This is a genomic window from Pseudomonas nitroreducens, assembly GCF_014204515.1.
In the GTDB taxonomy this organism is placed as follows: domain Bacteria; phylum Pseudomonadota; class Gammaproteobacteria; order Pseudomonadales; family Pseudomonadaceae; genus Pseudomonas; species Pseudomonas nitritireducens_A.
Genome location: NZ_JACHLI010000023.1, coordinates 1 through 55166 on the forward strand (window position 1 = coordinate 1; position 55166 = coordinate 55166).

At 62.1% G+C, this 55166-nt stretch carries 60 protein-coding genes, 4 tRNA genes and 1 riboswitch (1 of these 65 running past the window's edge); of the genes, 56 read left to right on the forward strand and 8 right to left on the reverse strand.

The features are described 5' to 3' along the window. Positions 1-181 precede the first annotated feature (181 nt). From birA to bfr, 50 genes are all read left to right on the forward strand, one after another. On the forward strand, positions 182-1126 hold the full coding sequence (gene birA, locus HNP46_RS23830; RefSeq protein ID WP_184593945.1) for a bifunctional biotin--[acetyl-CoA-carboxylase] ligase/biotin operon repressor BirA: 945 nt from the start codon (positions 182-184) through the stop codon (positions 1124-1126). Then, positions 1116-1865: a pantothenate kinase gene (locus HNP46_RS23835; RefSeq protein ID WP_184593947.1), complete on the forward strand. Its 750-nt coding sequence runs from the start codon at positions 1116-1118 to the stop codon at positions 1863-1865. Before birA ends, HNP46_RS23835 begins: the two co-directional genes overlap by 11 nt. Before the next feature lie 9 nt (positions 1866-1874). Continuing rightward, positions 1875-2555 (forward strand): SPOR domain-containing protein, encoded by a 681-nt coding sequence (locus tag HNP46_RS23840; RefSeq protein WP_184593950.1) that lies wholly within the window; start codon positions 1875-1877, stop codon positions 2553-2555. A gap of 141 nt (positions 2556-2696) precedes the next feature. Next, positions 2697-2781: transfer RNA gene (locus tag HNP46_RS23845), tRNA-Tyr, on the forward strand. 25 nt (positions 2782-2806) lie between these two features. After that, a tRNA-Gly gene (locus tag HNP46_RS23850) sits at positions 2807-2880 on the forward strand. A gap of 19 nt (positions 2881-2899) precedes the next feature. After that, positions 2900-2975 (forward strand) — tRNA-Thr (locus tag HNP46_RS23855). Between the two features lie 83 nt (positions 2976-3058). Then, the gene (tuf, locus tag HNP46_RS23860; protein ID WP_054910987.1) at positions 3059-4252 is read left to right on the forward strand and encodes an elongation factor Tu; all 1194 of its coding nucleotides are present in this window, start codon (positions 3059-3061) and stop codon (positions 4250-4252) included. Positions 4253-4305: 53 nt separating this feature from the next. Then, a tRNA-Trp gene (locus HNP46_RS23865) sits at positions 4306-4381 on the forward strand. 44 nt (positions 4382-4425) lie between these two features. Beyond that, the gene (gene secE / locus HNP46_RS23870; protein ID WP_184593952.1) at positions 4426-4794 is read left to right on the forward strand and encodes a preprotein translocase subunit SecE; all 369 of its coding nucleotides are present in this window, start codon (positions 4426-4428) and stop codon (positions 4792-4794) included. 9 nt (positions 4795-4803) lie between these two features. Beyond that, positions 4804-5337, forward strand: a complete 534-nt coding sequence (gene nusG / locus HNP46_RS23875) for a transcription termination/antitermination protein NusG (protein ID WP_015475310.1) — start codon at positions 4804-4806, stop codon at positions 5335-5337. 119 nt (positions 5338-5456) lie between these two features. After that, entirely contained in the window at positions 5457-5888 is a 432-nt protein-coding gene (gene rplK, locus HNP46_RS23880) for a 50S ribosomal protein L11 (RefSeq protein ID WP_024767122.1), read from the forward strand. Beyond that, positions 5888-6583: a 50S ribosomal protein L1 gene (rplA, locus tag HNP46_RS23885; RefSeq protein WP_015475312.1), complete on the forward strand. Its 696-nt coding sequence runs from the start codon at positions 5888-5890 to the stop codon at positions 6581-6583. Before rplK ends, rplA begins: the two co-directional genes overlap by 1 nt. A gap of 217 nt (positions 6584-6800) precedes the next feature. Beyond that, positions 6801-7301 carry a 50S ribosomal protein L10 gene (gene rplJ, locus HNP46_RS23890; protein ID WP_017516429.1) on the forward strand — a complete coding sequence of 167 codons (501 nt, stop codon included), beginning with the start codon at positions 6801-6803 and terminating at the stop codon, positions 7299-7301. Positions 7302-7377: 76 nt separating this feature from the next. After that, positions 7378-7746, forward strand: coding sequence for a 50S ribosomal protein L7/L12 (gene rplL / locus HNP46_RS23895; RefSeq protein WP_017516430.1), 369 nt, complete (start codon positions 7378-7380; stop codon positions 7744-7746). 222 nt (positions 7747-7968) lie between these two features. Further along, positions 7969-12042 (forward strand): DNA-directed RNA polymerase subunit beta, encoded by a 4074-nt coding sequence (gene rpoB / locus HNP46_RS23900; RefSeq protein WP_184593954.1) that lies wholly within the window; start codon positions 7969-7971, stop codon positions 12040-12042. 66 nt (positions 12043-12108) lie between these two features. After that, positions 12109-16308 (forward strand): DNA-directed RNA polymerase subunit beta', encoded by a 4200-nt coding sequence (rpoC, locus tag HNP46_RS23905; protein WP_184593956.1) that lies wholly within the window; start codon positions 12109-12111, stop codon positions 16306-16308. Positions 16309-16462: 154 nt separating this feature from the next. Then, complete coding sequence (gene rpsL / locus HNP46_RS23910) at positions 16463-16834, forward strand: 30S ribosomal protein S12 (RefSeq protein ID WP_015475317.1); 372 nt, start codon at positions 16463-16465, stop codon at positions 16832-16834. 85 nt (positions 16835-16919) lie between these two features. Beyond that, a complete protein-coding gene (gene rpsG / locus HNP46_RS23915) occupies positions 16920-17390 on the forward strand; it encodes a 30S ribosomal protein S7 (protein WP_015475318.1) in 471 nt (156 codons plus the stop codon). Between the two features lie 30 nt (positions 17391-17420). Then, on the forward strand, positions 17421-19556 hold the full coding sequence (gene fusA / locus HNP46_RS23920; protein WP_184593958.1) for an elongation factor G: 2136 nt from the start codon (positions 17421-17423) through the stop codon (positions 19554-19556). 29 nt (positions 19557-19585) lie between these two features. Beyond that, on the forward strand, positions 19586-20779 hold the full coding sequence (tuf, locus tag HNP46_RS23925; RefSeq protein WP_184593959.1) for an elongation factor Tu: 1194 nt from the start codon (positions 19586-19588) through the stop codon (positions 20777-20779). Between the two features lie 155 nt (positions 20780-20934). After that, positions 20935-21246 carry a 30S ribosomal protein S10 gene (rpsJ, locus tag HNP46_RS23930; protein WP_003243886.1) on the forward strand — a complete coding sequence of 104 codons (312 nt, stop codon included), beginning with the start codon at positions 20935-20937 and terminating at the stop codon, positions 21244-21246. Between the two features lie 82 nt (positions 21247-21328). Next, positions 21329-21964, forward strand: a complete 636-nt coding sequence (gene rplC, locus HNP46_RS23935) for a 50S ribosomal protein L3 (protein ID WP_024767389.1) — start codon at positions 21329-21331, stop codon at positions 21962-21964. A 14-nt stretch (positions 21965-21978) separates the two neighbouring features. Next, complete coding sequence (gene rplD, locus HNP46_RS23940; protein WP_017521904.1) at positions 21979-22581, forward strand: 50S ribosomal protein L4; 603 nt, start codon at positions 21979-21981, stop codon at positions 22579-22581. Beyond that, positions 22578-22877 carry a 50S ribosomal protein L23 gene (rplW, locus tag HNP46_RS23945; RefSeq protein ID WP_015475322.1) on the forward strand — a complete coding sequence of 100 codons (300 nt, stop codon included), beginning with the start codon at positions 22578-22580 and terminating at the stop codon, positions 22875-22877. The genes rplD and rplW overlap by 4 nt, the downstream gene beginning before the upstream one ends. 11 nt (positions 22878-22888) lie before the next feature. Further along, positions 22889-23710 (forward strand): 50S ribosomal protein L2, encoded by an 822-nt coding sequence (gene rplB / locus HNP46_RS23950; RefSeq protein WP_184593961.1) that lies wholly within the window; start codon positions 22889-22891, stop codon positions 23708-23710. 16 nt (positions 23711-23726) lie between these two features. After that, a complete protein-coding gene (gene rpsS / locus HNP46_RS23955) occupies positions 23727-24002 on the forward strand; it encodes a 30S ribosomal protein S19 (RefSeq protein WP_017521902.1) in 276 nt (91 codons plus the stop codon). Between the two features lie 12 nt (positions 24003-24014). After that, positions 24015-24347 (forward strand): 50S ribosomal protein L22, encoded by a 333-nt coding sequence (gene rplV, locus HNP46_RS23960; protein ID WP_015475325.1) that lies wholly within the window; start codon positions 24015-24017, stop codon positions 24345-24347. A 13-nt stretch (positions 24348-24360) separates the two neighbouring features. Beyond that, complete coding sequence (gene rpsC / locus HNP46_RS23965) at positions 24361-25047, forward strand: 30S ribosomal protein S3 (RefSeq protein ID WP_024767387.1); 687 nt, start codon at positions 24361-24363, stop codon at positions 25045-25047. A gap of 11 nt (positions 25048-25058) precedes the next feature. Beyond that, on the forward strand, positions 25059-25472 hold the full coding sequence (rplP, locus tag HNP46_RS23970) for a 50S ribosomal protein L16 (protein ID WP_184593963.1): 414 nt from the start codon (positions 25059-25061) through the stop codon (positions 25470-25472). Further along, positions 25472-25663 carry a 50S ribosomal protein L29 gene (gene rpmC / locus HNP46_RS23975; protein ID WP_184593965.1) on the forward strand — a complete coding sequence of 64 codons (192 nt, stop codon included), beginning with the start codon at positions 25472-25474 and terminating at the stop codon, positions 25661-25663. Before rplP ends, rpmC begins: the two co-directional genes overlap by 1 nt. Before the next feature lie 2 nt (positions 25664-25665). Next, the gene (gene rpsQ, locus HNP46_RS23980) at positions 25666-25932 is read left to right on the forward strand and encodes a 30S ribosomal protein S17 (protein WP_024767386.1); all 267 of its coding nucleotides are present in this window, start codon (positions 25666-25668) and stop codon (positions 25930-25932) included. Positions 25933-25948: 16 nt separating this feature from the next. Then, positions 25949-26317, forward strand: a complete 369-nt coding sequence (gene rplN, locus HNP46_RS23985) for a 50S ribosomal protein L14 (RefSeq protein ID WP_017521901.1) — start codon at positions 25949-25951, stop codon at positions 26315-26317. Positions 26318-26329: 12 nt separating this feature from the next. Then, positions 26330-26644, forward strand: a complete 315-nt coding sequence (gene rplX, locus HNP46_RS23990; RefSeq protein ID WP_184593967.1) for a 50S ribosomal protein L24 — start codon at positions 26330-26332, stop codon at positions 26642-26644. A 19-nt stretch (positions 26645-26663) separates the two neighbouring features. Then, entirely contained in the window at positions 26664-27203 is a 540-nt protein-coding gene (gene rplE, locus HNP46_RS23995) for a 50S ribosomal protein L5 (protein WP_184593969.1), read from the forward strand. Between the two features lie 13 nt (positions 27204-27216). Next, complete coding sequence (gene rpsN, locus HNP46_RS24000) at positions 27217-27522, forward strand: 30S ribosomal protein S14 (protein ID WP_184593976.1); 306 nt, start codon at positions 27217-27219, stop codon at positions 27520-27522. A gap of 189 nt (positions 27523-27711) precedes the next feature. Beyond that, positions 27712-28104: a 30S ribosomal protein S8 gene (rpsH, locus tag HNP46_RS24005; RefSeq protein WP_015475331.1), complete on the forward strand. Its 393-nt coding sequence runs from the start codon at positions 27712-27714 to the stop codon at positions 28102-28104. Between the two features lie 11 nt (positions 28105-28115). Beyond that, positions 28116-28649, forward strand: coding sequence for a 50S ribosomal protein L6 (rplF, locus tag HNP46_RS24010; RefSeq protein ID WP_015475332.1), 534 nt, complete (start codon positions 28116-28118; stop codon positions 28647-28649). A 10-nt stretch (positions 28650-28659) separates the two neighbouring features. Continuing rightward, positions 28660-29010: a 50S ribosomal protein L18 gene (rplR, locus tag HNP46_RS24015; RefSeq protein WP_017521897.1), complete on the forward strand. Its 351-nt coding sequence runs from the start codon at positions 28660-28662 to the stop codon at positions 29008-29010. A gap of 3 nt (positions 29011-29013) precedes the next feature. Continuing rightward, positions 29014-29514 carry a 30S ribosomal protein S5 gene (rpsE, locus tag HNP46_RS24020; protein ID WP_009617173.1) on the forward strand — a complete coding sequence of 167 codons (501 nt, stop codon included), beginning with the start codon at positions 29014-29016 and terminating at the stop codon, positions 29512-29514. Between the two features lie 2 nt (positions 29515-29516). Beyond that, positions 29517-29693 carry a 50S ribosomal protein L30 gene (gene rpmD, locus HNP46_RS24025; RefSeq protein ID WP_009617174.1) on the forward strand — a complete coding sequence of 59 codons (177 nt, stop codon included), beginning with the start codon at positions 29517-29519 and terminating at the stop codon, positions 29691-29693. Positions 29694-29696: 3 nt separating this feature from the next. Beyond that, entirely contained in the window at positions 29697-30131 is a 435-nt protein-coding gene (rplO, locus tag HNP46_RS24030) for a 50S ribosomal protein L15 (protein WP_045215310.1), read from the forward strand. After that, the gene (secY, locus tag HNP46_RS24035) at positions 30132-31463 is read left to right on the forward strand and encodes a preprotein translocase subunit SecY (RefSeq protein WP_024767080.1); all 1332 of its coding nucleotides are present in this window, start codon (positions 30132-30134) and stop codon (positions 31461-31463) included. A 24-nt stretch (positions 31464-31487) separates the two neighbouring features. Continuing rightward, entirely contained in the window at positions 31488-31604 is a 117-nt protein-coding gene (gene rpmJ, locus HNP46_RS24040; RefSeq protein ID WP_014854209.1) for a 50S ribosomal protein L36, read from the forward strand. A gap of 130 nt (positions 31605-31734) precedes the next feature. Continuing rightward, a complete protein-coding gene (rpsM, locus tag HNP46_RS24045; RefSeq protein ID WP_024767079.1) occupies positions 31735-32091 on the forward strand; it encodes a 30S ribosomal protein S13 in 357 nt (118 codons plus the stop codon). Positions 32092-32109: 18 nt separating this feature from the next. Then, positions 32110-32499, forward strand: coding sequence for a 30S ribosomal protein S11 (gene rpsK / locus HNP46_RS24050; protein ID WP_003093689.1), 390 nt, complete (start codon positions 32110-32112; stop codon positions 32497-32499). Positions 32500-32515: 16 nt separating this feature from the next. After that, positions 32516-33136 (forward strand): 30S ribosomal protein S4, encoded by a 621-nt coding sequence (rpsD, locus tag HNP46_RS24055; RefSeq protein WP_184593986.1) that lies wholly within the window; start codon positions 32516-32518, stop codon positions 33134-33136. 22 nt (positions 33137-33158) lie between these two features. After that, positions 33159-34160, forward strand: coding sequence for a DNA-directed RNA polymerase subunit alpha (locus tag HNP46_RS24060; protein WP_009617182.1), 1002 nt, complete (start codon positions 33159-33161; stop codon positions 34158-34160). Positions 34161-34203: 43 nt separating this feature from the next. After that, positions 34204-34593, forward strand: coding sequence for a 50S ribosomal protein L17 (rplQ, locus tag HNP46_RS24065; RefSeq protein WP_015475338.1), 390 nt, complete (start codon positions 34204-34206; stop codon positions 34591-34593). 272 nt (positions 34594-34865) lie between these two features. Beyond that, complete coding sequence (gene katA / locus HNP46_RS24070; protein WP_184593988.1) at positions 34866-36314, forward strand: catalase KatA; 1449 nt, start codon at positions 34866-34868, stop codon at positions 36312-36314. Between the two features lie 135 nt (positions 36315-36449). Then, on the forward strand, positions 36450-36914 hold the full coding sequence (gene bfr, locus HNP46_RS24075) for a bacterioferritin (protein ID WP_138520039.1): 465 nt from the start codon (positions 36450-36452) through the stop codon (positions 36912-36914). A gap of 192 nt (positions 36915-37106) precedes the next feature. Here bfr and uvrA read toward each other — a convergent pair whose 3' ends face one another. Beyond that, positions 37107-39941, reverse strand: a complete 2835-nt coding sequence (gene uvrA, locus HNP46_RS24080) for an excinuclease ABC subunit UvrA (protein ID WP_184593990.1) — start codon at positions 39939-39941, stop codon at positions 37107-37109. Positions 39942-40153: 212 nt separating this feature from the next. Between uvrA and HNP46_RS24085 the strand changes: the two genes are divergently transcribed. From HNP46_RS24085 to HNP46_RS24095, 3 genes are all read left to right on the forward strand, one after another. Then, positions 40154-41542: an MFS transporter gene (locus tag HNP46_RS24085; protein WP_184593992.1), complete on the forward strand. Its 1389-nt coding sequence runs from the start codon at positions 40154-40156 to the stop codon at positions 41540-41542. An 18-nt stretch (positions 41543-41560) separates the two neighbouring features. Then, positions 41561-42058: a single-stranded DNA-binding protein gene (ssb, locus tag HNP46_RS24090; protein ID WP_017521888.1), complete on the forward strand. Its 498-nt coding sequence runs from the start codon at positions 41561-41563 to the stop codon at positions 42056-42058. A gap of 175 nt (positions 42059-42233) precedes the next feature. Further along, on the forward strand, positions 42234-42422 hold the full coding sequence (locus HNP46_RS24095) for a hypothetical protein (RefSeq protein ID WP_184593995.1): 189 nt from the start codon (positions 42234-42236) through the stop codon (positions 42420-42422). Positions 42423-42835: 413 nt separating this feature from the next. Here the strand turns inward: HNP46_RS24095 and HNP46_RS24100 are convergent, their stop codons facing one another. The 7 genes from HNP46_RS24100 to cobG form a co-directional block, all read right to left on the reverse strand. Further along, the gene (locus HNP46_RS24100) at positions 42836-45280 is read right to left on the reverse strand and encodes a TonB-dependent siderophore receptor (RefSeq protein WP_184593997.1); all 2445 of its coding nucleotides are present in this window, start codon (positions 45278-45280) and stop codon (positions 42836-42838) included. A gap of 211 nt (positions 45281-45491) precedes the next feature. Then, complete coding sequence (locus tag HNP46_RS24105) at positions 45492-46466, reverse strand: FecR family protein (protein ID WP_311771837.1); 975 nt, start codon at positions 46464-46466, stop codon at positions 45492-45494. After that, the gene (locus tag HNP46_RS24110) at positions 46463-46960 is read right to left on the reverse strand and encodes a sigma-70 family RNA polymerase sigma factor (protein WP_184593999.1); all 498 of its coding nucleotides are present in this window, start codon (positions 46958-46960) and stop codon (positions 46463-46465) included. Before HNP46_RS24110 ends, HNP46_RS24105 begins: the two co-directional genes overlap by 4 nt. A 526-nt stretch (positions 46961-47486) precedes the next feature. Beyond that, on the reverse strand, positions 47487-49136 hold the full coding sequence (gene cobJ / locus HNP46_RS24115) for a precorrin-3B C(17)-methyltransferase (RefSeq protein ID WP_184594001.1): 1650 nt from the start codon (positions 49134-49136) through the stop codon (positions 47487-47489). Further along, entirely contained in the window at positions 49136-49876 is a 741-nt protein-coding gene (locus tag HNP46_RS24120) for a precorrin-2 C(20)-methyltransferase (RefSeq protein ID WP_184594003.1), read from the reverse strand. The genes cobJ and HNP46_RS24120 overlap by 1 nt, the downstream gene beginning before the upstream one ends. Continuing rightward, entirely contained in the window at positions 49876-50502 is a 627-nt protein-coding gene (locus HNP46_RS24125; RefSeq protein WP_184594005.1) for a precorrin-8X methylmutase, read from the reverse strand. The genes HNP46_RS24120 and HNP46_RS24125 overlap by 1 nt, the downstream gene beginning before the upstream one ends. Then, the gene (gene cobG, locus HNP46_RS24130; RefSeq protein WP_184594008.1) at positions 50495-51841 is read right to left on the reverse strand and encodes a precorrin-3B synthase; all 1347 of its coding nucleotides are present in this window, start codon (positions 51839-51841) and stop codon (positions 50495-50497) included. The genes HNP46_RS24125 and cobG overlap by 8 nt, the downstream gene beginning before the upstream one ends. Before the next feature lie 89 nt (positions 51842-51930). Further along, positions 51931-52135, reverse strand: a riboswitch (cobalamin riboswitch). Positions 52136-52202: 67 nt separating this feature from the next. On the opposite strand from cobG, the gene cbiE reads away from it, so the two are divergent. The 3 genes from cbiE to HNP46_RS24145 all read left to right on the forward strand — a co-directional run. After that, a complete protein-coding gene (gene cbiE / locus HNP46_RS24135) occupies positions 52203-53405 on the forward strand; it encodes a precorrin-6y C5,15-methyltransferase (decarboxylating) subunit CbiE (protein ID WP_184594010.1) in 1203 nt (400 codons plus the stop codon). A gap of 66 nt (positions 53406-53471) precedes the next feature. Beyond that, entirely contained in the window at positions 53472-54569 is a 1098-nt protein-coding gene (locus HNP46_RS24140) for a cobalt-precorrin-5B (C(1))-methyltransferase (protein WP_184594012.1), read from the forward strand. Further along, a protein-coding gene (locus HNP46_RS24145; RefSeq protein WP_184594014.1) for a cobalt-precorrin-6A reductase crosses the window boundary here: on the forward strand, positions 54566-55166 show its 5' portion. The gene runs 128 nt beyond the window's last position; only the first 601 of its 729 coding nucleotides appear in the window; the start codon lies at positions 54566-54568; the stop codon falls past the right edge of the window. Before HNP46_RS24140 ends, HNP46_RS24145 begins: the two co-directional genes overlap by 4 nt.

Below are 55166 nucleotides of genomic sequence, written 5' to 3' on the forward strand. Positions count from 1 at the left end.
GATGGTAGTGTGGAGTTTCTCCATGTGAGAGTAGGTCATCGTCAAGCTCCTATCCCAAGACCCCTGGTCAGCATCGCTGGCCGGGGGTTTTGCTTTTGGGCGCGGGAAAACCGGCGAATTGCTGCATAGGCAATTCAGGCATGCCTCTATATGATGCGTGCCTGACTGTTGCGGGGGTGATATGCAGACCTTGCTGAAATTGTTGAGCGATGGCCGCTTTCATTCCGGAGAGGAGCTCGGTGCTCTGCTCGGGGTTAGTCGTAGTGCGGTCTGGAAGCGCCTCGAAGGCTTTGAGCGCGACTACGGCATGGTCGTGCAGCGCGTGCGCGGCAAGGGCTATCGCCTGGAAGAGCCGCTGAGCATCGTTTCTTCCCGGTTGGGGCTGGAACCCTGGCCGCTGGATGTCCTGTTTTCCATTGATTCCACCAATGCCGAGGTGCTTCGACGCCTTTCCGCCGGCGCTGCGGCGCCGTTCGCTGTTCTGGGTGAGCGGCAGACGGCCGGGCGTGGCAGGCGAGGGCGGCAGTGGGAAAGTCCATTTGGCGCCAACCTCTATTACACCCTGGGTATTACCGTGCGTGGTGGTGCGCAGGAGCTGGAGGGGCTGAGCCTGGTCGTCGGGCTGGCCGTCGCGCGGGCGATTAGGGCGCTGGGCATCGAGCAAGTCGGCCTCAAGTGGCCGAACGATGTTCTCGTCGAAGGCAGGAAGATCGCCGGTATTCTTCTGGAGCTCACTGGTGATCCGGCGGACATCTGCAGTGTCGCCATCGGTGTCGGTATCAACGTGAACATGCGCAAGGCCGACAGTATCGACCAGCCCTGGACTTCGTTGCGCGAGGTACTGGGGCGGCTGGTCGATAGAAATGAACTGCTGCAGGCGCTGGAGTCTGAATTGGCGTTCGTCCTGTCCCGTCATCGCGAGCATGGTTTTGCTGCCAGTCGCGAGGAGTGGGAGTCCCTTCATTTATGGCAGGGGCGGCAGGTCACGCTGTCCACTGTCTCCAATAATATCGTTGGGCGCGCCCTGGGTATCGACGAGCGGGGTGCGTTGCGCCTGCTGGTTGATGGCCAGGAGCAGTGCTACAGCGGAGGCGAGCTGAGTCTGAGGTTGTCGGATGATTCTTGAGTTGGATTGCGGAAACAGCCTGATCAAGTGGCGCGTGGTGAGAAAGCACGACCTGGTGACGGTTGCCGGTGGCGTGGCGGATTCCGACCAGGCACTGCTCGATCAGCTCCAGGCCAACAGGGTGGTGGATATCCGCTACTGTCGCCTGGTGAGTGTCCGCAGTGAGCAGGAAACCGAGGCGCTGCGCGCCGCCCTGGAGGGTGCTTTCGCGGTAACGGTGCAGATTGCCGCACCGGCCATGCAACTCGCAGGCGTCTCCAATGGCTATCGCGAGTATCAGCGCCTGGGCATGGATCGCTGGTTGGCCCTGGTGGCCGGGCATTGCCTGGCTGGCCGCGGTTGCCTGGTCATCGATCTCGGTACGGCAGTCACCTCCGATCTGGTCGATGCCGAGGGCCGGCATATGGGGGGATACATTGCTCCCGGCATGCCGCTGATGCGCAGCCAGTTGCGTACGCATACGCGTCGCATCCGGTATGACGACGATGCCGCCCACGAAGCGTTGCAGAACCTGCTGCCGGGACAGGAAACGTCCGAGGCGGTGGAGCGTGGTTGTGTGCTGATGCTGCGCGGATTTGTTCGCGAGCAGATCGAGCTCGCGACTCGTCTGCTCGGCGATGACTGTGCGGTGTATCTGACGGGAGGTGACGCTGAGCTGGTGAAGGATGAGCTCCAGCGGGCTGTCGTGCTTCCGGATCTGGTATTTCTCGGCCTGGCCCTTGCCTGTCCGATCGAGTGAGTCTGATCGATGCGTTGGTTCTTCCTCTTCCTGCTGGCACTGAACGTCTTCTATTACGTCTGGCATCAGCAGCAGGCGCCGCTCCGGCCCAAGGAGATCGCCCCGCTGAGCCTCTTTCATAGCGAGCAGAAGAATATTCGGCTGCTCAGCGAATCCTCCGAGGCGCCTGCGCGTCGGCAGGTCGAAGAAAAGCCGGCGGCTGCGCCCGCAGCTGCGTGTACCTATCTGGGTAGTTTCCCCGTGGAAGATCGTGCGCGCCAACTGGTGCAGCGGTTGCTGAGCCTGGATGTCCAGGCATCGGTGCAGACCGTCGATGCCTCCGCGGGTGTCGACTTCTGGGTTTATCTGCCACCCCTGGCCTCGCGCCAGGCATCGCTTTGGCAGCTGCGCGAGCTGCAGGCGCGCAAGATCGACAGCTATATCATCACCGAGGGGGATCTTACCGACGGCATTTCCCTCGGGATCTTCCAGCGCAAGGACTCCGCCGACAGCGTGGTAGAGCGCCTGAAGAGCGCAGGCTATGAGGCGCTGGTGCGCGAGCTGGCCCGTTCGCAGCATGATTACTGGGCGCAGGTGACCCCGGAAAGTGCGCGACTGGTGGATGATTCCCTGGTCCGACAGCTGGCTCCGGATTTCCCTGAACTGCAAAAACAAACAATGCCGTGCAAAAGCGTTGCAAGCCCTCAATAGTTTGCATAGAATGGCGCCCGCTTCACAGGGGTCACCTGAAAAGGGAAATCACTTGGAGCCGTTGTCGAAGAGCTAAGCTCAAGTTTTTTAAAGAAAAACAGTTGACAACGCGGTGGCAGGCTGTAGAATGCCGCCTCACTCGGAGGGGTTCCCGAGCGGCCAAAGGGATCAGACTGTAAATCTGACGTCTCAGACTTCGAAGGTTCGAATCCTTCCCCCTCCACCAGTTTCAAGCGTGAGCCGCAAGCTCCGCGGGTATAGTTCAGTGGTAGAACCTCAGCCTTCCAAGCTGATGATGCGGGTTCGATTCCCGCTACCCGCTCCAAGTTTGTGGCTTATGTCTTGCTCATGTAGCTCAGCTGGTAGAGCACACCCTTGGTAAGGGTGAGGTCAGCGGTTCAAATCCGCTCATGAGCTCCATCTCGCAAAGGCAGATATGAAAATATCTGCCTTTGTTTTAATGGTGACGTGACTTTCTCAATTCCTTACGGGAGGCGGTCAAGATGGCTAAAGAAAAGTTTGAGCGTAACAAGCCGCACGTAAACGTCGGCACCATCGGTCACGTTGACCACGGCAAAACCACTCTGACCGCTGCTCTGACCAAGGTCTGCTCCGAGACCTGGGGCGGCTCCGCTCGCGCTTTCGACCAGATCGACAACGCGCCGGAAGAGAAGGCTCGTGGTATCACCATCAACACCTCTCACGTTGAATACGACTCGCCGGTACGCCACTACGCTCACGTAGATTGCCCGGGCCACGCCGACTACGTGAAGAACATGATCACCGGTGCTGCCCAGATGGACGGCGCGATCCTGGTTTGCTCGGCTGCTGACGGCCCCATGCCGCAGACCCGCGAGCACATCCTGCTGTCCCGTCAGGTAGGCGTTCCCTACATCGTCGTGTTCCTGAACAAGGCCGACATGGTTGACGACGCTGAGCTGCTGGAGCTGGTCGAAATGGAAGTTCGCGATCTGCTGAACACCTACGACTTCCCGGGTGACGACACTCCGATCGTGATCGGTTCCGCTCTGATGGCCCTGAACGGCCAGGACGACAACGAGATGGGCGTTTCCGCCGTGCGCAAGCTGGTAGAAACCCTGGACTCGTACATCCCCGAGCCCGAGCGCGCCATCGACAAGCCGTTCCTGATGCCGATCGAAGACGTATTCTCGATCTCCGGTCGTGGCACCGTGGTAACTGGCCGTGTTGAGCGTGGCATCGTCAAGATCCAGGAAGAAGTGGAAATCGTCGGTATCAAGGCGACTACCAAAACTACCTGCACCGGCGTTGAAATGTTCCGCAAGCTGCTCGACGAAGGTCGTGCTGGTGAGAACGTCGGCGTTCTGCTGCGTGGCACCAAGCGGGAAGACGTAGAGCGCGGCCAGGTTCTGGCCAAGCCGGGCACCATCAAGCCGCACACCAAGTTCGAGTGCGAAGTGTACGTGCTGTCCAAGGAAGAAGGTGGTCGTCACACCCCGTTCTTCAAAGGCTACCGTCCGCAGTTCTACTTCCGTACCACCGACGTAACCGGCAACTGCGAACTGCCGGAAGGCGTTGAGATGGTAATGCCGGGCGACAACGTGAAAATGGTTGTCACCCTGATCGCTCCGATCGCCATGGAAGATGGCCTGCGCTTCGCGATTCGCGAAGGCGGCCGTACCGTTGGTGCTGGCGTGGTTGCCAAGATCATCGAATAATCGGTTGATCTTTCCCTATCAGGCCGGCATAATGGTCGGCCTGACTTTGTTCTAGGCCAGTAGCTCAATTGGCAGAGCGGCGGTCTCCAAAACCGCAGGTTGGGGGTTCGATTCCCTCCTGGCCTGCCAGATTTCTCAAGATCTGGCACTTCTTTAAACGGGATTCCTAGCAGATGAATGCGAAGGTAGAAGCCAAAGAGTCGCGTCTCGATCTCTTGAAGTGGCTTGTGGTTGCAGTGCTGGTGGTGGTGGCTGTGGTTGCCAACCAGTATTATTCCGCGCAACCGATCTTCTATCGCGTTCTCGGTATCCTCGTCATGGCGGCTGCTGCAGGTTTCATTGCGCTGCAGACCGTCAAGGGGCGTGCATTCTTTACTCTGGCTAAAGAAGCGCGCGCCGAGATTCGCAAGGTTGTATGGCCGTCTCGTCAAGAGACAACTCAGACCACGCTGATCGTAGTGGCAGTAGTGCTGGTAATGGCGCTGGTGCTTTGGGGGCTCGACTCCCTGCTGGGTTGGCTGGTTTCCATGATCGTAGGTTAAGGGTGTTCCGTGGCTAAGCGTTGGTACGTTGTGCATGCCTACTCGGGTTACGAGAAGCATGTCATGCGCTCGCTGATCGAGCGGGTCAAACTGGCCGGCATGGAAGACGGGTTTGGTGAGATTCTCGTCCCCACCGAAGAAGTGGTGGAGATGCGGAACGGCCAGAAACGCAAGAGCGAGCGCAAGTTCTTCCCAGGTTACGTCCTGGTGCAGATGGAAATGAACGAGGGTACCTGGCACCTGGTCAAGGACACTCCTCGCGTCATGGGCTTCATTGGTGGTACTGCCGACAAGCCGGCGCCGATCACTGATAAAGAGGCTGATGCCATCCTGCGTCGCGTTGCCGACAGTGGCGACAAGCCGAAGCCGAAGACCCTGTTCGAACCGGGCGAAACCGTCCGTGTCATCGATGGTCCGTTCGCTGACTTCAATGGCGTCGTCGAAGAAGTTAACTACGAAAAGAGCCGCATCCAGGTCGCCGTGCTCATTTTCGGTCGCTCTACTCCGGTAGAGCTGGAGTTCAGCCAGGTAGAGAAAGTCTAACCGGCACAATGAATCCCCCACCCCGCAGCCCTAGGCTGCGGGGTTTTGTCGTCATTGGGATAAACGCGATAGCAACCGGGAAGCCCGTCAGGGCGCTTGACCCGCATTTGGAGTAACAAATGGCTAAGAAAATCACGGCTTACATCAAGCTGCAAGTAAAGGCCGGCCAGGCCAACCCGTCGCCGCCCGTAGGCCCTGCTCTGGGTCAGCACGGCGTGAACATCATGGAATTCTGCAAGGCGTTCAACGCCAAGACCCAAGGCCAAGAGCCGGGTCTGCCGACTCCTGTGATCATCACCGTTTACAGCGACCGTAGCTTCACCTTCGAAACCAAGAGCACCCCGGCTGCCGTCCTGCTGAAAAAAGCAGCTGGCATCACCAGCGGTTCCGCTCGTCCGAACTCCCAGAAAGTGGGCACCGTTACCCGTGCTCAGCTGGAAGAGATCGCCAAGGCCAAGCAGGCTGACCTGACCGCTGCTGACCTGGACGCTGCCGTACGCACCATTGCTGGCTCCGCGCGCAGCATGGGCCTGAACGTGGAGGGTGTGTAATGGCTAAGCTGACCAAGCGTCAAAAGGCTATCGCCGAGAAGATCGAAGCAGGCAAGCAATACGGCTTCGAAGATGCCGCCAAGCTGCTGGCCGAGCTGTCGACCATCAAGTTCAAGGAGTCCGTGGACATCGCCATCAATCTGGGCGTTGATCCGCGTAAATCCGACCAGGTCGTACGTGGCGCCACCGTTCTGCCGAACGGTACCGGCAAATCCGTACGCGTTGCCGTCTTCACCCAGGGTCCTGGTGTTGAAGCTGCCCTGGCTGCTGGTGCAGACAAGGTTGGCATGGACGAGCTGGCTGCCGAAATGAAAGCCGGCGACCTGAACTACGACGTCGTCATCGCTTCCCCGGACGCCATGCGTGTTGTTGGCCAGCTGGGCCAGGTACTGGGCCCGCGCGGTCTGATGCCGAACCCGAAAGTCGGCACCGTGACCCCGGACGTCGCTACCGCCGTCAAGAACGCCAAGGCCGGTCAGGTACGTTTCCGTACCGACAAGAACGGCATCATCCACGCTTCCGTTGGCAAGATCGACTTCGAGCCGGTCAAGCTGAAGCAGAACGTGGAAGCGCTGCTGAGCGATCTGAAGCGCCTGAAACCGTCCTCCTCGAAGGGCGTGTACGTTCAGCGCGTTACCCTGAGCACGACCATGGGCCCGGGTTTGCAGATCGATCAGGCTTCGCTGGAAGGCTGATGAACTAAGTCGGACAGTGGGTTCGCCCGCTGTCCGCAGGTATTGGGGTCCCTGCCTGGCGGGGGCTATCCAAGACCGTAGGCGGCGCAAGCCTTAAACCCGGGAGGTGATCCTCTCAAGCCTACGCAGATGGTGCTCCCGATTCGTTTACCGAATCAGACACCAAAACGCCGTCCGGCTCCGGCTGGACGAATCGGTAACATCCAGGAGTAAACCCGTGGCAATTAAACTCGAAGACAAGAAGGCCATCGTCGCTGAAGTCAACGAGGCTGCCAAAGCCGGTCTGTCCGCTGTCGTGGTTGATGCACGCGGCGTGACTGTCGGCGCAATGACCGGACTCCGTAAAGAGGCCCGCGCAGCTGGTGTGTACGTGAAAGTCGTACGTAACACCCTGCTCAAGCGCGCCGTTGAAGGCACTCAGTTTGAAGTGCTCAACGACACGTTCAAGGGCCCGACCCTGATTGCTTTCTCCAACGAACATCCGGGCGCTGCCGCTCGTATCTTCAAGGAGTTTGCCAAGGGTCAGGACAAGTTCGAGATCAAGGCGGCCGCGTTCGAGGGTCAGTTCCTCGCAGCCAATCAGATCGACGTGCTGGCGACCCTGCCGACCTACAACGAAGCTGTTGCACAGCTGATGAGCGTGATCCAAGGCGCTACCAGCAAGCTGGCTCGTACTCTGGCGGCAATTCGCGATCAGAAAGAAGCTACCGCAGCCTAAGGCTCGGCATCTGCTTTCAACCTTTTTTGTTTAATTCGATGGCCTTAGGCCGTCACCCAATACAGGAATTAGAGTCATGGCTCTGACCAACGAAGACATCATCTCCGCCGTATCCGAAATGTCCGTCATGCAGATCGTTGAACTGATCAAGGCGATGGAAGAGAAGTTCGGCGTTACCGCTGCTGCCGCTACCGTTGCCGCTGCTGGCCCGGCTGCTGCCGCTGCTGAAGAGCAAACCGAGTTCACCATCGTCCTGGCCGAAGCTGGCGACAAGAAAGTGAACGTGATCAAGGTCGTTCGTGAACTGACCGGTCTGGGCCTGAAAGAAGCCAAGGCTGTCGTTGACGGCGCCCCGGGCGTGGTCAAGGAAGGCGCTTCGAAAGAAGAAGCCGAAGCTGCCAAGAAAGCCCTGGAAGAAGCAGGCGCCAAGGTCGAGCTCAAGTAAGTTCGTACCTTGCGTCGACAGCCCGAGCGTTAAGCGACAGGCTGATGGCTGGTGGCAATTGCCACCGGCCTTTTTCCGTTATGGGTGGGGTGCCGTAGGTAGCCCCTCCATAGCGTGAAAACCCGCCACGACTGGCGGCGCAAACCTAGGGTTTGCACGATTTTTGGGCTGCTCCCGCACGGGAGAGGCCAAACAAGCAGGTGACCAAGCTGGGGAACGCTGATGGCTTACTCATACACTGAGAAAAAACGTATCCGCAAGGACTTTAGCAAGTTGCCGGACGTCATGGATGTGCCGTATTTGCTGGCCATCCAGCTGGATTCCTATCGCGAATTCCTGCAGGCCGGCGCGAGCAAGGACCAGGTCCGAGACATCGGCCTGCATGCGGCCTTCAAGTCCGTCTTCCCGATTATCAGCTATTCCGGCAATGCTGCCCTGGAATACGTCGGCTACCGTCTGGGCGAGCCGGCCTTTGATGTCAAGGAATGCGTGCTGCGCGGTGTGACCTTCGCGGTCCCGCTGCGTGTGAAAGTGCGCCTGATCATTTTCGACAAGGAATCGTCGAACAAAGCGATCAAGGACATCAAGGAACAAGAAGTCTACATGGGGGAAATCCCCCTGATGACCGAGAACGGTACCTTCATCATCAACGGTACCGAGCGCGTCATCGTTTCCCAGCTGCACCGCTCCCCGGGTGTGTTCTTCGACCACGACCGTGGCAAGACCCACAGCTCCGGCAAGCTGCTGTACTCCGCTCGCATCATTCCTTACCGCGGCTCCTGGCTCGACTTCGAGTTCGATCCGAAGGACTGCGTGTTCGTTCGTATCGACCGTCGCCGCAAGCTGCCGGCTTCCGTCCTGCTGCGCGCGCTGAACTACAGCACCGAGGAAATCCTCAACGCGTTCTATGACACCAACGTCTACGAGATCAAGGGCGAAACCCTGAATCTTGAGCTGGTGCCGTCGCGTCTGCGTGGCGAGATCGCCAGCTTCGATATCAAGGATGCTGCCGGCAAGGTCATCGTTGAAGCGGGCCGCCGTATCACCGCGCGCCACATCAACCAGCTCGAGAAGGCCGGCATCAGCCAGCTGGAAGTGCCGTTCGACTACCTGATCGGCCGTACCGTGGCCAAGGCTGTCGTGCACCCGGCTACCGGCGAGATCATCGCCGAGTGCAACACCGAGCTGACCGTCGATGCCCTGGCCAAGATCGCCAAGGCCCAGGTTGCCCGCCTGGAGACTCTGTACACCAACGACATCGACTGCGGTCCGTTCATCTCCGACACGCTGAAGATCGACTCCACCAGCAACCAACTGGAAGCGCTGGTCGAGATCTATCGCATGATGCGTCCCGGTGAGCCGCCGACCAAGGAAGCCGCCGAGACCCTGTTCGGCAACCTGTTCTTCAGCGCCGAGCGTTACGACCTGTCGGCCGTTGGCCGCATGAAGTTCAACCGTCGTATCGGTCGCACCGAGATCGAAGGCGCTGGCGTCCTGAGCAAGGAAGACATCGTCGAGGTCCTCAAGACCCTGGTTGCCATCCGTAACGGTAAAGGCATCGTCGACGACATCGACCACCTGGGTAACCGTCGCGTGCGTTGCGTCGGCGAGATGGCCGAGAACCAGTTCCGCGTTGGCCTGGTGCGTGTCGAGCGCGCGGTCAAGGAACGTCTGTCGATGGCCGAAAGCGAAGGCCTGATGCCGCAGGACCTGATCAACGCCAAGCCGGTGGCTGCCGCGATCAAGGAATTCTTCGGTTCCAGCCAGCTGTCGCAGTTCATGGACCAGAACAACCCGCTCTCCGAGATCACCCACAAGCGCCGCGTCTCCGCACTCGGCCCGGGCGGTCTGACCCGTGAGCGTGCCGGCTTCGAGGTTCGTGACGTACACCCGACCCACTACGGCCGCGTGTGCCCGATCGAAACCCCTGAAGGTCCGAACATCGGTCTGATCAACTCCCTGGCCACCTACGCCCGCACCAACAAGTACGGCTTCCTGGAAAGCCCGTACCGCGTGGTGAAGGAAGGTCTGGTCAGCGACGATATCGTCTTCCTGTCCGCCATCGAAGAGGCCGATCACGTGATCGCCCAGGCCTCTGCGACCCTGAACGAAAAGGGTCAGCTGATCGACGAACTGGTTGCCGTACGTCACCTGAACGAATTCACCGTGAAGGCGCCGGAAGACGTCACCCTCATGGACGTGTCGCCGAAGCAGGTCGTTTCCGTCGCTGCCTCACTGATTCCGTTCCTTGAGCACGACGACGCCAACCGTGCACTCATGGGTTCGAACATGCAGCGTCAGGCTGTACCGACCCTGCGCGCCGACAAGCCGCTGGTGGGTACCGGCATGGAGCGCAACGTCGCCCGTGACTCCGGTGTCTGCGTGGTTGCCCGCCGTGGCGGTGTGATCGACTCGGTCGACGCCAGCCGTATCGTGGTTCGTGTGAACGACGACGAAGTCGAGACTGGCGAAGCCGGCGTCGACATCTACAACCTGACCAAATACACCCGTTCCAACCAGAACACCTGCATCAACCAGCGTCCGCTGGTGCAGAAGGGTGATCAGGTTTCGCGCAGCGACATCCTGGCCGACGGTCCGTCCACCGACATGGGTGAACTGGCTCTGGGTCAGAACATGCGCGTCGCGTTCATGCCCTGGAACGGCTTCAACTTCGAAGACTCCATCTGCCTGTCCGAGCGCGTGGTCCAGGAAGATCGTTTCACCACGATCCACATCCAGGAACTGACCTGCGTTGCCCGTGACACCAAGCTCGGCCCAGAAGAGATCACCGCGGACATCCCGAACGTGGGTGAGGCTGCGCTGAACAAGCTGGACGAGGCCGGTATCGTCTACGTCGGCGCCGAAGTACAGGCTGGCGACATCCTGGTCGGCAAGGTCACTCCGAAAGGCGAGACCCAGCTGACTCCGGAAGAGAAGCTGCTGCGCGCGATCTTCGGTGAGAAGGCGTCCGATGTGAAGGACACCTCCCTGCGTGTGCCGACCGGCACCAAGGGCACCGTCATCGACGTACAGGTCTTCACCCGCGATGGCGTGGAGCGCGACAGCCGTGCCCTGTCCATCGAGAAGATGCAGCTGGACGAGATCCGCAAGGACCTGAACGAAGAGTTCCGCATCGTCGAAGGCGCGACCTTCGAGCGCCTGCGTTCCGCTCTGGTCGGTGCCAAGGCCGACGGCGGTCCTGCCCTGAAGAAAGGCGCAGAGATCACCGACGAGTACCTGGACGGCCTCGAGCGCGGCCAGTGGTTCAAGCTGTGCATGGCGGAAGATGCTCTGAACGAGCAGCTGGAGAAGGCCCAGGCCTACATCAGCGACCGCCGTCAGATGCTCGACGACAAGTTCGAAGACAAGAAGCGCAAGCTGCAGCAGGGCGACGACCTGGCTCCGGGCGTACTGAAGATCGTCAAGGTCTACCTCGCCATCAAGCGCCGCATCCAGCCGGGCGACAAGATGGCAGGCCGCCACGGTAACAAGGGTGTGGTCTCGGTGATCATGCCGGTCGAAGACATGCCGCACGACGTGCATGGCACTCCGGTCGACATCGTCCTGAACCCGCTGGGCGTACCGTCGCGCATGAACGTCGGTCAGATCCTCGAAACCCACCTGGGCCTCGCGGCCAAGGGCCTGGGCGAGAAGATCAACCGCATGCTCGAAGAGCAGCGCAAGATCGCCGAGCTGCGTGTGTTCCTGAACGAGATCTACAACGAGATCGGCGGCCGCCAGGAAAGCCTGGACGAGCTGAACGATAACGAGATCCTCGCTCTGGCCAACAACCTCAAGGGCGGCGTGCCCATGGCTACCCCGGTGTTCGACGGTGCCAAGGAGCGCGAGATCAAGGCCATGCTGAAGCTGGCCGATCTGCCGGAAAGCGGTCAGATGCGTCTGTATGACGGCCGCACCGGCAACCAGTTCGAGCGTACGACCACTGTTGGTTACATGTACATGCTCAAGCTGAACCACCTGGTCGACGACAAGATGCACGCCCGTTCCACCGGCTCCTACAGCCTGGTTACCCAGCAGCCGCTGGGTGGTAAGGCGCAGTTCGGTGGCCAGCGTTTCGGGGAGATGGAGGTCTGGGCGCTGGAAGCCTACGGTGCCGCCTACACCCTGCAGGAAATGCTGACCGTGAAGTCGGACGACGTGAACGGCCGTACCAAGATGTACAAGAACATCGTGGACGGGGATCACCGCATGGAGGCCGGCATGCCCGAGTCCTTCAACGTGTTGATCAAAGAGATCCGCTCGCTCGGCATCGATATCGAACTGGAAACCGAATAACACGTGACGTCAGAACGGTGCGGCTGGTCAAGGCCGGTCGCACCGGGTCCGTGAGGAGGAAAGGCCTTGAAAGACTTGCTTAATCTGTTGAAAAACCAGGGTCAGATCGAAGAGTTCGATGCCATCCGTATTGGCCTGGCCTCGCCCGAGATGATCCGTTCCTGGTCCTTCGGCGAAGTCAAGAAGCCGGAGACCATCAACTACCGTACCTTCAAGCCGGAGCGCGATGGCCTGTTCTGCGCCAAGATCTTCGGCCCGGTGAAGGACTACGAGTGCCTGTGCGGTAAGTACAAGCGCCTGAAGCACCGCGGTGTGATCTGCGAGAAGTGCGGCGTGGAAGTCGCGCTGGCCAAGGTGCGCCGCGAGCGCATGGGCCACATCGAACTGGCCTCGCCGGTCGCCCACATCTGGTTCCTGAAGTCCCTGCCGTCCCGTATCGGCCTGCTGCTGGACATGACCCTGCGTGACATCGAGCGCGTGCTCTATTTCGAGAGCTACGTGGTGATCGATCCGGGCATGACCACCCTGGAGAAGGGCCAGCTGCTGAACGACGAGCAGTACTTCGAAGCCCTCGAAGAGTTCGGTGACGACTTCGACGCCCGCATGGGTGCGGAAGCCGTTCGCGAGCTGCTCAACGCTATCGACCTGGAGCACGAGATCGGCCGCCTGCGCGAAGAGATTCCGCAGACCAACTCGGAAACCAAGATCAAGAAGCTGTCCAAGCGTCTGAAGCTGATGGAAGCCTTCCAGGGCTCCGGCAACCATCCCGAGTGGATGGTGCTGACCGTCCTGCCGGTGCTGCCGCCGGACCTGCGTCCGCTGGTTCCGCTGGATGGCGGCCGCTTCGCGACTTCGGATCTGAACGATCTGTATCGCCGCGTGATCAACCGTAACAACCGTCTGAAGCGCCTGCTCGACCTGGCCGCTCCGGACATCATCGTGCGCAACGAAAAGCGCATGCTGCAGGAAGCCGTCGACGCCCTGCTGGACAACGGCCGTCGCGGCCGTGCCATCACCGGCTCGAACAAGCGCCCGCTGAAGTCCCTGGCCGACATGATCAAGGGCAAGCAGGGTCGCTTCCGTCAGAACCTGCTCGGCAAGCGCGTGGACTACTCCGGCCGTTCGGTAATTACCGTAGGTCCGACCCTGCGTCTGCACCAGTGCGGTCTGCCGAAGAAAATGGCCCTGGAGCTGTTCAAGCCGTTCATCTTCGGCAAGCTGGAAGGTCGTGGCATGGCCACCACCATCAAGGCTGCCAAGAAGATGGTCGAGCGCGAGCTGCCGGAAGTGTGGGACGTTCTCGCCGAAGTCATCCGCGAACACCCCGTACTGCTGAACCGTGCGCCGACCCTGCACCGTCTGGGCATCCAGGCGTTCGAACCGGCACTGATCGAAGGTAAAGCGATCCAGCTGCACCCGCTGGTCTGCGCCGCGTACAACGCTGACTTCGACGGTGACCAGATGGCCGTGCACGTCCCGCTGACCCTCGAGGCCCAGCTGGAAGCGCGCGCGCTGATGATGTCGACCAACAACATCCTGTCGCCGGCCAACGGCGAGCCGATCATCGTTCCGTCGCAGGACGTGGTAATGGGTCTGTACTACATGACCCGTGAAGCGATCAACGCGAAGGGCGAGGGCATGGCTTTCGCAGACCTGCAGGAAGTTGACCGCGCGTACCGCAGCGGCCAGGTGTCCCTGCACGCCCGCGTAAAAGTACGCATCAACGAGAAGATCAAGAACGAAGACGGCTCCCTGACCGCGAACACCCGTATCGTCGACTCCACCGTCGGCCGTGCGCTGCTGTTCCAGGTTGTCCCGGCCGGCCTGCCCTTCGACGTGGTCAACCAGTCGATGAAGAAGAAGGCGATCTCCAAGCTGATCAACCACTGCTACCGCGTGGTGGGTCTGAAGGACACCGTCATCTTCGCTGACCAGCTGATGTACACCGGCTTCGCCTACTCGACCATCTCCGGTGTGTCGATCGGCGTGAACGACTTCGTCATCCCGGACGAAAAGGCTCGCATCATCGATGCCGCCACCGAGGAAGTGAAGGAGATCGAGAGCCAGTACGCCTCCGGCCTGGTAACCCAGGGCGAGAAGTACAACAAGGTGATCGACCTCTGGTCCAAGGCCAACGACGAAGTGTCCAAGGCGATGATGGCCAACCTCTCGAAAGAGAAGGTGACCGATCGCGAAGGCAAGCAGGTCGACCAGGAGTCCTTCAACTCCATGTACATGATGGCGGACTCCGGTGCGCGGGGTTCCGCGGCCCAGATCCGTCAGCTGGCCGGTATGCGTGGCCTGATGGCCAAGCCGGACGGCTCCATCATCGAGACCCCGATCACCGCGAACTTCCGTGAAGGCCTGAACGTACTCCAGTACTTCATCTCCACTCACGGTGCTCGTAAAGGTCTGGCGGATACCGCACTGAAGACCGCGAACTCCGGTTACCTGACCCGTCGTCTCGTCGATGTGGCCCAGGACCTGGTAGTGACCGAGATCGATTGCGGCACCGACCGTGGTCTGTTCATGTCCCCGCACATCGAAGGCGGCGACGTGGTTGAGCCGCTGGGCGAGCGTGTACTGGGCCGCGTGATGGCTCGCGACGTGCTCAAGCCGGGCAGCGACGACGTGATCGTCGAAGCCGGTACCCTGATCGATGAGAAGTGGGTCGATTTCCTCGAGCAGATGAGCGTCGACGAAGTTGTCGTTCGTTCGCCGATCACCTGCGAAACCCGTCACGGCATCTGCGCCATGTGCTACGGCCGCGATCTGGCCCGTGGTCACCGCGTGAACATCGGTGAAGCTGTCGGCGTTATCGCTGCTCAGTCGATCGGTGAGCCGGGTACCCAGCTGACCATGCGTACCTTCCACATCGGTGGTGCGGCCAGCCGTACTTCTGCCGTGGACAACGTCCAGGTCAAGAACGGCGGCACCATTCGCCTGCACAACCTGAAGCACGTAGAGCGTGCCGACGGCGCCCTGGTAGCGGTTTCCCGTTCCGGTGAGCTGGCGGTAGCCGACGACTTCGGTCGTGAGCGCGAGCGCTACAAGCTGCCGTACGGTGCGGTGATTTCCGTGAAGGAAGGTGACAAGGTCGATCCGGGCGCCATCGTCGCCAAGTGGGACCCGCACACCCACCCGATCGTCACCGAGATGGACGGCACCGTGGCCTTCGTGGGCATGGAAGAGGGCATCACCATCAAGCGCCAGACCGACGAACTGACCGGTCTGACCAACATTGAAGTGATGGATCCGAAGGACCGTCCGGCTGCCGGCAAGGACATCCGTCCGGCCGTGAAGCTGATCGACGCCGCAGGCAAGGATCTGCTGCTGCCGGGTACCGACGTACCGGCCCAGTACTTCCTGCCGGCGAACGCCCTGGTCAACCTCAACGATGGCGCGAAAGTGCGTATCGGTGACGTTATCGCGCGTATCCCGCAGGAAACCTCGAAGACCCGCGACATCACCGGTGGTCTGCCGCGCGTTGCCGACCTGTTCGAAGCTCGTCGTCCGAAAGAGCCTTCGATCCTGGCGGAAATCAGCGGCACCATCTCCTTCGGCAAGGAAACCAAGGGCAAGCGCCGTCTGGTCATCACTCCCACCGACGGTAGCGATTCGTACGAGGAACTGATTCCGAAGTGGCGTCACCTGAACGTGTTCGAAGGTGAACAGGTAAGCCGTGGTGAAGTGATCTCCGACGGCCCGAGCAACCCGCACGACATCCTCCGACTGCTGGGCGTCAGCTCGCTGGCCAAGTACATCGTCAACGAGATCCAGGACGTTTACCGTCTGCAGGGCGTGAAGATCAACGACAAGCACATCGAGACCATCCTGCGCCAGATGCTGCGCAAGGTCGAAGTGGCTGAGTCGGGCGATTCGTCCTTCATCAAGGGCGACCAGGTCGAACTGGTCCACGTGCTGGAAGAGAACGAAGTGCTGGGCACCCAGGACAAGTTCCCGGCCAAGTACGAGCGCGTTCTGCTGGGTATCACCAAGGCCTCCCTGTCCACCGAGTCGTTCATCTCGGCGGCCTCCTTCCAGGAGACGACCCGCGTCCTCACCGAGGCGGCGGTCACTGGCAAGCGCGACTTCCTGCGCGGCCTGAAGGAGAACGTGGTCGTGGGTCGTCTGATCCCGGCCGGTACCGGTCTGGCTTACCACAGCGAGCGCAAGCGTCAGCGCGAGCTCGGCAAACCGCAGCGTGTGAGCGCGAGCGAGGCCGAAGCAGCACTGGCCGAAGCGCTCAACCTGAGCGGTAACTAAGCCTCAAACGAAGCCCCGGTTGTCTTGACAACCGGGGCTTTGTCTTGACTGGCTTCCGGAAGCTCTTTAGTATCTTGTACCCCGAAAATTGGCAGGGCGCATGCTTTGCCCATTTTCGTTTTTAAGTGTCGTAAGACAATCAGTGGAGCTATAGATGGCAACTATCAACCAGCTGGTGCGCAAGCCGCGCAAGCGCCTGGTAGACAAGAGTGGCGTTCCTGCCCTGCAGAACTGCCCTCAGCGTCGCGGCGTATGCACCCGCGTATACACCACCACCCCGAAGAAGCCGAACTCCGCACTGCGTAAAGTGTGCCGTGTTCGTCTGACCAACGGTTTCGAGGTTTCCTCGTACATCGGCGGTGAAGGCCACAACCTGCAAGAGCACAGCGTAGTGCTGATCCGCGGCGGTCGTGTAAAGGACCTTCCGGGTGTTCGCTACCACACCGTGCGCGGTTCGCTGGACACCTCCGGTGTCAAAGACCGTAAGCAGGGTCGTTCGAAGTACGGCGCGAAGCGTCCGAAGTAATTTTGTTTTCCTATTTGCTGAGTCGATAAGAGTAAGGTCGGGCATCGAGTCCCGGATTACCTGAAGACCGTTTGAGGGCTTATCAATGCCAAGACGTCGTGTAGCGGCCAAACGTGAGATCCTGGCCGATCCGAAATACGGAAGCCAGATTCTGGCGAAGTTCATGAACCACGTGATGGAAAGCGGCAAGAAAGCCGTTGCCGAGCGTATCGTTTACGGTGCTCTGGACAAGGTCAAAGAGCGCGGTAAAGGCGACCCCCTGGAACTCTTCGAAAAAGCACTCGACGCCATCGCTCCGCTGGTCGAAGTGAAGTCCCGCCGTGTCGGCGGTGCTACCTACCAGGTTCCGGTCGAAGTACGTCCGTCCCGTCGTAATGCACTGGCCATGCGCTGGCTGGTGGACTTCGCCCGCAAGCGTGGCGAGAAGTCCATGGCTCTGCGTCTCGCTGGCGAACTGATGGACGCCGCTGAAGGTAAAGGCGCCGCTGTCAAGAAGCGTGAAGACGTACACCGTATGGCCGAGGCCAACAAAGCGTTCTCGCACTACCGCTTCTAATTACGGCAACACTACTTCTGCGAGGGCTTTATGGCTCGTAACACAGCAATCAACCGCTACCGGAACATTGGTATCTGTGCCCACGTTGACGCGGGCAAGACCACCACCACCGAGCGGATCCTGTTCTACACAGGTCTCAGCCACAAGATGGGTGAGGTGCATGACGGCGCTGCCACTACCGACTGGATGGTGCAGGAGCAGGAGCGTGGTATCACCATCACCTCCGCTGCGATCACCACCTTCTGGGAAGGTTCGCGCGGCCAGTACGACAAGTACCGCGTAAACGTCATCGACACCCCCGGCCACGTAGACTTCACCATTGAAGTTGAGCGCTCCCTGCGCGTACTGGACGGCGCCGTCGTTGTGTTCTGCGGCACCTCCGGCGTTGAGCCGCAGTCCGAAACCGTATGGCGTCAAGCCAACAAGTACGGCGTTCCGCGTATCGTCTACGTGAACAAGATGGACCGCGCCGGCGCCAACTTCCTGCGCGTCGTCGGTCAGATCAAGAACCGTCTGGGTCACACCCCGGTTCCGGTTCAGCTGGCCATCGGTGCAGAAGATGACTTCCAGGGTCAGGTTGACCTGCTGAAGATGAAGGCCATCTACTGGAACGAAGACGACAAAGGCACTTCCTACCGCGAAGAAGAAATTCCCGCGGATATGGTCGAGCTGGCCACCGAGTGGCGCAACAACATGGTCGAGGCCGCTGCCGAAGCCAACGAAGAGCTGATGAACAAGTACCTGGAAGAAGGTGAGCTGTCGATCGAAGAGATCAAGGCTGGCCTGCGTCTGCGTACCATCGCCTGCGAAATCGTTCCGGCTGTCTGCGGCTCGTCGTTCAAGAACAAGGGCGTGCCCCTGGTTCTCGACGCCGTCATCGACTTCCTGCCTGCTCCGACCGAGATTCCGGCGATCCAGGGTATCCACCCGGATCACATTGACGACGGCGACGAAGCTCCGAAAGACGAGCGTCCGGCTGACGACAATGCCCCGTTCTCGGCTCTGGCATTCAAGATCGCCACCGACCCGTTCGTAGGTACTCTGACCTTCGTGCGCGTCTACTCGGGCGTTCTGGAGTCCGGTAACTCGGTTATCAACTCCGTGAAAGGCAAGAAAGAGCGCGTTGGTCGTATGGTGCAGATGCACGCCAACCAGCGTGACGAGATCAAAGAAGTACGCGCTGGTGACATCGCGGCTCTGATCGGCATGAAGGACGTCACCACCGGTGACACCCTGTGCGACATCGAGAAGCCGATCATCCTCGAGCGTATGGACTTCCCGGAGCCGGTCATCTCGGTAGCTGTTGAGCCGAAGACCAAGGCTGACCAGGAGAAGATGGGCATTGCCCTCGGCAAGCTGGCTCAGGAAGACCCGTCGTTCCGCGTCAAGACCGACGAAGAAACCGGCCAGACCATCATCTCCGGTATGGGTGAGCTGCACCTGGACATCCTCGTCGACCGCATGAAGCGTGAATTCGGCGTTGAGGCGAACATCGGCAAGCCGCAGGTTTCGTACCGCGAAACCATCTCGAAGGACAACATCGAGATCGAAGGCAAGTTCGTTCGTCAGTCCGGTGGTCGTGGTCAGTTCGGTCACTGCTGGATTCGCTTCTCGACTCCGGACGTGGACGACAAGGGCAACATCACTGAAGGCCTGGTCTTCACCAACGAAGTCGTGGGCGGTGTGGTTCCGAAGGAATACATCCCGGCCATCCAGAAAGGCATCGAAGAGCAGATGAAGAACGGCGTTGTCGCCGGCTATCCGCTGATCGGCCTGAAGGCGACCGTCTTCGATGGTTCCTACCACGACGTCGACTCCAACGAGATGGCGTTCAAGATCGCTGCTTCCATGGCGACCAAGCAGCTGGCCCAGAAGGGCGGCGGCAAGGTGCTTGAGCCGATCATGAAAGTGGAAGTGGTGACTCCTGAGGACTACATGGGTGACGTGATGGGTGACCTGAACCGTCGTCGTGGTCTGATTCAGGGGATGGAAGACTCGGTTTCCGGTAAGGTTATCCGTGCCGAGGTTCCGCTGGGCGAGATGTTCGGTTATGCAACCGACGTGCGTTCCATGTCCCAGGGTCGCGCTAGCTACTCCATGGAATTCTCCAAGTATGCTGAAGCTCCGGCGAACGTCGTCGAAGCTCTGGCCAAAAAACAAGCTTGATTCAGCTCTTTTAGTAAGAGGTTACTCTCGTGGCTAAAGAAAAATTTGAACGTAACAAACCGCACGTCAACGTTGGCACCATCGGTCACGTTGACCACGGCAAAACCACTCTGACCGCTGCTCTGACCAAGGTCTGCTCCGAGACCTGGGGCGGCTCCGCTCGCGCTTTCGACCAGATCGACAACGCGCCGGAAGAGAAGGCTCGTGGTATCACCATCAACACCTCTCACGTTGAATACGACTCGCCGGTACGCCACTACGCTCACGTAGACTGCCCGGGCCACGCCGACTACGTGAAGAACATGATCACCGGTGCTGCCCAGATGGACGGCGCGATCCTGGTTTGCTCGGCTGCTGACGGCCCCATGCCGCAGACCCGCGAGCACATCCTGCTGTCCCGTCAGGTAGGCGTTCCCTACATCGTCGTGTTCCTGAACAAGGCCGACATGGTTGACGACGCCGAGCTGCTGGAACTGGTCGAAATGGAAGTTCGCGATCTGCTGAACACCTACGACTTCCCGGGCGACGACACTCCGATCGTGATCGGTTCCGCTCTGATGGCCCTGAACGGCCAGGACGACAACGAGATGGGCGTTTCCGCCGTGCGCAAGCTGGTAGAAACCCTGGACTCGTACATCCCCGAGCCCGAGCGCGCCATCGACAAGCCGTTCCTGATGCCGATCGAAGACGTATTCTCGATCTCCGGTCGTGGCACCGTGGTAACTGGCCGTGTTGAGCGTGGCATCGTCAAGATCCAGGAAGAAGTGGAAATCGTCGGTATCAAGGCGACTACCAAGACTACCTGCACCGGCGTTGAAATGTTCCGCAAGCTGCTCGACGAAGGTCGTGCTGGTGAGAACGTCGGCGTTCTGCTGCGTGGCACCAAGCGTGAAGACGTAGAGCGCGGCCAGGTTCTGGCCAAGCCGGGCACCATCAAGCCGCACACCAAGTTCGAGTGCGAAGTGTACGTGCTGTCCAAGGAAGAAGGTGGTCGTCACACCCCGTTCTTCAAAGGCTACCGTCCGCAGTTCTACTTCCGTACCACCGACGTAACCGGCAACTGCGAACTGCCGGAAGGCGTTGAGATGGTAATGCCGGGCGACAACGTGAAAATGGTTGTCACCCTGATCGCTCCGATCGCCATGGAAGATGGCCTGCGCTTCGCGATTCGCGAAGGCGGCCGTACCGTTGGTGCCGGCGTGGTTGCCAAGATCTTCGAGTAATCGCTGATCTGCTCCAGGAAAAGGGACCCTTCGGGGTCCCTTTTTCGTTGAGTTGGTTAAATATTGACACCCCTCAGGCGCATCCGTACAATTGCGCCTCCTTTTAACGGGCGGAGTCCGTCCGTTGGGAATGGCAACTTGGAGTCTGAGGTCAAATGCAAAATCAACAAATCCGTATTCGGTTGAAGGCTTTTGATCACCGCCTGATCGACCAATCTACCCAGGAAATCGTGGAAACCGCGAAACGTACTGGGGCTCAGGTGCGTGGTCCGATTCCTCTGCCGACCCGCAAGGAACGTTACACCGTGCTGATTTCCCCGCACGTCAACAAGGACGCTCGTGACCAGTACGAAATTCGTACCCACAAGCGTGTTCTCGACATCGTTCAGCCGACCGACAAAACCGTCGACGCGCTGATGAAGCTCGACCTTGCTGCTGGCGTCGAAGTACAGATCAGCCTCGGCTAATGCCTTCGGCATTGGTCGTGTAACGCTCTGAAATGGGCGGCCATAGCGGGTGAAAGCCCCGTACACTAAAGAGGTTCTAAAGATGACAATTGGTGTTGTCGGTCGTAAGTGCGGCATGACCCGCATCTTCACCGAAGATGGTGTCTCCATTCCGGTCACGGTCATTGAGGTCGAGCCGAATCGCGTCACCCAGTTCAAAAACGAAGAGAGCGATGGCTATCGCGCCGTGCAGGTTACTGCCGGCGAGCGTCGTGCTTCTCGCGTGACCAAGGCGCAAGCCGGTCACTTTGCCAAGGCGAATGTCGCCGCCGGTCGCGGCGTGTGGGAATTCCGTCTGGGCGAAGAGGAGTTCAAGGCAGGCGATTCCATTTCTGTCGACCTGTTCCAGGCCGGCCAGCTGGTAGACGTTACCGGCGAGTCCAAGGGTAAAGGCTTTGCCGGTACCATCAAGCGCTGGAACTTCCGTGGTCAAGATAACACCCACGGTAACTCCGTTTCCCACCGCGTCCCGGGTTCCATCGGCCAGTGCCAGACTCCTGGTCGAGTGTTCAAGGGCAAAAAAATGTCGGGCCACATGGGTGCTGAGCGCGTAACCGTTCAATCCCTTGAGGTCGTGCGTGTCGATGCAGAGCGCAATCTGCTGCTGGTCAAAGGTGCCGTTCCTGGCGCTACCGGTGGTGATGTGCTGGTGCGTCCGGCAGCCAAGGCTCGCGGTTAAGAGAGGAAGCTGAGATGCAACTGAATGTAAATGGCGCTCAGGCGATCGAGGTTTCCGAGCGTACCTTTGGTAGCGAATTCAACGAGACCCTGGTTCACCAGGCAGTCGTGGCCTACATGGCTGGCGGCCGTCAGGGCACCAAGGCTCAGAAAACTCGTTCCGAAGTCTCCGGTGGTGGCAAGAAGCCGTGGCGTCAGAAGGGCACTGGTCGTGCTCGTGCTGGCACCATCCGTAGCCCCATCTGGCGTGGCGGCGGCGCGACCTTCGCGGCCAAGCCCCAGGATCACTCCCAGAAGCTCAACAAGAAGATGTACCGCGCTGCTCTGCGCTCCATCCTCTCTGAGCTGGTTCGCCTGGACCGTCTGGTTGTCGTTGCCGACTTCGCTGTCGATGCACCGAAGACCAAAGGTCTGGTCAGCAAGCTGGAAGGCCTGGGCCTGAAAGATGTACTGATCGTCACCGAAGGCGTCGATGAGAACCTGTACCTGGCAGCTCGCAACCTGGCCCACGTCGATGTACGTGACGTCCAGGCTTCCGATCCGGTCAGCCTCATCGCCTACGACAAGGTGCTGGTCACCGTGTCCGCCGTGAAGAAGTTCGAGGAGCTGCTGGCATGAACCAGGAACGCGTATTCAAAGTGCTGCTGGGCCCGCATATCTCCGAGAAGGCCACTGGCCTGGCGGACGGCAACAGCCAATTCGTTTTCAAGGTTGCCACTGATGCAACCAAGCTGGAAATCAAGAAGGCCGTAGAAAGCCTGTTCGGCGTGAAAGTACGTCGCGTCACCACCCTGAACGTTCAGGGCAAGACCAAGCGTACCGTTCGCGGCCTGGGCAAGCGTAACGACTGGAAAAAAGCGTACATCGCTCTCCAGCCGGGCCAGGATCTCGATTTCGCAGCTGGCGCTGAGTAAAGGGGTGCATCATGGCAATCGTTAAATGCAAACCGACTTCCGCTGGTCGTCGTTTCGTCGTCAAGGTAGTGAACAAGGACCTGCACAAAGGTGCTCCGTTCGCTCCCCTGCTCGAGAAGAAGTCCAAGTCGGGCGGCCGTAACAACAACGGTCGTATCACCACCCGTCATATCGGTGGTGGCCACAAGCAGCACTATCGTCTGGTCGACTTCCGTCGCAACAAGGATGGCATCCCTGCCACCGTTGAACGCGTCGAATACGATCCGAACCGTACTGCTCACATCGCTCTGCTGAAATACGCGGACGGCGAGCGTCGTTACATCATCGCCCCCAAAGGCGTGGTGGCTGGCGATCAACTGATCTCCGGTATCGGCGCTCCGATCAAGGCCGGCAACAACATGCCGCTGCGCAACATTCCGGTGGGTAGCACCATCCACGGTATCGAACTGAAGCCTGGCAAAGGTGCTCAGATCGCTCGCTCCGCTGGCGCTTCGGCTCAGCTGGTTGCCCGTGAAGGTGCCTACGTAACCGTACGTCTGCGTTCCGGTGAGATGCGCAAAGTCCTGGCTGACTGCCGTGCGACCCTGGGCGAAGTCTCGAACTCCGAGCACAGCCTGCGTTCGCTGGGTAAAGCCGGTGCCAAACGCTGGCGTGGCGTTCGCCCGACCGTTCGTGGTGTTGCCATGAACCCGGTCGACCACCCGCACGGTGGTGGTGAAGGTCGTACCTCTGCTGGTCGTCATCCGGTGTCGCCGTGGGGTCTTCAGACCAAGGGTAAGAAGACTCGCGCGAACAAGCGTACCGACAACATGATCGTCCGTCGCCGCAAGTAAATAGAGGGATACGACAGTGCCACGTTCTCTGAAAAAAGGTCCTTTTATCGATCTTCACCTGCTGAAGAAGATCGAAGTGGCGGTGGAAAAGAACGACCGCAAGCCGATCAAGACCTGGTCGCGCCGTTCTATGATCATGCCGCACATGGTTGGTCTGACCATCGCTGTCCACAACGGCCGTCAACACGTGCCCGTTCTGGTCAACGAAGACATGGTCGGTCACAAACTCGGCGAGTTCGCTGCTACCCGCACTTATCGTGGGCACGCTGCGGACAAGAAAGCCAAGCGTTAAGGGGTAAGGAAGATGGAAGTAGCCGCTAAGCTCTCGGGCGCTCGTATCTCCGCCCAGAAAGCCCGCTTGGTCGCCGACCAGATCCGCGGGAAGAAGGTGGGCGACGCGCTCAACCTCCTGGCTTTCAGCAACAAGAAAGCCGCCGAGATCATGAAGAAAGTGCTGGAGTCGGCCGTTGCCAACGCCGAGCACAACGAAGGCGCCGATGTAGACGATCTCAAAGTCTCCACCGTCTTCGTCAACGAAGGTCGTTCGCTCAAGCGCATCATGCCGCGTGCCAAAGGCCGTGCTGATCGCATCGTCAAGCGGTCTTGCCATATCACTGTCAAGGTTGCGGACAAGTAACGGAGTCGATCAGATGGGTCAGAAAGTACATCCCAATGGCATCCGCCTGGGTATCGTCAAGGAGCACACCTCCGTTTGGTACGCAGATAAGCGCACTTACGCCGATTATCTGTTCGCCGACCTGAAGGTACGTGAGTATCTCCAAGACAAACTAAAAAGCGCGTCCGTAAGCCGTATCGATATCCATCGTCCGGCTCAAACCGCACGCATCACCATCCACACCGCTCGTCCCGGCATCGTGATCGGCAAGAAAGGTGAAGATGTTGAGAAGCTGCGTCAGGACCTGACCAAGCAAATGGGTGTGCCGGTGCACATCAACATCGAAGAGATCCGCAAGCCGGAGCTCGACGGTATGCTGGTTGCGCAAAGCGTAGCTCAGCAGCTGGAGCGTCGCGTTATGTTCCGTCGCGCCATGAAGCGCGCTGTACAGAACGCCATGCGCATTGGTGCCAAAGGCATCAAGATCCAGGTAAGCGGTCGTCTGGGCGGCGCTGAAATCGCTCGTACCGAGTGGTATCGCGAAGGTCGTGTGCCCCTGCACACCCTGCGTGCCGACATCGACTATGCAACCTACGAAGCGCACACCACCTACGGTGTGATCGGTGTGAAGGTTTGGATCTTCAAAGGCGAGGTCATCGGTGGCCGCCAAGAAGAGCTGAAGCCGCAAGCGCCCGCTCCTCGTAAAAAAGCTGCTAAGTAAGGAGTACGCAAATGCTGCAACCCAAGCGTACGAAGTTCCGCAAGCAAATGACCGGTCACAACCGTGGCCTGGCTCATCGCGGTTCTAAAGTCAGCTTCGGCGAGTTCGCCCTCAAGGCAACCAGCCGTGGCCGTCTCACTGCACGTCAGATCGAGTCCGCGCGTCGTGCGCTGACCCGTCACGTTAAACGTGGCGGCAAGATCTGGATCCGTGTTTTCCCCGACAAGCCTGTTACCAAGAAGCCCCTGGAAGTACGTATGGGTAAAGGTAAGGGCGGCGTCGAGTACTGGGTAGCCCAGATTCAGCCGGGCAAGGTCCTGTACGAGATCGAGGGTGTTACCGAAGAGCTGGCGCGTGAGGCATTCGCCCTGGCGGCTGCAAAGCTGCCGCTCGCCACCTCCTTTGTTAAGCGGACGGTGATGTGATGAGTGCGAATGAACTTCGTGAAAAATCCGTTGAGCAGCTGAACGAGCAACTGCTCGGCCTGCTGCGCGATCAGTTCAATCTGCGCATGCAGAAGGCAACTGGCCAGTTGGGGCAGTCTCACCTGCTCTCGCAGGTTAAGCGCGACATCGCTCGCGTGAAAACTGTGCTCAACCAGCAAGCAGGTAAGTAATCATGGCTGAAGCCCAGAAAACCGTCCGTACGCTGACTGGCCGTGTCGTCAGCGACAAGATGGACAAGACCGTTACCGTACTGATCGAGCGCCGCGTCAAGCACCCGATCTACGGCAAATACGTGAAGCGTTCGACCAAACTGCACGCCCACGACGAAACCAATCAGTGCCGCATTGGTGACCTGGTCACCATTCGCGAAACTCGTCCGCTGGCCAAAACCAAGGCCTGGACCCTGGTTGACGTCGTCGAGCGCGCGGTTGAAGTCTAAGGGTCGGAGATAGAAGATGATTCAGACTCAATCCATGCTCGAAGTCGCTGACAACAGCGGCGCGCGTCGCGTCATGTGCATCAAGGTGCTCGGCGGTTCCCACCGCCGTTACGCCGGCATCGGCGACATCATCAAGGTCACCGTCAAGGAAGCGATTCCGCGTGGCAAGGTGAAGAAGGGCCAGGTAATGACTGCCGTGGTCGTTCGCACCAAGCACGGTGTTCGCCGTACTGACGGTTCCATCATCCGCTTCGACGGCAACGCCGCCGTCCTGCTGAACAACAAGCAGGAGCCGATCGGCACCCGTATCTTTGGGCCCGTGACTCGTGAACTTCGTACTGAGAAGTTCATGAAGATCGTCTCCCTTGCCCCAGAAGTGCTGTAAGGAGTAGCCGTCATGCAAAAAATTCGTCGTGACGACGAAATCATCGTCATTGCCGGCAAGGACAAGGGCAAGCGTGGCAAGGTGCTGAAGGTTCTGGCTGATGACCGTCTGGTCGTTGGCGGTGTGAACCTCGTCAAGCGCCACACCAAGCCCAACCCCATGCTCAACCAGCAAGGCGGGATCGTCGAGAAGGAGGCGCCTCTGCACGTCTCCAACGTCGCCATCTTCAACGCTGAAACCAACAAGGCTGACCGCGTTGGCTTCAAGGTCGAAGACGGTAAGAAGATTCGTGTCTTCAAGTCGACCCAGAAACCGGTTCAGGCTTGAGGGAGCTAGGTAGATCACCATGGCACGATTGAAAGAAATTTATCGGAAGGAAATCGCTCCCAAGCTGGTGCAAGAGCTCCAGCTGGCGAACGTGATGGAAGTTCCGCGCGTTACCAAAATCACCCTGAACATGGGTCTTGGCGAAGCTGTCGGCGACAAGAAAGTCATCGAGAGCGCCGTAGCTGATCTGGAAAAGATCGCGGGTCAGAAGCCGGTCGTGACTTACGCTCGTAAGTCCATCGCTGGTTTCAAGATTCGTGAAGGCTGGCCGATCGGCGTGAAAGTCACCCTGCGTGGCGATCGCATGTACGAGTTCCTGGACCGTCTGCTGTCGATCTCCCTGCCGCGCGTTCGTGACTTCCGCGGTCTGAATGCCAAGTCCTTCGACGGCCGTGGCAACTACAGCATGGGCGTCAAAGAGCAGATCATCTTCCCGGAAATCGATTACGACAAGATCGATGCCCTCCGCGGTATGGATATCACTCTGACCACCACCGCGCGTTCGGATGATGAGGGTCGTGCACTGCTGCGCGCCTTCAAATTCCCGTTCCGCAACTGATTGGAGTAGGACCATGGCTAAAGAGAGCATGAAGAACCGTGAGCTGAAGCGTCAGCAAACGGTAGCCAAGTACGCCAAAAAGCGTGCCGAGCTGAAAGCGATCATCGCTAATCCGAGCACCACTGCGGAAGATCGTTGGAATGCCCAGGTCGCCCTGCAGAAGCAACCGCGTGACGCGAGCGCCAGCCGCCTGCGTAACCGTTGCCGCCTGACCGGTCGTCCGCACGGTTACTACCGCAAGTTCGGCCTGAGCCGTAACAAGCTGCGTGAAGCAGCAATGCGCGGTGACGTACCGGGCCTGGTGAAAGCCAGCTGGTAAGTGCTAGACGGAGTCGGCGACGGCTCCGTTGATCGCTTTGCGAAGCAAGCCCCCTCGTGGGGCTTGATTCGTTTTTAAGCGATCTCTAGAATACCCGGCTCCCCCGAGTCCGGGTTTTAGTTCGTCCGGCGTTTTGAGGGCGAGTTATGAAGTTGAAGGCTTATCTTTTGTATCAGGAGCATTAAGCCCATGAGTATGCAGGACCCGTTAGCAGACATGCTAACTCGCATCCGTAATGCCCAGATGGCTGAGAAGACCGTCGTGAGCATGCCGTCTTCCAAGCTGAAAGCGGCAGTCGCCAAAGTCCTCAAGGACGAAGGCTACATTGCGGATTTCCAAGTCACCGCCGAGGCCAAGCCTCTGCTGTCGATCGAGCTGAAGTACTTCGAAGGCAAGCCTGTCATCGAGGAAGTGAAGCGAATCAGCCGTCCTGGCCTGCGCCAGTACAAATCCGTAGACCAGCTGCCGAAAGTTCGTGGCGGCCTGGGCGTTTCGATCGTCTCCACCAACAAAGGTGTGATGACTGACCGTGCTGCCCGTGCCGCTGGCGTCGGTGGCGAAGTGCTCTGCACTGTGTTCTAAGGGGAATCAGCATGTCTCGCGTTGCTAAGAACCCCGTCATTCTGCCCGCCGGCGTTGAAATCAAGCTGGCTGGTCAGGAACTTTCGATCAAGGGTGCCAAAGGCGCTCTCGAGCTGAAAGTACATCCGTCCGTCGAAGTCATTCAGGACAACGGTGAGCTGCGTTTCGCTGCGCGTAACGGCGACCAGCAGACCCGTGCCATGGCCGGTACCACCCGCGCTCTGGTCAACAACATGGTAATCGGCGTCAGCCAGGGCTTCGAGCGCAAGCTCCAGCTGGTTGGTGTTGGTTACAAGGCGCAGGCCAAAGGCCAAGTGCTGTCCCTGGCTCTCGGCTTCTCCCACCCGGTTGATTACGAACTGCCTGCCGGCATCGTCGCGGAAACCCCCAGCCAGACCGACATCCTGATCAAGGGTATCGACAAGCAGCTGGTTGGCCAGGTTGCCGCGGAAATCCGCGACTTCCGTCCGCCGGAGCCGTACAAAGGCAAGGGCGTGCGTTACGCCGACGAAGTCGTCCTTCGTAAAGAAGCCAAGAAGAAGTAGGGCATAGCAAATGAGCGTCAAGAAAGAAACCCGTCTGCGCCGCGCTCGCAAGGCTCGCCTGAAGATGCGCGAACTGGAAGCTGTACGCCTGTGCGTATACCGCTCCTCCCAGCACATCTACGCCCAGGTCATTGCAGCCGACGGCGGCAAGGTCCTGGCCAGCGCCTCGACCCTGGACAAAGAACTGCGCGAAGCTGCCACCGGCAACGTCGACGCAGCCAAGAAAGTTGGTCAACTGGTCGCGGAACGCGCCAAGGCTGCCGGCGTCACTCAGGTGGCGTTCGACCGTTCTGGCTTCAAGTACCACGGTCGTATCAAGGCCCTGGCTGATGCCGCTCGTGAAGGCGGTCTGGAGTTCTAAGTTATGGCAAACAACGATCAAAAGCGCGACGAAGGCTACATCGAGAAGCTGGTTCAAGTGAACCGCGTCGCCAAAACCGTAAAAGGTGGCCGTATCTTCGCCTTCACCGCGCTGACCGTGGTTGGCGATGGCAAGGGCCGTGTTGGCTTCGGTCGTGGCAAGGCGCGTGAAGTGCCGGCCGCCATCCAGAAGGCAATGGAAGCTGCTCGCCGCAACATGATCCAGGTTGATCTGAACGGCACCACCCTGCAGTACCCGACCAAGTCCGCCCATGGCGCCTCCAAGGTGTACATGCAGCCGGCTTCCGAAGGTACCGGTATCATCGCCGGCGGCGCCATGCGTGCTGTCCTGGAAGTGGCCGGTGTGCAGAACGTTCTGGCGAAGTGCTACGGCTCCACCAACCCGGTGAACGTGGTCTACGCAACCTTCAAGGGCCTGAAGAACATGCAGTCCCCTGAGTCGGTAGCGGCCAAGCGTGGCAAGAGCGTCGAGGAGATTCTCTAACCATGGCAACTGTCAAAGTTACCCTGATCAAGAGCCTGAACGGCCGTCTGGCCAATCACAAGGCTTGCGTCAAAGGCCTCGGCCTGCGTCGCATTAATCACACCGTCGAAGTTCAGGACACTCCTGAAAACCGCGGCATGATTAACAAGGCCTACTACCTGCTGCGTGTGGAGGGTTAATCCATGCAACTGAACGATCTGCGTTCCGCGCCGGGTGCCCGTCGCGAAAAGCACCGTCCGGGCCGTGGCATCGGTAGCGGTCTGGGCAAGACCGGTGGCCGTGGTCACAAAGGTCAAACCTCCCGCTCCGGTGGCTCCATCGCTCCGGGCTTCGAGGGTGGTCAGCAACCGCTGCACCGTCGTCTGCCGAAGTTCGGCTTCAACTCGCTCAAAGCCATGGATCGCGCAGAAGTGCGTACCTCCGAACTGGCCAAGGTCGAGGGTGATGTCGTAACCGTGCAGTCCCTGAAGGATGCCAACGTGATTAACCAGAACGTACAGCGTGTGAAAGTCATGCTGTCGGGCGACGTTACTCGCGCGGTCACCCTGAAAGGCATCGGCGCCACCAAAGGCGCTCGTGCGGCTATCGAAGCAGCTGGCGGCAAAATCGAGGACTAAATGGCTAAGCAAGGTGCTCTCTCTGCGCTGAGCAACGGTGGTGGTTTGTCCGAGCTCTGGGCACGTCTGCGTTTCCTGTTCCTGGCGATCATCGTCTATCGGATCGGCGCGCACATCCCAGTCCCGGGCATCAACCCCGATCGCTTGGCGGCACTGTTCCGGCAGAACGAGGGGACCATTCTTAGCCTCTTCAACATGTTTTCCGGCGGCGCGCTGGAGCGCATGAGTATCTTTGCACTGGGGATCATGCCGTACATCTCGGCATCGATCATCATGCAGCTCATGACCGCTATCAGCCCGCAGCTGGAGCAGTTGAAGAAAGAGGGTGAGTCTGGGCGTCGCAAGATCAGCCAGTACACCCGCTACGCAACCCTCGTCCTGGCACTTGTCCAGGCCATTGGCATGTCCATTGGTCTGGGTAGTCAGGGCGTGGCCTTCTCCAACGACTTCGGCTTCTACTTCGTGTCGGTCACCACCTTCGTGGCGGGTGCGCTGTTCATGATGTGGCTGGGTGAGCAGATCACCGAGCGGGGTGTCGGCAACGGCATCTCCATGCTGATCTTCTCCGGTATCGTCGCAGGCTTGCCCCGAGCAATCGGTCAGTCCTTCGAGTCCGCGCGTCAAGGTGACATCAACATCTTCGCCCTGATCGCCATCGGCCTGCTGGCCGTGGCCATCATCGCGTTCGTGGTGTTCATCGAGCGTGGTCAGCGTCGTATCGCCGTGCATTACGCCAAGCGCCAACAAGGTCGCAAGGTGTTTGCTGCTCAAACGAGCCATCTGCCGCTCAAAGTGAACATGGCGGGTGTAATCCCTGCGATCTTCGCCAGCAGCATCCTGCTGTTCCCGGCATCCCTGGGTGCCTGGTTCGGTCAGTCGGAAGGCCTGGGTTGGCTGCAGGACGTCGCGCAAGCGATCGCTCCTGGTCAGCCGCTGAACATTCTGCTGTTTAGTGCAGGGATCGTTTTCTTCTGCTTCTTCTACACAGCGCTGATGTTCAACCCGAAGGACGTGGCGGAAAACCTCAAGAAGTCCGGTGCATTTATTCCGGGTATTCGTCCGGGCGAACAGTCGGCTCGCTACATTGATGGCGTACTGACCCGTTTGACCATGTTCGGTGCCCTGTACATGACGGCTGTGTGCCTGCTGCCCCAGTTCCTGGTCGTAGCTGCCCACGTACCGTTCTACCTTGGCGGGACCTCGTTGCTGATCGTGGTCGTGGTTGTGATGGACTTTATGGCTCAAGTACAATCGCACCTCGTTTCTCACCAGTACGAATCCCTCATGAAGAAAGCCAACCTGAAGGGCTATGGCAGCGGCCTGCTGCGCTGACCCGTAAGGTTCGAGGAGTCACTGATGAAAGTTCGTGCATCGGTTAAGAAGCTGTGCCGCAACTGCAAGATCGTCCGTCGCGAAGGCGTCGTTCGTGTGATCTGCAGCGCGGAGCCGCGTCACAAGCAGCGCCAAGGCTGAGTGTGAACCACGCGTTATAACCCGGCAGCTAGTGTGCTGCCGGGTTGATTATTTGTTTTTACAGCGCTAATATCCGCGCCCTTTCTTGGCTCCCTGGGCGCCGGGTAGCTGTCAATTGGAGTTTTTCTGAATGGCCCGTATTGCAGGCGTAAACATTCCGGATAACAAGCACACTGTTATCTCGCTGACCTACATCTATGGTGTTGGTCGCACTACCGCACAGAGCATCTGTGCAGCCACCGGCATCAGCCCGGCTGTAAAGATCAAAGAGCTGAGCGAAGAGCAGATTGATTCGCTGCGTACCGAGGTGGCCAAGCTGACCACCGAAGGTGACCTGCGTCGCGAAATCAACATGAACATCAAGCGTCTGATGGACCTCGGTTGCTACCGCGGTCTGCGTCATCGTCGTGGTCTGCCGGTTCGCGGTCAGCGTACCAAGACCAACGCGCGCACCCGTAAGGGCCCGCGTAAGCCGATCCGCAAGTAATCGCTTAGGAATCTAGTCATGGCAAAACCTGCTGCTCGTCCTCGCAAGAAAGTCAAAAAGACGGTGGTCGACGGGATCGCGCACATCCACGCGTCCTTCAACAACACCATCGTTACCATCACTGATCGTCAGGGCAACGCTCTGTCCTGGGCTACCTCCGGTGGTTCGGGCTTCCGCGGCTCGCGTAAGAGCACCCCGTTCGCTGCCCAGGTAGCGGCCGAGCGTGCCGGCCAGGCTGCTCTGGAATACGGTCTGAAGAACCTTGACGTAAACGTCAAAGGCCCGGGCCCGGGTCGCGAGTCGGCTGTTCGTGCGCTGAATGCCTGCGGTTACAAGATCGCCAGCATCACCGACGTAACCCCGATCCCGCATAACGGCTGCCGTCCGCCGAAAAAGCGTCGCGTGTAATAGGAGACAGTGAGAAATGGCTCGTTACATTGGTCCCAAGTGCAAACTGTCCCGCCGCGAAGGCACTGACCTCTTCCTGAAGAGCGGCGTTCGTGCCCTCGACTCGAAGTGCAAGGCAGAACAAGTTCCCGGTCAGCATGGCCAGCGTCGTGGTCGCCTGTCCGACTACGGTCTGCAGCTGCGCGAGAAACAAAAAGTTCGCCGCATCTACGGCGTTCTGGAACGTCAATTCCGTGGCTACTATCAGGAAGCTTCCCGCCGCAAGGGCTCCACAGGTGAAAACCTGCTGCAGATCCTTGAGTGCCGTCTGGACAACGTCGTCTACCGTATGGGCTTCGGTTCCACCCGTTCCGAATCCCGTCAGCTGGTGTCCCACAAGACCATCAGCGTCAACGGTCAGACCGTAAACGTACCGTCCTACCAGGTCAAAGCCGGTGACGTGGTTGCTGTTCGCGAGAAATCGAAGAACCAGCTGCGTATCGCCCAAGCTCTGGACCTGTGCGCCCAGCGCGGTCGCGTTGAGTGGGTCGAAGTGGACACCGACAAGAAAGCTGGCACCTTCAAAAGTGTCCCGGCTCGTGCCGATCTGTCCGCCGACATCAACGAAAACCTGATTGTCGAGCTCTACTCCAAGTAAGGGCTAGAAAATAGGTGCATCCATGCAGAGTTCGGTAAATGAGTTCCTGACCCCCCGCCACATCGATGTGCAGGTGGTCAGCCAAACCCGCGCCAAGATCACTCTCGAGCCTCTCGAGCGTGGTTTCGGCCATACCCTGGGCAACGCGCTGCGTCGCATCCTGTTGTCCTCCATGCCTGGCTGTGCAGTAGTCGAGGCCGAGATCGACGGCGTACTCCACGAGTACTCCGCCATCGAAGGTGTGCAGGAAGATGTCATCGAGATCCTGCTCAACCTGAAAGGCCTGGCCATCAAGCTGCACGGCCGTGACGAAGTGACGCTGACCCTGGCGAAAAAGGGCTCGGGTGTGGTGACCGCTGCCGATATTCAGCTGGATCATGATGTCGAGATCGTCAACGGTGACCATGTTATCGCCCACCTGGCCGATAACGGCGCGCTGAACATGAAGCTGAAAGTCGCTCGTGGCCGTGGCTACGAGCCGGCTGATGCCCGCTCGAGCGATGAAGACGAAAGCCGTAGCATTGGCCGTCTTCAGCTCGACGCCTCGTTCAGCCCCGTACGTCGTGTTGCCTACGTGGTCGAGAACGCCCGTGTCGAACAGCGTACCAACCTGGACAAGCTGGTCCTCGATCTGGAAACCAACGGCACCCTGGACCCTGAAGAGGCTATCCGTCGCGCCGCTACCATCCTGCAACAGCAGCTGGCAGCGTTCGTGGACCTCAAAGGCGACAGCGAGCCTGTTGTGGAAGAGCAGGAAGACGAGATCGATCCGATCCTGCTGCGTCCGGTCGATGACCTTGAGCTGACCGTCCGTTCGGCCAACTGCCTGAAGGCAGAGAACATCTACTACATCGGTGACCTGATTCAGCGCACCGAAGTAGAGCTGCTCAAAACGCCGAACCTGGGCAAGAAGTCCCTGACCGAAATCAAGGACGTTCTGGCCTCTCGCGGTCTGTCCCTCGGTATGCGCCTCGACAACTGGCCGCCGGCAAGTCTCAAGAAAGACGACAAGGCTACTGCCTGATCGTCGTAGCTACCGAACGTAAAGTTTGGAAAGGAATTGAACCATGCGCCATCGTAAAAGTGGTCGTCACCTGAGCCGCACCAGCGCGCACCGCAAGGCTATGTTCCAGAACATGGCTGTGTCGCTCTTCGAACACGAACTGATCAAAACCACCCTGCCCAAGGCCAAGGAACTGCGTCGCGTTGCCGAGCCGCTGATCACCCTGGCTAAAGTGGATAGCGTTGCCAACCGTCGTCTCGCTTTCGACCGTACCCGTTCGAAAGAAGCCGTAGGCAAGCTGTTCAACGAACTGGGCAAGCGCTACGCCAACCGTCCGGGCGGCTACCTGCGCATCCTGAAGTGCGGCTTCCGCGCCGGCGACAATGCCCCCATGGCATACGTCGAATTGATTGACCGCGCTGTTGGCGGCCAAGCAGTAGAAGCTGCAGAGTAAGGTTTACGCCTTATAAGAAACCGGGCCCTGTGCCCGGTTTTTTATCGCCTATTGAAAAGTTTTTCTCTATCGATCAGCTCGAATCAATAAATTGGCTGATCCATGCCCTTGTCACCGATCCTTAACGACGCCGACTTCTACTGCTTGCTGAGCTGGATCAACAGCCACAACGCCGGTAGAGGCGCTTAATTGTCCGATTGGGATGTCGGGCCGCGCTCACAGCCTCCGTGATTCGCCGGCCATCGAACACCCCGCCGTTGAGGAGAGTAACGATGAGCGACAAGACCCGCCTGACGACCGCTGCCGGAGCGCCGGTTGCCGATAACCAGAACGTCCAGACCGCCGGCCCGAGGGGCCCGATGCTGCTGCAGGACGTCTGGTTCCTGGAGAAGCTGGCGCACTTCGACCGCGAAGTGATCCCCGAGCGCCGCATGCATGCCAAGGGCTCCGCTGCCTACGGCACCTTCACCGTCACCCACGACATCACCCGCTACAGCCGCGCCAAGCTGTTCTCCCAGGTCGGCAAGCAGACGCCACTGTTCCTGCGCTTCTCCACGGTTGCCGGCGAGCGTGGTGCTGCCGACGCCGAGCGCGACATCCGCGGCTTTGCCATGAAGTTCTACACCGAGGAAGGCAACTGGGACCTGGTGGGCAACAACACCCCGGTCTTCTACTTCCGCGACCCGCTGAAATTCCCCGACCTGAACCACGTGGTGAAACGCGATCCGCGCACCAACCTGCGCAACGCCACGCTGAAGTGGGACTTCTTCTCGCACCTGCCCGAAGCCCTGCACCAGCTGACCATCGACTTCGGCGACCGCGGCCTGCCGCGCAGCTACCGCCACGTCCACGGTTTCGGCAGCCACACCTTCAGCTTCATCAACGCCAGCAACGAACGCTTCTGGGTCAAGTTCCACTTCAAGACCCAGCAGGGCATCGAGAACCTGAGTAACGAGGAAGCCGCCAAGCTGGTCGGCGCCGACCGCGAGAGCTCGCAGCGTGACCTGTACGACGCCATCGAACGCGGCGATTTCCCGCGCTGGAAAATGTACGTGCAGGTGATGCCGGAGAAGGAAGCAGCCACCTACCGCTTCAACCCGTTCGACCTGACCAAGGTCTGGCCGCACGGCGACTACCCGTTGATCGAGGTCGGCTACTTCGAGCTGAACCGCAACCCGGCGAACTACTTCGCCGAGGTCGAGCAGTCGGCCTTCAGCCCGGCGAACATCGTCCCCGGCATCGGCTTCTCGCCGGACAAGATGCTCCAGGGCCGCCTGTTCTCCTACGGCGATGCGCACCGCTACCGCCTGGGCGTGAATCACCACCAGATCCCGGTGAACGCCGCGCGCAACAACCCGCGCATCTACCACCGCGATGGCGCCATGCGGGTAGACGGCAACAACGGCGACATGACCGTGACCTACGAGCCGAACAGCTTCAGCCAGTGGCAGGAGCAGCCGGATTACTCCGAGCCGCCGCTGACCCTGGAGGGCAGCGCCGATCACTGGAACCATCGCGTGGATGACGACTACTTCAGCCAGCCGGCCGCGCTGTTCCGCCTGTTCGACGAAGCCCAGCGCCAACGCCTGTACGAGAACATCGCCGGCGACATGGCGGGGGTGCCGGAAAGCATCCAGCGCCGCCAGCTCGGGCTGTTCTTCAAGATCGACCCGGCCTACGGCGAAGGCGTCGCCAAGGCCCTCGGCCTGAAGCTGGACTAAGCTGAAGCCGGTTAACCCAGTCGCCCTCTTCGGAGGGCGGTTGCGTTTCCAGGCCAATGAAGGCTTGACCCCGGTCATGGCCAGTCGCGACCATAGCGCCGTTTAATTCGCTGTCACGTCCCAGGGAGAAGGCTGATGCAAGGCCACGCCGAGGTTATCGATTATCTCAACACGCTGCTGACCGGTGAGCTGGCCGCTCGCGACCAGTACTTCATCCACTCGCGCATGTACGAGGACTGGGGCTTCACCAAGCTCTACGAGCGCCTCAACCACGAGATGGAAGAGGAAACCCAGCACGCCGACGCCCTGCTGCGCCGCATCCTGCTGCTCGAAGGCACGCCGCGCATGCGCCCGGACGATATCCACCCGGGCAAGACCGTGCCGGAGATGCTGGAAGCCGACCTGAAGCTGGAGCGCCACGTACGCGCCGCCCTGGCCAAGGGCATTGCCCTGTGCGAGAAGCACAAGGACTTCGTCACCCGTGACATCCTCCGTGTGCAGCTGACCGACACCGAGGAAGACCACGCCTACTGGCTCGAACAGCAGCTCGGTCTGATCGCCAAGATGGGACTGGAGAACTACCTGCAGTCGCAGCTCTGATCGGCCAGATCGCTCGCCCAAAAGCCCCCGACTCCGGGGGCTTTTGCTTGTCGTAGGAGCGAGCTTGCTCGCGAACAGAGCCACCCGGTAACTCCAGCGTTGAGCGGTTCGCGAGCAAGCTCGCTCCTACTAAAGCTACAAAAAAGCCCCTGTGCCGATTGGCAGCAGGGGCTTTCTCCATGCCGGCGCGGATCAGGCCCGATCGCGCTCCAGCAGCGGCTTGAGGAAGTGCCCGGTGTGCGACACCGCCATGTCCGCGACCTGCTCCGGCGTGCCGGTGGCGATGATCTGGCCGCCCTTGGAGCCGCCCTCGGGGCCGAGGTCGACCAGCCAATCGGCGGTCTTGATCACGTCCAGGTTGTGCTCGATCACCACCACGGTGTTGCCGTGGTCGCGCAGGCGGTGCAGCACGTCGAGCAACTGCTGGATGTCCGCGAAGTGCAGGCCGGTGGTCGGCTCGTCGAGGATGTACAGTGTCTTGCCGGTATCGCGCTTGGACAGCTCGCGGGACAGCTTGACCCGCTGCGCCTCGCCGCCGGACAGCGTGGTCGCGCTCTGCCCCAGCTTGATGTACGACAGACCGACGTCCATCAGCGTCTGCAGCTTGCGCGCGATGGCCGGCACGGCGTCGAAGAACGCGCGGGCGTCCTCGATGGTCATGTCCAGCACCTCGGTGATGCTCTTGCCCTTGTAGCGCACCTCCAGGGTCTCGCGGTTGTAGCGCTTGCCCTTGCAGACGTCGCAGGGGACGTAGATGTCCGGCAGGAAGTGCATCTCCACCTTGATCACGCCGTCACCCTGGCAGGCCTCGCAGCGGCCGCCCTTGACGTTGAACGAGAAGCGCCCCGGACCGTAACCGCGCGAACGGGCTTCCGGCACGCCGGCGAACAGCTCGCGGATTGGCGTGAACAACCCGGTGTAGGTCGCCGGGTTCGAGCGCGGGGTACGACCGATCGGGCTCTGGTCGATGTCCACCACCTTGTCCAGGTGCTGCAGGCCGTCGAACGAGTCGTAGGGCGCAACCTCCAGCGTGGTGGCGCCGTTGAGCGCGGTGGCGGTGATCGGGAACAGGGTGTTGTTGATCAGCGTCGACTTGCCCGAACCGGAGACGCCGGTGATGCAGGTGAACAGGCCGACCGGGATTTCCAGGTTGACGTTCTGCAGGTTGTTGCCGCGCGCGCCCTTGAGCTTGAGCAGTTGCTTCTTGTTGCGTGGGGTGCGCTCGGCCGGTACGACGATCTTGGTGCGGCCGGAAAGGTACGCGCCGGTGACCGAGTCGGGGTGATCCATGACCTGCTGCGGGGTGCCTTCGGCGACGATCTGCCCACCGTGCACGCCAGCGCCGGGGCCGATGTCCACGACATAGTCGGCCAGGCGGATGGCGTCCTCGTCGTGTTCCACCACGATCACCGTGTTGCCCAGGTTGCGCAGGTGGGTGAGAGTGCCCAGCAGGCGTTCGTTGTCGCGCTGGTGCAGGCCGATGGAGGGTTCGTCGAGGATGTACATGACGCCCACCAGGCCGGCGCCGATCTGGCTGGCCAGGCGGATGCGCTGGGCCTCGCCGCCGGACAGGGTGTCGGCGCTGCGGTCCAGGGTCAGATAATCCAGGCCGACGTTGACCAGGAACTGCAGGCGCTCGCGGATCTCCTTGAGGATCTTCGAGGCGATCTCGCCGCGGCGGCCGGTGAGGGTCAGGCCTTCGGCATATTCGCAGGCGGTGCCCACCGGCATCGCGGTGATCGCCGGCAGGGTCTTGTCACCCACCCACACGTGGCGTGCTTCGCGGCGCAGGCGGGTGCCGTGGCAGTCCGGGCAGGGCTGGGTGCTGAGGAACTTGGCCAGCTCCTCGCGCACGGTGGCCGACTCGGTCTCGCGGTAGCGACGCTCCAGGTTCGGCAGGATGCCCTCGAACGGGTGGGCGCGCTTGACGATGTCGCCGCGGTCGTTGAGGTAGCGGAACTCGACGTTCTCGCGGCCCGAGCCGTGGAGGATGAATTTCTGCTTGTCCGGATCCAGATCCTGGAAGGGCTCTTCCAGGCTAAAGCCGAAGTGCGCGGCCAGCGAGCCGAGCATCTGGAAGTAGTAGACGTTGCGCCGGTCCCAGCCGCGGATCGCGCCCTCGGCCAGGGTCAGTTCGCCGTTGACCACCCGCCGCGCGTCGAAGAACTGCTTCACGCCCAGGCCATCGCAGGTCGGGCAGGCGCCGGCCGGGTTGTTGAAGGAGAACAGCTTGGGTTCCAGCTCGCTGATGGAGTGGCCGCAGATCGGGCAGGCGAAGCGGGCGGAGAAGATCATCTCTTCGCCTTCCTCGTCATCCATCGGAGCGACCAGCGCGATGCCGTCGGCCAGGTTGATCGCCGTTTCGAAGGATTCCGCCAGGCGCTGCTGCAGGTCGCCGCGGACCTTGAAGCGGTCCACCACGATGTCGATGGAGTGCTTGAACTTCTTGTCCAGCTTGGGCACTTCATCCAGCTCGTAGAGCTTGCCGTCGACGCGGGCGCGGACGAAGCCCTGGGCGCGCATCTCCTCGAACACCGCCAGGTGCTCGCCCTTGCGCTCGCGGATCACCGGGGCCAGCAGCATCAGCTTGCGGCCTTCGGGCAATGCCAGCACCTGGTCGACCATCTGGCTGACGGTCTGCGCTTCCAGCGGAATGTCGTGGTCCGGGCAGCGCGGAATACCCACACGTGCATAGAGCAGGCGCAGGTAGTCGTAGATCTCGGTGATGGTGCCCACGGTGGAGCGCGGGTTGTGGGAGGTGGATTTCTGCTCGATGGAAATCGCCGGCGACAGACCTTCGATGGTGTCGACGTCGGGCTTTTCCATCATCGAGAGGAACTGCCGGGCGTAGGCCGACAGGGATTCCACGTAGCGGCGCTGGCCTTCGGCGTAGAGGGTGTCGAAGGCCAGGGAAGACTTGCCGGAACCGGACAGGCCGGTGATCACGATCAACTTGTCGCGCGGCAGGGTCAGGTCGATGTTCTTCAGGTTGTGGGTACGTGCCCCACGGATGAGGATCTTGTCCACTGCGGCCTCGCATGGCGGGCGAAAACTATCGATTATACGGGGCGTTTCCGGCACGCGGCAAAGTAGCGCGTGTGTGCCCTTGGACCCTGGGGCTGTTAGAATGCGCGGCTATTTTTCGGCGTGGGCGACGGCCGGCCTCAAGGGGCCCGGATGGCGCGCCGCCACGGGGCAATTCAGCGCATCCCGGTATTTCGTCTTTTCATGAGGGGCTTATGCACGATTCCCACACTGAGCGCATGAGTGGCACCGAGACCCGAGCGGCCGCCGGCCTGTCGCTGGTCTTCGCGTTCCGCATGCTCGGCATGTTCATGGTCCTGCCGGTGCTCGCCACCTATGGCCAGGACCTGGCCGGCGCCACCCCGGCGCTGATCGGCCTGGCCATCGGCGCCTACGGCCTGACCCAGGCGATCCTGCAGATTCCGCTGGGCACCCTGTCCGACCGCATCGGCCGTCGGCCGATCATCGTCGTCGGCCTGCTGGTGTTCGCCGCCGGCGCCGCGCTGGCGGCCAACGCCGATTCCATCTGGGGCGTCATCGCCGGCCGCGTCCTGCAGGGCGCCGGGGCGATCTCCGCGGCGGTGATGGCGATGCTCTCCGACCTCACCCGCGAGCAGCACCGCACCAAGGCCATGGCGATGATCGGCATGAGCATCGGCGTGTCCTTCGCCGTGGCGATGGTCGCAGGCCCCGTACTGACCCACTGGTTCGGCCTGCACGGGCTGTTCTGGTTCACCGCCGGTATGGCCCTGGTGGGCATGCTGATCATCCTGTTCTTCGTGCCGACGCCCGACCACCGCATGCAGCACCGCGAATCCAGCGTGGCCAAGCAGTCGCTGATCCCGACCCTGAAGAACGGCGACCTGCTGCGTCTGGACGCCGGCATCCTGGTGCTGCACGCCATCCTCATGGCCAGCTTCGTCGCCCTGCCGCTGGCGCTGGTGGAGCGCGCCGGGCTGCCCAAGGAAGAACACTGGTGGGTCTACCTGACCGCGCTGCTGGTGGGCTTCTTCGGCATGGTGCCGTTCATCATCTACGCCGAGAAGAAACGCCAGATGAAGCGCGTGCTGACCGGCGCCGTGGCGACGCTGATGCTCTGCGAGCTGTTCTTCTGGGAGTTCGGCAACAGCCTCAAGGAACTGGTGTTCGGCATCATCGTCTACTTCACCGCGTTCAACCTGCTGGAGGCCTCGCTGCCCTCGCTGGTGAGCAAGGTGTCGCCGGCCGGAGGCAAGGGCACGGCGATGGGCGTGTACTCCACCAGCCAGTTCCTCGGCGCCGCCGTCGGCGGCATCCTCGGTGGCTGGATGTTCCAGCACGGCGGGCTCGACGGGGTGTTCATCGGCTGCGCGGTGCTGGCTGCCCTCTGGTTGGCGATTGCTGTTACCATGCGTGAACCGCCTTATGTAACGAGTATTCGCCTGCCTCTGTCCGCCGAGGCCCTGCGCGATGCTTCGTTGGTTGAGCGTTTCAAGGCATTGCCCGGTGTGAGCGATGTGATGGTGGTCGCTGAAGAAGCGGCCGCTTATGTCAAAGTGGATTCCCAACAAGTTGATCGCACGTCCCTCGAGCGCCTCGCCGGCGCCGAGCAGGCGACGTGCTGAAGCCTTTAGGAGAGCGTCATGGCCCGTGGGGTTAACAAAGTCATTCTGGTCGGTAACGTCGGTGGCGATCCGGAAACCCGCTACATGCCCAACGGCAACGCGGTGACCAACGTCACCCTGGCCACCAGCGAGAGCTGGAAGGACAAGCAGACCGGCCAGCAGCAGGAGCGTACCGAGTGGCACCGCGTGGTGTTCTTCGGTCGCCTGGCGGAAATCGTCGCCGAGTACGTGCGCAAGGGTTCGCAGATCTACGTCGAAGGCAGCCTGCGCACCCGCAAGTGGCAGGGTCAGGACGGCCAGGACAAGTACACCACCGAGATCGTGGTCGACATCAACGGCAACATGCAGCTGCTGGGCGGCCGTCCGGGCGCCGGTGGTGACGATGCTCCGCGTGCTCCCCGCGAGCCGCAACAGCGTCCGCAGCAGGCCCAGCGTCCTGCGCCGCAGCAGCAGTCCCAGCCCGCGCCGCAACCGGCTCCGGACTACGACAGCTTCGACGACGACATTCCGTTCTAAGACGGACTGGTCTTCCCCAAGAGCGCAGCCTTCGAGCTGCGCTTTTGCGTTTCTGGGACGCTCGTTTTGGCGAATGTTGGTAAAAGTCTTTCTCGAAAGCGCCTATTTAATTAGCTAGCTAATTAAATGATTCTGGAATTGCCTTGATGTACGGCAAAACCGGAGAAGAAAAGACATGAGTATTACAGTGACCGAGCGTGACGACGACCATAAATCCCGCGAGTTCCGCGCCATCGGTGGGCGTTGCTGGGATGTGCACCAGGAAGGCCAGCTGGTCGGCATCTTCCACACCGAGGGCGAGGCGCAGGCCTACCGCGTTTCCCTGGAGCTGGAGGCGCGCTACCGCCACGCTGCCGAGTTCTGATACTCCGCAAACAGCCCCGTGGCGCTAGTCGCGCCACGGGGCTTTTGCTTTCTGCAGGAGCGAGCCTGCTCGCGAACCAGCCCCGCAGCGAGGGCATTTCGCGAGCAAGCTCGCTCCTACATTGAATGATGTCGCCCGGCGAACCGGGCGGGCGGCGATCAGAGCTGTAGGGCGAATAACCTGGAACAGGTTATCCGCCGGCCCTTCTGTGGCGGATAACGCTGGCGCGTTATGCGCCCTACGTTACTACCGTCACGCTGCCGAGTTCTAATGCGCACGACAGTCGCGCCACGGGGCTTTTGCTTTCTGCAGGAGTGAGCCTGCTCGCGAACCAGCCCCGCAGCGAGAGCATTTCGCGAGCAAGCTCGCTCCTACATTGAATGATGCCGCCCGGCGAACCGGGCGGCGGGCGATCAGAACTGGTAGTTCACCGTTGCCGTGACGTTGCGCTTCTCGCCGAAGTAGCAGAAGTCCAGGCTGTAGCAGGACGCCACGTAGTCCTTGTCCAGCAGGTTGTTGGCGTTGAGGCTGACGTCCAGGCCCTTCAGGCCGACGCGGGAGAGGTCGTAGCCGATGCGCGCATCCACCAGGGTGTAGTCCGGCACGCGCAGGGTGTTTTCCTTGTCCGCCCAGGTCTCGCCGACGTAGCGGGCGCCGCCGCCGATGCTCAGGCCATCCAGCGGGCCGGCGCTGAAGCCATAATCCGCCCACAGCGAGGCCATGTGTTTGGGCGCCTGGTTTGGCGTGTGGCCCTGGTTGCCGTCCAGCGATTTGGTGTAGGTGATATCGGTGTAGGTGTAGCTGCCGAGCACCTTGAGGTTGTCGGTGACCTGGGTGTGGGCTTCCAGCTCGAAGCCCTGGGAGCGCACCTCACCCACGGAGGTGTAGAAGTTGTCCTGCGGCTCCTTCGAGGCGACGTTCTCCTGGGTGATGTGGAAGATCGACGCGGTGTACAGGCTGCGGCTGCCTTCGGGTTGGAACTTCAGGCCGGCTTCCCATTGCTTGCCCTCGGTCGGCTCCAGCGGCGTGCCGGACTGGTCGGAGTAGGCGTTGGGGTTGAACGACTCGGAGTAGCTGATGTATGGCGCGATGCCGTTGTCGAACAGGTACAGCGCGCCGATGCGTCCGGTGAATTTCTTCCAGTCGTCGTCGGCCTTGCTGCCGGTGCTGCGGTTCTGGTCCTCGACCGTCACCCAGTCCTCGCGCATGCCCAGGGAGAAGCGCCAGTTGTCGATGTCGATCAGGTCCTGCAGGTAGACGCCGGTCTGCTCCAGGCGACGGGTGTGGTTGTCGTCGGGGTAGTAGCTGATGGCGTCATTGCCGTAGTGCGGATCGAAGGCGTCCAGCGGCGCCACCGAGCCCGAGCGCCAGTCCACCGTGGTGCGGCGTTTCTGGTAGTCCAGGCCCATCAGCAGGGTGTGTTTGGCGGCACCGGTCTCGAACTCGGCCTGGGCCATGTTATCGATGATGTACGCCTGCAGGTGTTCGCTGGCGCCGGAGTAGTAGCGGTTCAGGGTGTTCGCATCCGGTGCGGTCCAGCCGTAGGCGTAGACCTGCGAGAGATCGACGTCCGAATCCAGGTAGCGGAAGTTCTGCCGCGCGGTCCACACGTCGTCGAAGCGATGCTCCAGTTGGTAGCCGAACATGCGCTGGGTGCGGTCGAAGTCGTCCTGGCTCGGCTCGCCGTCGAAGAACTCGCGGGAGATCTTCCGGCCGTTGTGGTGGTACAGCGCACCGTCCGCCGGCACGCCGCTGTGATAGCCGCCGTTCGGGTCGTGCTGAAGATAGCCCTGCAGGGTCAGGGTGGTGTCGTCGGTGAAGTCGATGGCCAGGGTCGGGGCTATGGCGTAGCGCTCTTCCTTGACGTGGTCGAACTGGGTGTCCGAACCCTTGCCCAGGCCGACCAGGCGGTAGGCGATGCGCTTCTCTTCATCCAGCGGGCCGCTGAAGTCGAAGCCCATTTCCCTCTGGCCCATGTTGCCGACAGTGCCGGTGATCTGGTGGTAGTCCTCGTACAGCGGCTTCTTGCTGGTCAGCGCCACCAGGCCGCCGGGCAGGCTGCGGCCGTAGAGAACCGAGGAGGGGCCCTTGAGCACGTCGATGCGTTCGAGGAAGTACGGGTCGACCTGCATCGAGCTGAAGGTGCCGCTGTCGCCCATGGCCTTCAGGCCGTCGAGGTAGATGTTGTCCACGCTGTTGTCGGCGAAGCCGCGCATCACCACGTAGTCGTAGCGGTTCGAGGCACCGACCTGGCCGGTGAAGATGCCGGGGGTGTAGCGCATGGCCTGCTGCATGGTGCGCGAGGCGGTGTCGTCGATCTGTTCGCGGGTGATCACCGAGACGCTCTGGCTGGTTTCCAGCAGGGACTTCGAGGTCTTGGTGGCGATCTGGCTGTGGGTCGCCAGGTAGCCGTCTTCCTCGCCCAGCGCGTTGCCCAGGGCGAACACGTCGCTGGACGGCATGGCCAGCACGTCGGTCGGCGCCGCCGGGCGCAGCACGTAGTTGCCGTCGCCCTGGTCCACTGCTTCCAGCGGAGTGTCCACCAGCAGGCGCGACAGGCCCTGGTCCACCGAGTAGGTGCCGTTCAGCCCGGCGGAGTTCAGGCCGCGGGTCTGCTCCGGGGTGGCCGACAGGGTGATGCCGGCCTCGCGGGCAAAGCTGTTCAGCACCTCGCCCAAGGGGCCTGCCGGAATCGCGTAGGCGCGGCTGCTGGTGATGGCGGCAGCATCGGCGGCGAAGGTGCTCAGCGGCAGGCAGGCACCCAGGCTGGCGCACAGCAGCGCGCCGCGCACGGCATGGGCCAGCCGGCTGGTGCGGGGCAGGGCGGAGGAGGGCATTGGAATGTGGGCGGCTCGCATGCTGGGGCTTCCGTGGACAAGGGAAATGATCGGGTTATTCCTCCTTGCCGGGCCAGGCGGCGAAACCCGACAAAAATAATTCTCGATTGAGAAGAAATATTATCTGGGCACCGGGCACCCGACGCTGAACGTAGGAGCGGACTCTGTCCGCGATGTTGTCCGGCGTGTTGCGGGCCAATCGCGGACGGAGTCCGCTCCTACGGGGAGAGATTCAGCTGCGTGCGCTGACCGTCACCCACCAATCGGTACGCTTCTCCACCCGTACCGGTAGCGTCTGCGGCAGCAGGGCCAACAACTGATTGGTGTCATCCAGGCGGAACACCCCGGACAGCCGCAGGTCGGCCACGCTGGCGTCGCATTGCAGATGGCCGTGGCGATAGCGACCGATCTCGGCGAGGAAGTCGGCCAGGCGCATGTCGCGGGTGACGATCAGGCCTTCGGCCCAGGCGGCGCTGTCCATGTTGCTGCGCTCGGCTAACAGCGCACTGTCGCCGTTGATCTCGTAGCTCTGCCCGGCCTCGGCGATGGCGGTGGTTTGGCCGCGCACACGCGGGGCGATGGCCACCGAGCCTTCCTCGACGCTCAGGCGTGTGGAGCGCTCGTCCTGGCGCAGCACGAAGCGGGTGCCCAGGGCTTCGAACAGTCCATCGCGGTTGCTCACCCGCAACGGTCGGGCGGCGTCCCTGGCCGTGCTGACCAGAATCTCGCCGCGCTCCAGTACCAGCAGGCGCTGGCGTGGATCGAAGCGCACATCCACGGCGCTGTCGGTGTTCAGTTGCAGGACGCTGCCGTCGGCCAGGGTGAAGCGCTGGCGCTCGCCCACGCCCGTGCTGAAGTCCGCCATCCAGCGTTGCCAGGGCGCGATATCGCGGGCCAGCCACAAGGCGGAAGCACCGACGGCGAAGGTTGACAGCAGCTTGAGCGCCTGGCGCCGCTGCAGGCGCTGGCTGGTGTTTTCCAGCGTCTCCAGCGCCACGCGGGCGCCGGGTACGGCCTGGTAGCCGGCGGCCAGTTCGCTGTTCAGCGCCTGTACCCGCAGCCAGGCGGTTTCGTGTTCTGGGTTGGCTCGGCGCCAATGTTCGCAGGCGTTGAGCAGTTCGGGATCGGTATTGCCGTTCAGGCGCAGGGTCCACCGGATGGCCTGCTTCACCACCCGCGGATCGGGCGTGGCGCTGGCGCCGTTCACTCGGCGTACCGCAGCTGGTAGCAGTGGAACAGCGCCTCGGCGATGTAGCGCTCCACCGAACGCACGGAAACGCCCAACTGCTCGGCGATCTGCCCGTGCGGCATGCCCTCGCACTGGGCCAGCAGGAAGGCGCTGCGCACCTTGGGCTTGAGGCCATCGAGCAGGCGGGCGATGTTCTCCAGCAACTGCAGGATGGTGTGCCGGTCTTCCGCCGATGGTACCTGCGCTTCCGGCAGGTGGGCGATGGAGTCGAGGTAGGCGCGCTCCAGCTCCTCACGACGCCAGTGGTCGATTACCAGGCCGCGGGCGACGGTGCGCAGGAAGGCACGCGGAGTGCGCAACTCGGCAGGGTTTGGCCTGAGCAGCACGCGCAGGAAGGTGTCCTGGGCCAGGTCCGCGGCATCGGCGGCATTGCCCAGCCGGCCGCGAAGCCAGTTGTGCAGCCAGCCATGATGATCGCTGTAGAGCGACTGGATGTCGGTGGTGGAGGACATGGGCGCGCGCAGGCTTGCAAATGATAATTTGTCGCATTTTCAACAAGGCGATGGCCATTTGCAAGCTGTGCCTGAAACATCGAGGTTTCCCTGTAGGAGCAACGCTTTTCCCGGTGAGCTTGTGCCGTCGCTCCCCTCACCCCAACCCTCTCCCGGAGGGAGAGGGAGCTGTCCGTGCCGGCTGACGTCATGGTTTCATCCTGCGCCGAACGGTCCCCTCTCCCGCTTGAGGAGCGGGGCGCGTAGCCAGGGTTAGGGTGAGGGGGCCTTTGATCCTGTACAAGCGGCCCATGCCCGCGCTCGCGTCCATGGGCCGCTTGTATAGGTTGTCCTCGTTCGTAGGATGCCAACAAGTGCTATCGGCGCGAGGGGCCCTTAGCGGTACCAGCGCGGCGTATATACCCAGTTTCGTAGGATGGGTGGAGCTTGCGATACCCATCAGCCTGACCGCCGGGCTATCGATGGGTATCGCTTCGCTCCACGCCATCCTACGCAAACGTCATCGGGCGTTCCGGCGCAGGACCGATCAGCGATACCAGCGCGGCGTATATACCCAGTCACCGCCGCCAGCGCGTGGGAAGCGTCGGGTCAGCGACGAGCCGATGATCACCAGGGTGCGCATGTCGACCATCTCCGGCACCAGCTCGCCGAGGGTGACCACGCGCAGCGCTTCCGCCGGACGACCGATATCGCGGCCGAGCACCACCAGCGTCTCCGGCGTGCGGTGGCGGCGGACGATTTCCAGCGCGCGCCCCAATTGCCAGGGCCGGGCCTTGGAGATCGGGTTATAGAAGGCCATGGCCAGGTCGGCGGCGCCGGCGTGGTCCAGGCGCATCTCGATGGTGTCCCAGGGCTTGAGGTTGTCCGACAGGGAAATCAGACAGAAATCATGCCCCAGCGGCGCGCCGGCCTTTGCAGCAGCGGCGAGCGCGGCGGAAACTCCCGGCAGTACCTCCAGCTCCACGCCATGCCAGTGTGGATCGCTGCTCTCGTGCAGGGCTTCCATCACCGCGGCGGCCATGGCGAACACGCCGGGGTCGCCGGAAGAGATCACCACCACGCGCCGGCCGCTGGCAGCCAGTTCGAAGGCGTGGCGGGCACGCTGCATTTCCTCGCGGTTGTCGGTGCAGTGGCGCACCTGGTCGTCGCGCAGCGGCTCGGCCATCTTCACGTAGGTCTCGTAGCCGAGCAGGTCCTGGGCTTCATCCAGCGCGCGGCGTACGGCGGGGATCATGAAGTCGCTGGCGCCGGGACCGAGGCCGATCACGCTGAGTCGCCCGCGCGGCCGGCCGATGCTTTCGGCCTCGGCGGGCGTAGCGGCGCGGTGCAGGTGGAAGGAGTCGCCATGCAGGACTTCCGGTGGCAGCGCTTCGTCGCTGTGGATAAATCGCAGTGGCACACCCAGCTCGGCGGCGGCGCCGGTCACTGCCGGATCGGCCATCCGGCAGCGCGGCGCAATCACCGCTGCCAGCGACGCCTCGGCCAGCCCGGCCTGGGCCAGGCCCTGGCGGATGCGCTCGGGCAGTTGCGAGTCCACCAGCGTGATGTGGGCAAGCACGATGCGTGGATGAATCCGCAGCTCGTTCTGCGCGACACCCTCGGCGCGGGCGTCGATGCGCAGGGTGTGGGCGGCGTCATCGGCCAGCGGCAGGTCCAGCTCTTCCAGCCAGGGAGCGTCACCTTCGATACGCAGGGTTTCGCCGCCCAGCAGATCGGAGACGAAGCGCTTGCCCCGTTCGATATCCGCCAGCGCATAGCCCGGCGGCGGGTCGAGCAGGCAGGCGCCGAAGCGCAGCTCGCCGCTGGTGGTGATGGCGGGCGCCACTTCCAGCGCGGCGGCCAGTTCGCGGGCCATGCGATTGACCCCGCCCAGCCCGCCGAGCAATGGCACCACCGCGCTGCCGTCTTCAGCGACGGCCAGCACCGGCGGCTCAGCGCCTTTCTCCGCCAGAAGAGGCGCAAGGGTGCGGATAACGATGCCGGCTGCGCACAGGGCGATGATCGGGGTGTCGTCACGGTAGAGCTGGCGCAGGGTCTCGCCGAAGTTCGCGTAGGACTCGTCGGCGCCTTCGACTCGGTCCTTCAGGCCGAGTACGCGCGCCTGTGGATAAACGCCCTGCAGGCGGCGCGCGGTGGCCAGCGCACCCTGGCCGAGAATGACGATGGCGGCGCGCATCAACCGTTCCACCGCTGGCCGGGGATGACGATCATCGAGAAGTAGGGCGAGGCCATCGGGTCGACCTCGTCCAGTGCGACGATGCGCTGCTCGCGCATGGTGGCGCGCTCGACGTAATGGGCGCCGCCGTCACGGCCCAGATCGCGCAGCACGCGGCGGACCTTGTCGAAGTTGCGCCCCAGCTTCATCACCACCGCCGCATCGGCGTCGGCCAGGCGGCGCTTGAGTTCATCTTCCGGCAGCACGCCGGAGAGCACCGACAGGCTCTGGTTGCGGTACACCAGCGGCACGCCGAGCACCGCTGCGCTGCCGAGCATGGAACAGACGCCGGGTACGACTTCGGTGTCGTACCGATCCGAAAGACGGTCATGCAGGTACATGTAGGAGCCGTAGAAGAACGGGTCGCCTTCGCAGATCACCGCCACATCGCGGCCGGCTTCCAGGTGCGCGGCCACCTGTTCGGCAGCGGTGTCATAGAAGTCGCTGATCACGCCTTCGTAGGTCAGCGGCGGCTCCAGCTTCTCGGTGGTCACCGGGTAGACCAGCGGCAGGCGTTGCTGCTCGTCGAGCAGATGTTCCTCGATGATGGCGAAGGCGTTGCCGCCCAGGCCGGCGTGGTGCTTGGCCTTGGCCACGAAGTAGCCGATCACTGGAGCGGCGCGCAGCAGGCGCAGGGCCTTGAGGGTCAGCAGTTCCGGGTCGCCGGGGCCGACGCCCAGGCCGATGAGGCGGCCGCTCATCACTCCACCTCCGTGGCCAGGGCGTTCACCGCCGCGGCGGCCATCGCGCTGCCGCCACGGCGACCGCGGACGATCACGTAGGGCACGCCGCGGCTGTCGGCGGCGAGGGCATCCTTGGACTCCATGGCGCCGACGAAACCCACCGGGAAGCCGAGGATCAGCGCCGGTTTCGGCGCGCCGGCGTCGAGCATTTCCAGCAGGTAGAAGAGCGCGGTCGGCGCGTTGCCGATCACCACCACGCTGCCTTCCAGGTGCTCGCGCCAGTGTTCCAGCGCCACCGCTGAACGGGTGTTGCCCAGCTCGCGGGCGAGCGCCGGGACATCGGCGTCGTTGAGGGTGCAGATCACCTCGTTGTGCGCCGGCAGGCGCGCGCGGGTGATGCCCTCGGCGACCATCCGCGCGTCGCAGAGGATCGGCGCGCCGGCGGCCAGTGCCGCACGGCCGATGGCGCCGGCGCCCGGGGAGAAGCGCAGGTCCTGCACGACATCGACCATGCCGCAGGCGTGGATCACCCGCACGGCGAGTTTCTCGAGGTCCGCGGGAATGGCGGACAGGTCGGCTTCCGCGCGAATGGTGGCGAAGGATTGGCGGTAGATCGCCTGGCCGTCGCGGATGTAATCAAGCATCGGTAGAGGCTCCGGGTGCGGCCAGCAGCTCGCCGGCGGCATCGAGGGAAAGGTTGCGCGCCAGCGGCTGGCCGAAGCCGGCCACGCCGTCGGCGCGACGGAACAGGTCATAGCGGCCGTCGGCGACGGCCAGCAGGGTGTAGGGGGCGACGTGGGCGGCGGCGCAGGAACGCGGGCAGCCGCACAGGTGCACGCCGGCCGGCGCTGCATGGCGCAGGCGTCCGGCCAGGCGCAGGGCATCGGCCTTGGTGTCGGCCAGCCCGCGCGCGCAACCGCTGGAGCCGCTGCAGGCGACCAGGCGGGCCAGCGGCTGGGCGGCATCGATCAGCAGGCCGAGGTTGGCCAGCGCGCCGAGGGCGATGGCGCTATCCGCCTGGGCCACGTCAGGGAGGATCAGGCTTTGCCAGGGCGTCAGACGCAGCTGTCCGCCGCTGAAGCGCTCGGCAAGATCGGCCAGGCCGAACAGCGTGGCGCTGTCCAGGCGTCCGAGGACGAATCCGGCACCGACCATGGCGCGCTCCGGCTGGCGCTGAGGTTGAATCCCGAGATGGCCGAAAGCCTGTGGTGCAGGACGTTGCCAGTTATCCACAGCGTGTCCGAGTTGCAGCGGGGAGGGCAGGCGTTGCTGCAGGCGCTCCAGCAGCGCCTCGTCGCCGAGCATCTCGCGCAGGTGGCGCATCCGCGTCTGGCCATCGCCGGCGAGGTCGAGGAACAGGTGCAGCAGGGCTTCCACCAGCAGCGGTACCTGTTCGGCGGAAACAGCAGCGAGGGCAGGGCGATCGGTGTTGCGCTGCGGCGGACAGCCGGCCAGGCCGAAAGCGAAAAGCGGCGCCGCGTCATCGGACATGGCCGACAGCCAGAGATCATTAGGATGCTCCAGCATCGCCAGCGCTTCACCGGCATCCAGCTGGATGCCGAACTTGGGCGACAGGCCGTGGAAGCGCGGGGTGCGTTCCAGCAGGTCGAGCAGCTGGCGCGCCAGCGGGCTGGCATCGAAAGTGCTGTGAGCATCCAGGCCCAGCGCGGGGCAGACCAGCAGGTTGCGCACATCGTCTGCCGCCAGTTCGTGCGGGCCCAGGCCGGCGGCCAGCAGTTCGCGGCTCAGCGCGTTCTCGGCACCGGCATGCACACCGCGAATCTGCAGGTTCGCGCGGTTGGTCGCTTCCAGCACGCCGTCGGCATGGCGTTCGGCAGCCTGGGCGATGGCGCGCGCGGCGCTGGCATCGAGTTGCCCGAGAGGCAGCTTGATGCGGCAGATGCCGCCATCGCGGGAGGCCACGATGCGCAGCAGGCCGGGGCAGGCATGCGGACGGACGGGCAGGGAATCGGACGTGCTCACGAAGGTCACCAGGGCTGGGTCGCGGTGACCGGCGAATCTCCCCACAGGGAAATCTCACAACACCGATGCACCCCGCTCGATGTCTGCACGCGCGACTGGTTTCGTTGGCAGGTCTCCTGGCTGGCAGGTCCTCATCCAGCGCGGCCTTCCCGGTTGCCCAGTGGCCAGTTGCGCGGACTCGCTGCTTACAGTTGCGGGGGCAGCCACGGCTTAACCGTGTTCCCTCTTCGGCTCCCGGAAACCTCACTGGAAAAAGCGAAGCGTCCTACGAGCACCGACGAAGCGGGTATTATGCCTGCTTTGCCCGAAGGCAGGAAAAGCCTGCCCGTCGGATCGATCGTCGCACCCCTGAGGACATTTCATGACGCCCTGGCTGACCATCGTCGGCATCGGCGAGGACGGCTATGCCGGCCTCGGCAAGGCCGCACGTCGCGCCTTGCTTGCCGCCAGCGAAGTGATCGGCGCGCCGCGCCAGCTGGAACTGCTGCCGCATTGCCTGGGCGCCAACCGTCAGGCCTGGCCGAGCCCGTTCAGCCTGGAGCCGGTGCTGCGCCGACGCGGCGAGCCGACCTGCGTGCTGGCCAGCGGCGACCCGATGTTGTTCGGCGTCGGCGCGAGCCTGGCTCGTCAGATTCCGTCCGAGGAAATGCTCGTGCTTTCCGCGCCGTCCTCTGCCTCTCTGGCGGCGGCGCGCCTGGGCTGGGCGTTGCAGGAATGCACGCTGCTGTCGCTGGTGGCGCGCCCCTTGGCCGCCCTCAATGCGCAGATACATGACGGCACGAAGCTGCTGATCCTCAGCAATGACGGCGACAGCCCGGCCTCCATCGCTGCGCTGCTGCGCGAACGGGGATTCGGCGCGAGTCGCCTCAGCGTGCTGGAGCACCTGGGCGGCGAGGCGGAGCGGCGTATCGACGGGCTGGCCGGCGACTGGTCACTGAGCGAAACCGCCGCGCTGAATCTCGTTGCGGTGCAGTGCGTGGCGGGTGCCGAAGCGGTGCGCCTGCCGTTGACCACCGGCCTGCCGGACGACGCCTTCCGCCATGACGGCCAACTGACCAAGCGCGACGTGCGCGCCGTGACCCTGGCGCGGCTGGCGCCGAAACCCGGTGAACTGCTGTGGGACGTCGGCGCCGGCTGCGGCTCCATCGGCATCGAGTGGATGCGCGTGCATCCGAGCTGTCGCACGCTGGCCATCGAAGCCAACGACGGGCGCCAGGAGCACATCCGTTTCAATCGCGACGCCCTCGGCGTGCCGGCGCTGCAACTGGTCTGCGGCGCTGCACCGGAAGCCCTGCAGGGGCTGGAGCGCCCGGATGCGATCTTCATCGGCGGCGGCGTGACCCTGCCTGGCGTGTTCGAGCACTGCTGGGAACAGCTCAAGCCCGGCGGCCGCCTGGTGGCCAACGCCGTCACCCTGCAGAGCGAGTCCATGCTGCTCAGCTGGCGCGCGCGCATCGGCGGCGAGCTGACCCGCCTGTCGGTGGCCCAGGCCCAGCCGCTCGGCGGCTTCGATACCTGGCGCGCGGCGTTGCCGATCACCTTGCTGGAAGTCTGGAAGGAATGACGCGCTTTTCGTGCCGGGACTGCATGGGTATCGCTGCGCTCCACCCATCCTACGGTGCGTTCCGTCATGCGTGACGAAACGTCAGAGGAACCCCGCCCGCTGCGCAGCGGCTACACCACCGGCAGCTGCGCCACGGCCACCAGCCTGGCGGCGGCGCGCCTGTTGCTCACCGGTGAAGCGCTGGACGCCGCGCAGATCGCCCTGCCGAAAGAACGCCGCGCCACCCTGCGCCTGGAGTTCTGCCGGCGCACCGCCGACGGCGCCGAAGCCGGCACGCTGAAGGATGCCGGCGATGATCCGGACGTGACCCACGGCGCGCTGGTCTTCACCCGCGTCGCCCTGAGTGATGAGCCGGGTGTACGTTTTTACGCTGGAGAAGGCGTTGGTACCGTGACCAAGCCGGGGCTGGTGCTGGCGGTGGGCGAGCCGGCGATCAACCCGGTGCCGCGGCAGATGATGCAGGGCAACCTCACCGCATTGGCGGCCGAGTGCGGCTATGCCGGCGGCTTCGAGGTCACGGTCCATATCGAGGGCGGCGCCGAACTGGCGCTCAAGACCATGAATCCGCGGCTGGGCATCCTTGGTGGCCTGTCGATCCTCGGCACCACCGGCATCGTCCGGCCGTTTTCCTGCTCGGCCTACGTCGCCTCGATCCAGCAGGGCATCGACGTCGCCCGCGCCAACGGCTTCCGCCACCTGGCTGCCTGCACCGGCAACGCCAGCGAGGACGCCATGCGCCGTCGCTACGGCTTCGACGACACCGCGCTGATCGAGATGGGCGACTTCGCCGGCGCCGCGCTCAAGCACCTGCGCAAGGTGCCGGTGGAGCGCTTCAGCGTCTGCGGCGGCTTCGGCAAGATCAGCAAGCTTGCCGCCGGCCACATGGACCTGCACAGCCGCCATTCCAGCATCGACCTGCCGCAGCTGGCCGACTGGGCGGGCGAGATCGGCGCTGCCGCGGACCTGCAGCAGCGCATGCGCGAAGCCAACACCAGCCAGCAGGCGCTGGCGCTGTGTCGCGCTGAAGGCATTGCCCTGGGCGATGCCGTCTGTGCCCGCGCGCTGGCGTTTTCGCGGCGTATCGTGCCGGCCGAGGTGGTACTGGAAGTCTTCGCCATCGACCGCCAGGGCAACCTGGTGGGCGAGGCGCTGGAGGTGCGATGAAGCGTGTCCTGCTGCTGGGCGGCATTGGTGAAGCGTTGGCCATTGCGCGCCGCCTCGGTCCGCCACATCTGTACAGCCTCGCCGGCCTTGGCAAGGTACCGGATGACCTCGCCTGCGAAGTGCGGGTGGGCGGTTACGGCGGCGCCGAAGGTCTTGCGAACTTCATCCGCGAGCGCGGTTTCGACCTGCTGCTCGATGCGACCCATCCCTATGCCGCGAGGATCAGCGCCAACGCCGCCCGCGCCGCGCAACTGGCCGGCGTGCCCTGCTGGGCGCTGCGGCGTCCCGGCTGGCTGGCGGGGGCTGATGACGACTGGCGCGAGGTGGCCGGCTGGCCGGAACTGATCGCGGCACTCAATGACTTTCGCCGCCCGCTGTTCACGATGGGCCGCGAGCCGCTGGAGCACCTGGAGGAGATTCCCGCCCACCAGCACTGGACCGTGCGCTGCCTGCAAAGCCTGCCGGGCAACGCGCGCGCCGAAGTGCTCGGTGCGCGCGGGCCATTCACTCTGGATGGCGAGCGCGAGCTGTTCAGCCGCCTGGACACCGACGTGCTGGTCAGCAAGAACAGCGGCAGCCAGGCCACCGAGCCGAAGC

Bases quoted from the DNA above. Each gene is read 5' to 3' on its own strand.
- birA (WP_184593945.1), top strand. From the start codon at position 182: ATGCAGACCTTGCTGAAATTGTTGAGCGATGGCCGCTTTCATTCCGGA.
- HNP46_RS23835 (WP_184593947.1), top strand. From the start codon at position 1,116: ATGATTCTTGAGTTGGATTGCGGAAACAGCCTGATCAAGTGGCGCGTG.
- HNP46_RS23840 (WP_184593950.1), top strand. From the start codon at position 1,875: ATGCGTTGGTTCTTCCTCTTCCTGCTGGCACTGAACGTCTTCTATTAC.
- tuf (WP_054910987.1), top strand. From the start codon at position 3,059: ATGGCTAAAGAAAAGTTTGAGCGTAACAAGCCGCACGTAAACGTCGGC.
- secE (WP_184593952.1), top strand. From the start codon at position 4,426: ATGAATGCGAAGGTAGAAGCCAAAGAGTCGCGTCTCGATCTCTTGAAG.
- rplK (WP_024767122.1), top strand. From the start codon at position 5,457: ATGGCTAAGAAAATCACGGCTTACATCAAGCTGCAAGTAAAGGCCGGC.
- rplA (WP_015475312.1), top strand. From the start codon at position 5,888: ATGGCTAAGCTGACCAAGCGTCAAAAGGCTATCGCCGAGAAGATCGAA.
- rplL (WP_017516430.1), top strand. From the start codon at position 7,378: ATGGCTCTGACCAACGAAGACATCATCTCCGCCGTATCCGAAATGTCC.
- rpoB (WP_184593954.1), top strand. From the start codon at position 7,969: ATGGCTTACTCATACACTGAGAAAAAACGTATCCGCAAGGACTTTAGC.
- rpsL (WP_015475317.1), top strand. From the start codon at position 16,463: ATGGCAACTATCAACCAGCTGGTGCGCAAGCCGCGCAAGCGCCTGGTA.
- rpsG (WP_015475318.1), top strand. From the start codon at position 16,920: ATGCCAAGACGTCGTGTAGCGGCCAAACGTGAGATCCTGGCCGATCCG.
- fusA (WP_184593958.1), top strand. From the start codon at position 17,421: ATGGCTCGTAACACAGCAATCAACCGCTACCGGAACATTGGTATCTGT.
- rpsJ (WP_003243886.1), top strand. From the start codon at position 20,935: ATGCAAAATCAACAAATCCGTATTCGGTTGAAGGCTTTTGATCACCGC.
- rplC (WP_024767389.1), top strand. From the start codon at position 21,329: ATGACAATTGGTGTTGTCGGTCGTAAGTGCGGCATGACCCGCATCTTC.
- rplD (WP_017521904.1), top strand. From the start codon at position 21,979: ATGCAACTGAATGTAAATGGCGCTCAGGCGATCGAGGTTTCCGAGCGT.
- rplW (WP_015475322.1), top strand. From the start codon at position 22,578: ATGAACCAGGAACGCGTATTCAAAGTGCTGCTGGGCCCGCATATCTCC.
- rplB (WP_184593961.1), top strand. From the start codon at position 22,889: ATGGCAATCGTTAAATGCAAACCGACTTCCGCTGGTCGTCGTTTCGTC.
- rplV (WP_015475325.1), top strand. From the start codon at position 24,015: ATGGAAGTAGCCGCTAAGCTCTCGGGCGCTCGTATCTCCGCCCAGAAA.
- rpsC (WP_024767387.1), top strand. From the start codon at position 24,361: ATGGGTCAGAAAGTACATCCCAATGGCATCCGCCTGGGTATCGTCAAG.
- rplP (WP_184593963.1), top strand. From the start codon at position 25,059: ATGCTGCAACCCAAGCGTACGAAGTTCCGCAAGCAAATGACCGGTCAC.
- rpmC (WP_184593965.1), top strand. From the start codon at position 25,472: ATGAGTGCGAATGAACTTCGTGAAAAATCCGTTGAGCAGCTGAACGAG.
- rpsQ (WP_024767386.1), top strand. From the start codon at position 25,666: ATGGCTGAAGCCCAGAAAACCGTCCGTACGCTGACTGGCCGTGTCGTC.
- rplN (WP_017521901.1), top strand. From the start codon at position 25,949: ATGATTCAGACTCAATCCATGCTCGAAGTCGCTGACAACAGCGGCGCG.
- rplX (WP_184593967.1), top strand. From the start codon at position 26,330: ATGCAAAAAATTCGTCGTGACGACGAAATCATCGTCATTGCCGGCAAG.
- rplE (WP_184593969.1), top strand. From the start codon at position 26,664: ATGGCACGATTGAAAGAAATTTATCGGAAGGAAATCGCTCCCAAGCTG.
- rpsN (WP_184593976.1), top strand. From the start codon at position 27,217: ATGGCTAAAGAGAGCATGAAGAACCGTGAGCTGAAGCGTCAGCAAACG.
- rpsH (WP_015475331.1), top strand. From the start codon at position 27,712: ATGAGTATGCAGGACCCGTTAGCAGACATGCTAACTCGCATCCGTAAT.
- rplF (WP_015475332.1), top strand. From the start codon at position 28,116: ATGTCTCGCGTTGCTAAGAACCCCGTCATTCTGCCCGCCGGCGTTGAA.
- rplR (WP_017521897.1), top strand. From the start codon at position 28,660: ATGAGCGTCAAGAAAGAAACCCGTCTGCGCCGCGCTCGCAAGGCTCGC.
- rpsE (WP_009617173.1), top strand. From the start codon at position 29,014: ATGGCAAACAACGATCAAAAGCGCGACGAAGGCTACATCGAGAAGCTG.
- rpmD (WP_009617174.1), top strand. From the start codon at position 29,517: ATGGCAACTGTCAAAGTTACCCTGATCAAGAGCCTGAACGGCCGTCTG.
- rplO (WP_045215310.1), top strand. From the start codon at position 29,697: ATGCAACTGAACGATCTGCGTTCCGCGCCGGGTGCCCGTCGCGAAAAG.
- secY (WP_024767080.1), top strand. From the start codon at position 30,132: ATGGCTAAGCAAGGTGCTCTCTCTGCGCTGAGCAACGGTGGTGGTTTG.
- rpmJ (WP_014854209.1), top strand. From the start codon at position 31,488: ATGAAAGTTCGTGCATCGGTTAAGAAGCTGTGCCGCAACTGCAAGATC.
- rpsM (WP_024767079.1), top strand. From the start codon at position 31,735: ATGGCCCGTATTGCAGGCGTAAACATTCCGGATAACAAGCACACTGTT.
- rpsK (WP_003093689.1), top strand. From the start codon at position 32,110: ATGGCAAAACCTGCTGCTCGTCCTCGCAAGAAAGTCAAAAAGACGGTG.
- rpsD (WP_184593986.1), top strand. From the start codon at position 32,516: ATGGCTCGTTACATTGGTCCCAAGTGCAAACTGTCCCGCCGCGAAGGC.
- HNP46_RS24060 (WP_009617182.1), top strand. From the start codon at position 33,159: ATGCAGAGTTCGGTAAATGAGTTCCTGACCCCCCGCCACATCGATGTG.
- rplQ (WP_015475338.1), top strand. From the start codon at position 34,204: ATGCGCCATCGTAAAAGTGGTCGTCACCTGAGCCGCACCAGCGCGCAC.
- katA (WP_184593988.1), top strand. From the start codon at position 34,866: ATGAGCGACAAGACCCGCCTGACGACCGCTGCCGGAGCGCCGGTTGCC.
- bfr (WP_138520039.1), top strand. From the start codon at position 36,450: ATGCAAGGCCACGCCGAGGTTATCGATTATCTCAACACGCTGCTGACC.
- HNP46_RS24085 (WP_184593992.1), top strand. From the start codon at position 40,154: ATGCACGATTCCCACACTGAGCGCATGAGTGGCACCGAGACCCGAGCG.
- ssb (WP_017521888.1), top strand. From the start codon at position 41,561: ATGGCCCGTGGGGTTAACAAAGTCATTCTGGTCGGTAACGTCGGTGGC.
- HNP46_RS24095 (WP_184593995.1), top strand. From the start codon at position 42,234: ATGAGTATTACAGTGACCGAGCGTGACGACGACCATAAATCCCGCGAG.
- HNP46_RS24100 (WP_184593997.1), bottom strand. From the start codon at position 45,280: ATGCGAGCCGCCCACATTCCAATGCCCTCCTCCGCCCTGCCCCGCACC.
- HNP46_RS24110 (WP_184593999.1), bottom strand. From the start codon at position 46,960: ATGTCCTCCACCACCGACATCCAGTCGCTCTACAGCGATCATCATGGC.
- cobJ (WP_184594001.1), bottom strand. From the start codon at position 49,136: ATGCGCGCCGCCATCGTCATTCTCGGCCAGGGTGCGCTGGCCACCGCG.
- HNP46_RS24120 (WP_184594003.1), bottom strand. From the start codon at position 49,876: ATGAGCGGCCGCCTCATCGGCCTGGGCGTCGGCCCCGGCGACCCGGAA.
- HNP46_RS24125 (WP_184594005.1), bottom strand. From the start codon at position 50,502: ATGCTTGATTACATCCGCGACGGCCAGGCGATCTACCGCCAATCCTTC.
- cbiE (WP_184594010.1), top strand. From the start codon at position 52,203: ATGACGCCCTGGCTGACCATCGTCGGCATCGGCGAGGACGGCTATGCC.
- HNP46_RS24140 (WP_184594012.1), top strand. From the start codon at position 53,472: ATGCGTGACGAAACGTCAGAGGAACCCCGCCCGCTGCGCAGCGGCTAC.